Source organism: Halarchaeum sp. P4 (genome assembly GCF_051195175.1).
Taxonomy (GTDB): domain Archaea; phylum Halobacteriota; class Halobacteria; order Halobacteriales; family Halobacteriaceae; genus Halarchaeum.
This window is the reverse complement of record NZ_JBNTKC010000002.1, coordinates 534691-581674: the sequence shown is the minus strand read 5'-3', so window position 1 is coordinate 581674 and position 46984 is coordinate 534691. Positions and strand designations below refer to the sequence as shown.

Sequence of the window (46984 nt, the reverse complement as noted above, 5' to 3'; positions counted from 1 at the left end):
CTCCATTCATAGTGGGGTTCGATTGAACCCCGGTTATAAGCCTCCGAGCGATAGCGGTATCGCTCGGGGGCTTTTCGCATTTCTGACGAGCGGTGTGGACCGCTACGCTTAAGCGCGCGAGTCCGCTACTTCGAATCGTGCCAAGGTGGCAGAGTCCGGCCTAACGCAGCGGCCTGCAGAGCCGCCCACCGCCGGTTCAAATCCGGCCCTTGGCTTTCTCCACTTACTCGAACGTGAGCGACAGCGCTAGTCGCGAAAAATCGAGAGAGACTGTTTAGACGCCGCTGACTGTTTCTCGGTAGGCACGGACACTTTCGAGTGCGTCCTCGACGTGTGCGGCAACCTCGCCATCGGTGTCGTCGACAAGGTCTTGGAGGGCGTGCATGTGTCGAGCGAGGCGCCCGTGGTCGGGACCACGATTGCGGTCGGCGAGCTTCCCGATTTGTTCGGCTTGCGTGTTGATGCGCTCACGAACGTCTTCGTCGGTAGCTTCTTCGGCGGCCTGTTCGAGTATTTCGCTGGCTTCTTGTAGCTTTTCAAGCTCCATACTGCACGGATAGACCGCCGTCCGCCAAAACGTTTCGCAGGGCGTCAGTCATTGCGTCTGTCGGGGACGCGGCGGCACGCAACTTACGTATCCGCGGCGCTAGGTTCGGGTGATGAGTGATGCCGGTCCGCTCCAGCCAGACCGCCCGGACGTGGAGAGGGATTTCCGCGTAGATGCGCCGTTCGATCCGGCTGGTGACCAGCCGGAGGCTATCGAGGCGTTGTCGTCAGGGTTCGAGGCTGGGATGGACGCACAGACGCTGTTGGGTGTGACGGGGTCGGGGAAGACGAACACGGTCTCGTGGGTCATTGAGGAGGTTCAGAAGCCGACGCTGGTAATCGCCCACAACAAGACGCTCGCAGCGCAGCTCTACGAGGAGCTGAAGAACCTCTTCCCGGAGAACGCGGTGGAGTACTTCGTCTCCTACTACGATTACTATCAGCCGGAGGCGTACGTGGAGCAGACGGACACGTACATCGACAAGGACGCCTCGGTGAACGAGGAGATCGACCGCTTGCGTCACTCGGCGACGCGCTCGCTGCTCACGCGTGACGACGTCATCGTGGTGGCGTCGGTATCGGCAATTTACGGGCTCGGCGACCCGTCGAACTATATCGATATGTCGTTGAGTGTGGAGCGGGGTGAGTCGCTTGGTCGCGACGAGTTGCTCTCGCGGCTCGTGGACTTGAACTACGAGCGCAACGACGTGGACTTCACCCAGGGGACGTTTCGGGTCCGCGGGGACACGGTCGAGGTGTTCCCGATGTACGGCCGGTACGCGGTCCGCGTGGAATTCTGGGGTGACGAGGTTGACCGGCTAACGAAACTCGACCCGTTGGAGGGTGACGTCGTCTCGGAGGAACCGGCGGTGTTGTTCCATCCGGCGGAGCACTACTCGATTCCGGAGGACCGCCTGAAGTCGGCGATGGAGCAGATCGAGGCGGACATGGAGGAGCGCGTCGCGCACTTCGAGCGCCAGGGTGATTTGGTGGCGGCCCAGCGCATCGAGGAGCGGACGACGTTCGACTTGGAGATGCTTCAGGAGGCCGGTTACTGTTCTGGGATCGAGAACTACACGCTCTATTTCTCGGACCGGGAGATGGGCGACGCGCCGTACACGCTCCTGGATTACTTCCCGGACGACTTCCTGACGGTCATCGACGAGTCCCACCGGACGGTTCCGCAGATTCGGGGGCAACTCGCCGGCGACAAGGCGCGCAAGGAGAGTCTGGTCGAGAACGGCTTCCGCCTGCCGACGGCGTACGCGAACCGACCGCTCTCTTTCGAGGAGTTTGAGGAGAAGACGGACCAGACGCTCTACGTGTCGGCGACGCCCGGGGAGTACGGGCGCGAGCAGTCCGGGCAGGTAGTTGAGCAGGTCGTTCGCCCGACCTATCTCGTCGACCCGGCGGTGGAGGTGTCGCCGGCGGACGACCAGATTGACGACTTGCTAGCCCGCATTCAGGAGCGCTCGTCGCGCGACGAGCGGACGCTCGTGACGACGCTGACGAAGCGGATGGCTGAGGACCTCACGGAGTACCTTGAGGAGGCGGGGGTTGCTGTGGAGTACATGCACGACGAGACGGACACGCTGGAGCGACACGAACTCGTTCGCGGCCTCCGTCTCGGCGAGTTCGACGTGCTGGTCGGCATCAACCTCCTGCGTGAGGGGCTCGACATTCCTGAGGTGTCGCTGGTCGCGGTGTTGGACGCGGACCAGCAGGGGTTCTTACGTTCGCGGACGAGCCTCATCCAGACGATGGGGCGCGCGGCGCGGAACGTGAACGGGAAGGCAGTGCTCTACGCGGACGAAACGACGGACGCGATGGCGGACGCCATCGAGGAGACGAAGCGCCGTCGTCGCATCCAACAGGAGTTCAACGAGGAGCACGACGTCGAACCGACGACCATCGAGAAGGAGGTTTCGGAGGCGAACCTCCCGGGTGCGAAGACGGAGACGTCGGACGTCTCGGGGGAGGGTGTCTCGGACGCGGAGTCGGCGGCGGAACGCGTCGCCGAACTCGAGGAGCGGATGCAGGAGGCGGCGTCGAACTTGGAGTTCGAGCTCGCGGCCGACATCCGCGACCGGATCGCGGACCTCCGCGAGGAGTACGACCTCGACAGTCCGGATGAGGCCGAGGGCGTCGAGCCCGAGGCGGACTGGTAGGCCTACTCGATCTCGATTTCCACTTCTTCGGCGTTCGCCGGTGTTTCGACGATGTCGTCGAAGTCGACGTAGGCGAGGTCGACACCGAGCGAGTCGAGGCCACTGCCCGTCCCGTCGTCGGCGAGGTGACGACCGTAGCGCCCGACGAGCGAGGTGAGTTCCTGAGGAACGACGTAAGTCGTCGCGGCGCCGCGACCCACGTGTTCGAGGGCTTCGAACCCGCGCTCGATGAGTGCGCGTTCGCCCATGGCCTCAGCGGCCTTCGCGCGGAGGACGGTGGCGGTGGCGTCGCCCTGCGCTTCGAGGATGCTGGCACGTTTGCGGCCTTCGGCGCGCAGGATTGCGGCTTCCTTCTCGCCGAGGGCGCGTTCGACGGCGGCCTTCCGGGAGCCCTGTGCTTCGAGAATCATGGCGCGCCGGTGGCGTTCGGCGGCGGTCTGTCGCTCCATCGCGGCGACGACACCGTCGCTCGGCATGACGCTCTTGACTTCGACGGCTTCGACGTCGACGCCCCATTCGGCGACGGTGTCGTCGAGTTGGTCGTGGATGCGGTCGTTCATCTCCTCGCGTCGACTGAGCGTGTCGTCGAGTTCCATGTCGCCGATGACGGCGCGCAGCGACGTCTGGGCGAGGTAGGCGACGGCTTGCCGGTATGCTTCGACTTCGAGGAAGGTCTTTTCGGCGTCGACGACGCTGAGGTAGACGACGGCGTCGGCCCGGACGGGCGAGTTGTCCCGCGTGATGGCTTCCTGCGTCGGGACTTCGATGGTCTGGGTCCGGATGTCGAAGACGTGTGTCTCGGTGACGAGCGGGATGACGACGTTGATGCCGGGGCCGAGCATCCCCTCGAACTTTCCGAGGACGGTGTAGGGGCGACGCTCGTAGGCTTGGACGATTTCGATGCTGTCGACGGCGAGGTAGCCGGCGACGAGGAGGCCGAGTGCGACGAGGACGCTCGTCCACCCGACGACGGGGGCGAGGAGGAGGCCGACGCCGAGGACGGCGACGCCGATGAGGTGTCGCCAGCCGATGCGGGCACTCGTGCGGCCGAGCGTGCGGAAGAACTGGCCGGTCGTGTCACCCGCGGACATACTCGTGTAGTTCGGCCCGCGGACCTTAGCGGTTTCCCCGACTTCAGAGGCGGCGGGCGACGCGTTCCGCGAGTGCGGGTCCGACCCCGTCGATTTCGCGGAGCTCGTCGACGCTGGCGTCGCGAATGCCCTCAACGCTGCCAAAGCGCCGGAGGAGGCGCTTCCGGGTGGCGGGACCGACGCCGTCGACGTCGTCGAGGGCGGTGTCGACGCTGTCGCGCAGGCTCTGGTGGTACTGGACGGCGAAGCGGTGGGCTTCGTCGCGGACGCGCTGGAGGACGTGGAGGTGTGGGGCGTCCTCGTCCCAGTCGTACTGGGTGTCGGGCGTTACGACTGTCTCCTCGCGTTTCGCGAGCGCGACAGTGGGGACGTCCCACCCGACCTCTTCGATGGCGTCGAGTGCGGCGTCCAACTGGCCGGCTCCGCCGTCCACGAGGAGGAGGTCGGGGTCGGGCCGGTCGTCACGGCCCTCGACGGCGCGCTCGGCGCGCCACTTCACGAGGCGATACATGTTCGCGTAGTCGTCGTTCTCCTCGTCGAGTTTCTTCCGGCGGTAGTCACTCTTCTCGGCGCTCCCGTCGACGAACGTGACGTCGCTGCCGACGACGGCTTTGCCCTGTGCGTGGCTGACGTCGACGCCCTCGATGCGCTCGGGGCGTCGGTCGAGGCCGAGCGCGTCGCGGAGCGCGCCGAGTTCGTCGCGGCCGCCGGCGCGCCGGTGGGCGTTCTTCAAAGCGAGGTCGACGAGGCGGGCTTCCCGGCCCGCGCCCGGCACGCGGACGGCGACGCCTTCGGTTTCGAGCCAGTCGGCGACGTCGGGGTCGCCAGGGTCCTCGGGGAGGAGGAGCGCGTCGGGGAGGCGGCGTTCGGCGTAGTACTGCGGGACGAACGCGGCCAGGACGGTTGCGACGCGGTCCTCGCCCTCGGGCGCGGTGAGCGTGTGCTGGTCACGCTCGACGAGTTGGCCGCCCTCACTGTGGAGGCGCGCGACGGTGGCGGTGTCGCCCTCGATGGCGACGCCGAGGACGTCGACGTGGCGCTCGCCGGACTGCGCGGCGACGGCTTCCCCGCCGCCACTGTGGAACGCGCGGACGGCTTCAAGCCGGTCCCGGAGGTTCGCGGCGCGCTCGAAGGCCTCCTCCTGGGCGGCCCGCTCCATCTCGCGTTCGATCGGGTCGGCGAGGACGCCGGTTTCGCCTTCGAAGAACCGCTTCGCCGACTCGACGTCCCCGAGGTAGGCCTCCTCGCCGATTTCGCCGGTGCAGGGCGCGGTGCAGAGGCCGATGTCGTGGTCGAGGCACGGCCGCTCGCGCCCCTCGAACTTGTGAGGGGAGCACCCGCGGAGGCCGTAGGTCTCCCGTATCGCCTTCACGACGGTTTCGACCCGCCCGAGGTCCGTGTAGGGGCCGTAGGCGGTCGCGCCCTCGTTGGGGTCGCGGGTCACCTCGATGCGGGGGTACTCGTGGTCGGTGAGTTGGACGAGCGGGTAGGACTTGTCGTCCTTCAGGCGGACGTTGTACTTCGGCTGGTGGCGCTTGATGAGGTTTGCCTCGAGCAACAGCGCCTGCGTCTCCGTGTCGGTGACGGCGAAGTCGAGTGCCTCGGCGCGCTCGACCATCCGCGCGATGCGGGCGCTGCGCGGGTCGGCGTAGGAGCGCACGCGCGCCCGCAGGTCGACGGCCTTCCCGACGTAGAGGGTGGTCCCGTCGCGCTGGAACTGGTAGACGCCGGGCTCGGCGGGCAACTCGCCGGCGACGTCGCGTACCGCGTCCATCATTATCGCGTAGTCGATGCGGCCGTTTGAACGTCGCGCTCGCCACACCTCCCAAGAGCCAAACGCCCCCGTGTCCAAGACGCGCACATGAGTGACGACGAAGATGTCCGCGTCTGGTTCGTCGACCGCGAGTACACGGACAAGGGCCTCATCACGGTGCGCTACGCGACGCCGGACGGCGAGCGCGTCTTCGAGAAACAGCAGTCCACGAACGCCCCGGACCCGACCGCCGCCCGCGACGTTGAGTCCGCCAAACTCGGCGACGTGACGGACGCCTCGACGGTCGAACGCTATCGGACGGAGGTCGAGCGCGTCCGCGAGCAGCACGACCCCGACGATAGAGTCTGACGTGACGGACCCAGACAGCGCCGCGGAGCGAACGCCGGTCTACGCGACGCACGCGCTCGTGGAGACGCTCTGCGTGCTCGCGGCGGACGCCGACCCGCGGCCGCTCTCCGTGGCGCTCGCCACCAGCGCGCCGCCCGACCTCGACCCGTCGGACGGTCCCGGTACGCCGCTCGCCGACCTCCCCGCGGACGTCGCCGTCTTCTCCGACTTCTACTTCCCGGCGGCCGGCCGGGCGCTCGACGCCGTCTTCGGTGTCGACCTCGCGACGCCGTCCGGGTCGACGGAGGGACGCTTCCTCTCACACCCGATGGGCGAACCCGACCCGACGGTCTCGGACGACTTCGCAGCGCGCCTGCTCGTCGCCGTGCCGCCGTGGGACGTCGCGGACGTCCGCGCCTACGACCGCCGCGGGAGACGGCCGCTCGTCCTCGTCGCGGCGAACGCCCCGGAAGAGGAACTCTGAGAACACGACGATGACGGGAGCCCCGCTAGTCCCGTACTCTCGCCAGCGTTCGGAAGCGGGTCGCCCCCACGTTTCCGCGGGACCGACCTAGTCGTCGACGCCGAGCAGGTCGTCGACGAGCGCGTCGGGGTCGAAGCGTTCGAGGTCGTCGTAGCCCTGTCCCGTACCGAGGAAGAGGATGGGTTTGCCCGTGACGTACGCCACGGAGATGGCGGCCCCGCCCTGCGAGTCGGCGTCCGCCTTCGTCAGGATGGCGCCGTCGATGGCCGCGGCGTCGTTGAACTCGCGCGCGCGGTTGACGGCGTCCTGCCCGGCGACCGCCTCGTCGACGAAAATGGTCATGTCGGGGTCGACGACGCGCTCAATCTTTGAGAGTTGCTCCATGAGGTCCGAGGACGTATGGAGGCGTCCTGCGGTGTCGCCGAGGACGACGTCGATGTCGTTCGCCTCGGCGTACTCGACGGCGTCGTAGATGACGGCCGCAGGGTCGCCGCCCTGCTCGTGTGCGATGAGCTTGGTGTCGAGGTTCTCGGCGTGCTCGCGCACCTGCTCGTTCGCGCCCGCACGATAGGTGTCGCCGTTCGCGATGACCGACGAGTGGCCGTGCGCGCGGAGGTACTTCGAGAGCTTCGCGATGCTCGTCGTCTTTCCGACGCCGTTGATGCCGGTGAAGACGATGACGAGCGGCTTGTCCGCCTCCGCGACGCGCTCGTCGAAGTCGAACTGGCCGACGCCGATGACCGAGAGGAGCGCGTCACGGAGCGCCTCCTCGACGAGGTCGCCCGTCGACTCGGTAAACTTGCGTTCCTGGCCGACGAGCTCGTCGCGAATCTGGTCGAGGATGGCTTCCGCGACGCTCATCTCGACGTCGCTCTCGAGGAGCGCCATCTCGAGGTCCCAGAGTTGGTCCTCGAGGTCTTCCTCCTCGATGACGACACGCCCGCGGACTGCGGACTTCGCCTTCCGCGCGAACCCGAAGCGACCGGAGGACTCCTCCTCGGCCGCCGCCTCCGGCTCGGTCTCGGCTTCCGCTTCAGCCTCGACGTCGGCCGCCTCGGCTGCTTCAGCCTCGGTTTCTTCGACTTCGGTCTCCGCAGGCTCCGGCTCGGCTTCTGTCGTCTCCTCGACGGCCTCAGCCTCGACTTCTGGTTCGGCTTCCGATTCGGTGTCGGCCGCTTCGGCCGCCGCTTCTTCGGTCGGTTCCGGCTCCTCGACTTCCTCGGCCTTCTCCTCGGCGACTTCCTCGGCGTCCTCGCGGAACCGACCGATCTTCTCCTTCAACCCGTCGAACATGGCTGCTTACTCGCCTTCGTCCTGCTGCTGGGCCTGCTGCTGCATCTGCTGCTGCATCATCTGCTGCTGGGCCTGCTGTGCCTGCTGTTCGAGCTGGCTGCTCTCCTGCTCGACCTCGACGACTTCCTCCTGAAGCTCGTCGATCTGGTCGTCGATCTTGTCCTTCTTCGTTTCGAGGCTGTCGATGGCGCCCTCACGGGTGCGCTCGGCCGCGTAGTCGGCGCCGAGGCCGACGATGACCTCGTCGATGTCCTCGACTTCCGCGCGGACGTACGCGCCGCCGCCGACCGGCACCTGTACCGTCGAGCCGGTCTCGATGGTGTTCAGGGCCTCGATGGCCTCATCAATTTCCTGCTGCTCGGCCTGGAGCTCCTCGATTTCGGCTTCGAGTTCGGCCTTCTCCTCTTCGAGAGCCTGAATTTCCTGAGAGAGTTGCTGCAGCTGCTGTCGACCGCCACCGCCGCCTCCAAGACTCATGCGTGGAACCGGGGGCGCTAGCGGGAAGTATCTTAGGATTCGGAGAGAAGTCTCGGCGGAGAAGAGCTCAGATGTAGCCGAGAGCGTCCTCGATGCGGCCGAGCTCGGGACCGGTCGTGTCCTCGCCGACGACGTAGCCGTGCGAGTTCGCGACGAGCCCCGAGCCGACGAGCGGAGCGCCGTAGTTGATGGTGCCGATGTCGGCGGGAACGCCGAGGGCCTCCTCCAATTGGTCGAGTTCGTCGTCGGTCGTCTTCGGGTGACAGAGCACGCCGTCGTTCGTCGCGACAGCGGCCGTGCCAACCGTCTCGACGTCCGCGATGCGGCCCCGCGTCACGGGGACGTCGAGGGTTTCGGTCACGGACTGGACGGCCTCACGCGAGAGGTCCGGGTGGACGTACGCGCCGTGGTCGTTCGCGAGCACGACGTTCCCGGCGGCGTTGACGCGCCCGGGGAGCGTCCCGACATCGAGGCCGGTGGCGTCCGCGATGCGTTCGCGCTCCCGGTCGCGGACGCGGCTACTGACGACGAGGCCGGTGTCGTTGCCGGCGACGAGCGACCCGACGGTGCTCGACCCGCCGACTGTCGTGCGGACCGCCGGCACCTCGAGTTCCTCCTCGACGTCTTCGACGAGGGGATCGTCGAGGTCGGAGCGGACGAGCACACAGCTATCGGTCGCTCGGGCGAACACACCGACGTACGGCGACCCGGAGAACGCAGCGCGGAGCAATGTGGTTATTCGCTCGCGTGTTCGGCTTCGACGATGGTCTCGCCCTCTTCCTCGAAGCGCGCGGCGCGAACGCGGAGCTTGCGCGGCGGGTTCTTGTTCGAACGGGACCAGATGGCCTCGTTGATGGAGGGGTCGAGACGGACGTCCTCCTCGTCGACAGCGAAGTGCTTCGCGAGGTGTTCGCGGACGAGGCCGGCGGCTTTGCCGGCGCGCTCGTGCTTCGCTACGGCTTGGAGGTCACGGAGGGGAACGGTAACGATGCGCTCCTCGAAGTCGCTGGCGCTCATCGTTACTCGTCCGTGTCGCTACGCCGCCAGTTGCGGCGCTTCGGGTTTCGCTGTACCTGGCGGTCCGTCTTCATCATGACCCAGGCCGGGACGCGACTGTTCTGGCGCTCCAGCTTCGCCAGCCGCTTCTTCGTGGCCTTGGACTTCTTGCCCATAGTGGTACGAACGTTCACCTCCCGCGCTTAAAACGTTGTTCTTCTGGGCCGGCACGCGCCGACGCCGTGGTTCCCGCCTCACCCCCCCAATCCAGTTAAGGACCTGTGCACGAACACGCCACGTATGGCCAACGAAGACGCGGAACTGGAGCACGACTTGCTCTCGGACGAAGCGCGCGAACGCCTGCGCATCATCGCCCGCACCGCCGTCGGCGACAGCCTCCGGTCGGTGACGTACTTCACGCGCACGGACTACGAGCAGATCTACCTCCGCTCGGACCTCGAACGCGACGCCGACCTCTCCTCGTTCATCGGCGCGGAGTGGCAGTCCTTCCAGCTCACCCAGGACACCTACGGGGAGAGCGAACTCGGCGACTACGAGTACACGATTCGTGGGTTCTCGAACGGCTATCTCCTCCGCGTCACCACCGACCGCGAGGGCGTCTTCATCACGACGGACGGGCTGACGATGACGGACGTCGAGTCGTGTGCGTCCGCGCTCGAGGAGACGCTGCAGAACTGGCGCGAGGGTGACCTCGGCGAGCCCACGGAGGAGTAGCTACCTCCCCAGTTCGAAGCGCTCGACCGTCTCGTACTCGGGACCTTCGTGGGTGAGCGTGCTCTCGGTCAGGCGGACTTCCTCGACGTGCATCGTTCCGACTTCCGGTGTCCGCTGGCGGACGAGGTCCTGGACGAGTTCCTTCCCGCCGGCGTGCTTCATCCGCCCGAGCGTGACGTGCGGCGTGAAGTCGTGTTCTTCCGGCTCGAAGCCGAGTTCGGTCGTTTCGCGCTCGACGGCGTCGTGGAGCGCGGCGAGTTCGACTGCACCCTCCGTCACGCCCAACCAGAGCACCGAGATGTAGTCCATGCTCGGGAAGACGCCGAGGCCTTCGAGTTCGGCGTCGAAGGGGGCGACGCGCGAGGACGCGACGGCGCGCTCGCACGCCGCGACGACGTCGTCGTATTCGTCCTCCGCGACGTCGCCGAGGAACTTCAGCGTCACGTGGGTCTGTGCGGGGTCGACGAAGTCGAGCCCGTCCGCGCCCTCGAACTCCGCCTGTAGTTTCCGTACCGGTTCGACGAGCGACTCCGGGAGGTCGACGCTGACGAACAGCCGCATAGGCCGCATTCGGGCGGCGTAGCCCTTAACCACGCGGGCCACATACCCGTGGGCATGACTGACCGAGAGCGTCGCGAGGGCGACGACCACCGTTTCTCTGAGGGCCAGGGGTTCGAGGAGCCCTACGAGGGCTTCGACCTTGACCCGCCCGAACTCGAAGTCGACCCGACCGAGGTCGACCCCGTGGACGACCACGTGCTCGTCGACTTGCTCGACGACGCGCACATCGCCGACGACAAGGTGGACGCGGACGCGCTCATCGACGTCGGCCTGAGTTACATGGGCATCAACCGCTTCGAGGAGGCCGTGGACGCCTTCGAGCGCGCCGCCCGCTACGCCGACGACGAGGTCGATGAGCAGGAGGCCTGGGTGAACAAGGGCGTCGCGCACGCCGAACTGGAGGAATGGGACGAGGCCGCGAGCGCCCATCAGGAAGCGCTCTTCGTCGACGAGGACGGCCCGTTCGCCGCGGAGGCGGAGACGAACCTCGCCTACGCGCTCTGGGAGTTCGGCGAGACGGAGGACGCCTACTACCACGCCGAGGAGGCCGTCCGGAAGGACAAGCGCCTCCCGCACGGCTGGTACAACCTCGGTTTCATGGAGAACGAGCAGGGCCGCCACGAGGAGGCGCTCGACGCGCTGAACAACGCCATCCGCCTCGGCTTCAAGCAGGCGGACGTCTTCGAGGAGAAGGCGCGCGCGCTGGACGAACTCGGCCGCGAGGAGGAGGCGACGGACGTCGTCGAGCACGCCGAGGAGATTCGGAGCCAGCAGGAGGAGCGGCTCGTCGAGCAGGGGCGCCAGCGCGAATGAGCATTCGCCTCACCGAGCGCCGCACTGACCGTGGCCTCCTCGTCGCCGCCGCTGACGCCGACATCGTCGGTGGAACCTACGAGAACGGCACCGTCTCGGTCACCGTCGAGCCGTCCTTCTACGGCGACGCGGACAGCGAGACGGACCCTGAGTCGCTCGTGGAGGCGCTCGGCCGCGCGAGCGTCGCGAACCTCGTCGGCGAGACGGCGGTCACGGCGGCCGTGGACGCGGGCTACGTCGAGGAGACGAACGTCGTCGACCTCGGCGGCGTCCCGCACGCCCAGTACCTCCGGCTCTAACGGCTTTTCTCCGCCGCATCCCGCTCGGTCGTCGCCTCGTAGACGGCGGCGAACGACCGCGTTTCCGAAGCTACCAAACGTCCCGACTCCCTACTCAGTCACAATATGGGGACGCAGGACCAGAGTCCGCTCGACGTCGAGTCGCTGCGCGCGGACTTCCCGATTCTGGAGCGCGAGGTCGCCGAGGGCACGCCGCTCGTCTACTTCGACAACGCCGCGACGACCCAGACGCCGAAACAGGTCGTCGACTCCATCACGGAGTACTACTACGAGTACAACTCGAACGTCCACCGGGGCATCCACCAGCTGAGTCAGGAGGCCTCCATCGCCTACGAGGAGGCCCACGACCGCATCGCGGAGTTCGTCGGCGCCTCCGGCGAGCGCGAGGAACTCGTCTTCACGAAGAACACCACCGAGTCGTTCAACCTCGTCGCCTACGCGTGGGGGCTGAACGAACTCGGCGAGGGCGACACCGTCGTCCTGACGCAGATGGAGCACCACGCCTCGCTCGTCACATGGCAACAGATCGCGAAGAAGACGGGCGCTGAGGTGAAATACATCCCCATCGAGACGGACGGCACGCTCGACATGGAGGCCGCGAAGGAGCTCATCGACGAAGACACCGCGATGGTCTCGGTGGTCCATGCCTCGAACGTCCTCGGCACCATCAACCCCGTGAGCGAGCTCGCGGACATGGCCCACGAGCAGGGCGCGCTCATCTTCGTCGACGGCGCGCAGGCCGTCCCGAACCGCCCCGTCGACGTCGAGGCCATCGACGCGGACTTCTACGCATTCAGCGGCCACAAGATGGCGGGCCCGACGGGCATCGGCGCGCTCTACGGCAAGCAACACCTCCTCGAAGAGATGGAGCCCTACCTCTACGGGGGCGAGATGATCAAGAAGGTCACCTACGACGACGCCTCGTGGAACGACCTGCCGTGGAAGTTCGAGGCGGGCACCCCGAGCATCTCGGAGGGCATCGCGTTCGCCGAGGCCGCGGACTACCTCGACGACATCGGCCTCGAGCGCATCAGCGCCCACGAGGACTACGTCACCGAGTACGCCTACGAGGAGCTCTCGAAGCTTGAGGACGTCGAAATATACGGTCCGCCGGCTGATCGGCGCGGCGGCCTCGTCGCGTTCAACGTCGAGGGCATCCACGCCCACGACCTCTCCAGCATCCTCAACGACTACGGCGTCGCCGTCCGTGCGGGTGACCACTGCACGCAGCCGCTCCACGACACGCTCGGCGTCCCCGCCAGCATCCGCGCGTCCTTCTACCTCTACAACACCCGCGAGGAGGTCGACACGCTCATCGAGGGCGTCGAGGGCGCCATCGACATCTTCGCGTAGACGGCGTTCCGGAACCGCTGCGCGGTCTCATCCTCGAAACCGTTCGCCCAGTATCTCCTCGACGAGCAGGAGGACGCTGTAGCCCACGGTGGCGCCGACGCCGACGACGCCGAAGACGACGACTTCCGGGATGGGCAGGCGGAGCACGAGGTGGAGCGTGAGGAGCGCGCAGAGGAGGTTGCAGAAGGTGGCGAAGAGGTGGACCATCTCGACGGCGGAGCGGACGTCGCGGCTCTCGCGCTCGACGCCGACCAGCAGGCCGCCGAAACTGTACCACGTGAGCGCCCCAAATCCGAGGAGCGACCCGCCGACGTAGGCGACGACGTCGAGGTGGCTGGGGACGCCGTATTCGGCGATGAGCAACGCTCCGGCGCCCCAGATGGTGAGCGTGTAGCCGTACGCCCACGCCTCGTCGAGGAGCGTCCGGGCGAGGCGGTCCCGATGATTCATGTCTCCCCCTGCGCGAGGCTCTCCGTAAAACGCGACGGCCACGAGTCCCGGTGGGACCTCGGAACGGGCGAACGCTGGTGGCGTGAGCAACTCGGCGGCGAGCGGAGCGAGCAGCCGCGGACAGAGCGAGCGCCGAAGGCGTGAACCACGCGGTCGAGACGAACCGCCACGGAGCGACCGAGAGGACGGCCGGGAACGCCGGCGACGGAACGCTTTTCCGGTGTACGTCCCTACACGCAGGTATCATGAGCATGGGTTCGGACATGTACCGGCAGCAGATTCTCGACCACTACCGCAACCCGCGCAACCACGGGGAACTCGAGGACCCCACGTTCAGCCACGAGGGATTCAACCCGTCCTGTGGCGACGAGCTCGAGTTCGACGTTGAGCTCGCGGACGACGGCGAGACGGTCGAGCGCGTGGCGTTCCACGGCGACGGCTGTGCCATCAGCCAGGCGTCCGCGAGCCTGCTCTCGCAGGAGCTTCCGGGGATGACGCTGGACGAGATCGACGAGCTCGACCGCGAGGACGTCCTCGACCTGCTCGGCGTCGAGGTGACGCCGATGCGCATCAAGTGCGCGGTGCTCGCGGAGAAGGTCGTGCAGGACGGCGCGGACATCTACCGAGGCGAGAAGGAACTGGAAGCGACGTCCACCGAGGACGACGAGTAACGCCGCGTCCGAACCCGTTTTTCCGCGTCGCACACCGGAGCCGTGAGCGACGCCTCTGCTCTCCGTCGTCGCGGCCCGCCGTCGAGACGACCGTAGTCGTTTTGCCGCCGGCGTCTGGACGGGGCGTATGGACGACGTAATCGCGTTCGGCACCGACGGCTGGCGCGCCACCCTCGACGTGTTCACGACGCCGCGGGTGCGCGCGGTGGCGCAGGCGACCGCCGACTACCTCGCCGAGGAGGGCCGCGACGGCGACCCGATCGCGGTCGGCTACGACGCGCGCGAGACCTCGCGCGAGTTCGCGGAGGAGATCGCGGACGTCCTCGCGGCGAACGGCCACGACGTCTACCTGCCGCCGCGCGACTGCCCGACCCCCCTCGTCGCCTACGGCATCGTCGACCGCGACCTCGCGGGCGCGCTCGTCGTCACGGCCTCGCACAACCCGCCGGAATACAACGGCGTGAAGTTCATTCCCGAGGACGGCGCGCCTGCGCTCCCGCACGTCACGGAGGCCATCGAGGCGAACCTCCGCCCCCCGGAGGCCGACCCGGACGCCGAACGCGGTGGCATAGAGGAGGTGGACTTCGCGACGCCGCACGCCGAGCACGCGATGGACCTCGTCGATGCGGACTTGGAGGGACTCGACGTGGTCTACGACGCGATGCACGGGAGCGGTCGCGGCGTCACCGACGCCCTCCTCGAAGCCGCGGGCGCGAACGTCGAGCGCCACCGCTGTGAGCGCGACCCGGACTTCGGCGGCACGCCGCCGGAACCCGACCGCGCGAACCTACAGGCGCTCGCGCTCGCGGTGCAGGAGCACGACGCCGACATCGGCATCGCGAACGACGGTGACGCCGACCGCATCGCCGTCGTCACACCCGAGCGCGGTTTCCTCGACGAGAACCTCTTCTTCGCCGCGACCTACGACTACCTCCTCGAGGACGACTCGGGGCCGGCGGTCCGGACCGTCTCGACGACGTTCCTCGTCGACCGGGTCGCCGAGGCACACGGCGAGGAGGTCTACGAGACGGCGGTCGGCTTCAAGTGGGTCGCCGAGGAGATGGGCGAGCGCAACGCGCTCATGGCGGGCGAGGAGTCCGGCGGCTTCAGTATTCGTGGACACGTCCGCGAGAAGGACGGCGTTCTGATGGCGCTCGTCGCCGCGGCCGCGGCCGCCGAGGAGTCCTACGACCACCGCGTCGAGCGCCTCCTCGAGGAACACGGCGAAGTTCACCAGTCGAAGATATCGGTGGACTGCCCGGACGACCGGAAGGCCACCGTCGTCGCCGAACTCGCGGACTCGCTCCCCGAGGAGGTGGCGGGCGTCGACGTCGAGCGCGTGAACGACGCGGACGGCTTCAAGGTCCTCCTCGAAGACGGCTCGTGGCTCCTCGTCCGCCCGAGCGGCACCGAGCCGAAGATGCGGGTCTACGCGGAAGCCGCGAGTGAGGCCCGCGTCGAGGAACTCCTTGAGGCAGGCCGGAACCTCGTCGAACCGCTCGTCTGAGGGACTCGTACTGGCCGCTCAGCGTTTGACGCCATGGCCGCGCTCGGGGAGCACTTGCCGGACGTCGAAGCCCTGTTTCTCGTAGAACGGCGCGACGGCGAGGTCGAACGTCGCCGAGAGCGGCTGCCAGCGCTCGTAGGCGCGCTGGAGGAGTCGCGTGCCGATGCCCTGGCCTCTGCGGTTTCGCCGGACGGCGACGGCCTCGATGTGGCCGCCGGGCGGTTCCTCGCGCACCTCGACGGCGCCGAGGACGCGCTCCTCGGCCACCGCGACGAGGACGGAGTCGGCGGCGATGCGGTCGGCGAGCGCCCCGGCGTCCGTCTCCAGCATCGCGGCGTCGAGGACGGAGAGGACGTCGACGCGCTCCTCGGGCGTCGCCGGCCGGACGGTGAGGGACGCGGCGCTCGTCACGCTACCCACCCTGCACGAGTCGCAGGACGGTCACGTGGTCTGTCTCGACCGGCTGGTCCTCGGGGACGGGCCGGCCGTCGACCATCACGGACACCTCGTGGGGGCTGAGGTCCACGCGCTCGAGGAGGTCGGCGTAGGAGGCCGAGTCGACGTCGAACTCGTGGACGCCCTCGCCGACGACTTCGACGGTGACGCGCATATCTCACTCGTGGGCCGCCGGCCGTATGAGCGTGTCGTCAGACGCGCTCGCGTCGGTCTGTCACGCGCTCCCGCCGGGCGCTCCCTATCTCGCGGTATTTATGGGTCGGCGTCGCCTGTACTCGACCATGGCAGACGCGGGGCGACAGGAGATCTGGGTTGAGAAGTACCGACCGGACTCGCTTGAGGACATCGTCGGGCACGAGAACGTCGTCTCGCGTCTGAAGAGCTACGTCACGGAGGACGACCTCCCGAACCTCCTCTTCGCGGGGCCGGCGGGGACGGGGAAGACGACGGCGGCGACCGCCATCGCGAAGGAACTCTACGGCGACGACTGGGAGGAGAACTTCCTCGAACTGAACGCCAGCGACGAGCGGGGTATCGACGTCGTGCGCGACCGCATCAAGAACTTCGCGCGGACGTCCTTCGGCGGCTACGACTACCGCGTTATCTTCCTCGACGAGGCGGACGCCCTCACCTCGGACGCACAATCGGCGCTGCGCCGGACGATGGAGCAGTTCTCGAACAACGTCCGCTTCATCCTCTCCTGTAACTACTCCTCGCAGATTATCGACCCCATCCAGTCGCGGTGTGCGGTCTTCCGCTTCGCCGGCATCGGCGATGAGGCAGTCGCCGGGCGCATCCGCGAGGTCGCCGAGGCCGAAGGCGTCGAGTACACGGAACCGGGCGTGGACGCGCTCGTCTACGCGGCGGACGGCGACATGCGCCGCGCCATCAACGCCCTGCAGGCCGCGGCGGCCACGGGTGAAGCCGTCACCGAGGAGACGGTGTACGCCATCACGAGCACCGCGCGCCCCGAGGAGATCGAGTCGATGGTGACGGACGCCATCGGCGGCGAGTTCGTCGCGGCGCGCGCGACCCTCGACGACCTCCTCACCGAACGCGGGCTCGCCGGCGGCGACATCATCGACCAACTGCACCGCTCCGTCTGGGAGTTCGACCTCTCGGAGACGCAGGCGGTGCGCCTGATGGACCGCATCGGCGAAGCCGACTACCGCATCGCCGAGGGCGCGAACGAACAGGTCCAGTTGGAGGCGTTACTCGCGTCGGTCGCACTAGAGAGCGAGAGCGGCGAGTAACTGACTGCCGATTCAACCAACGGGTTCTCACGGAGGTTCGACGGCGCGTGAGTCGCGACGCCGCTCGCGAGACCGCTACTCGTAGAGTGCTTCGGGCGGGCCACCCGGGAGGTCGTCGCGGGTGTGCGGGCCGAAGAAGTCGGGGTCCGGGCCGACCGGGACGAGACCGCTCGGGTTGACGTCCGGGTGGCTCCGGTAGTAGTGGTTCTTCACGTGGTCCATGTGCAGCGTCGACTCGACGCCGGGGAGCCCGCAGAGCTCGCGGAGGTAGCCCCAGAGGTGCTCGTAGTCGGTTATCTGCCGGTGGTTGCACTTGAAGTGGGTGTGGTAGACCTCGTCAAAGCGATAGAGCGTGGTGAACATCGCGACGTCGGCCTCGGTGAGGACGTCGCCGGCGAGGTAGCGCTGGCTGGCGAGCGCCGCGTTCCACTCGCTGAGTGCCGCGAAGAGGTCGCTGACGGCCTCGTCGTAGGCCTCCTGTGACTCCGCGAATCCGGCGCGATAGACGCCGTTGTTGATGGGCTCGTAAATCTCCTCGATGAGCGAGTCGACCTCCTCGCGGTGGCCCTCCGGGTAGAGCGTGAGGTCGTTCTCCGCGTAGTCGTCGAACGCCGTATCGAGCATCCGCATGATTTCGGCGGACTCGTTGTTCACGATGGTCTCCTCCTTTTTGTCCCAGAGGACGGGCACCGTGACGCGCCCCGTGTACTCGGGGTCGGCCTCGGCGTAGATTTCGCGGAGGTAGTCGTGGCCGTACTGGCTCTCCTCCGTACAGCCCTCCTTCTCGGGGGTGAACTCCCAGCCGTCGTTCTTCCGAACGGGGTCGACGACGTCCACCGAAATCACGTCCTCCAGTCCCTTCAACGCGCGCGTGAGGAGCGTCCGGTGCGCCCACGGGCACGCGTAGGAGACGTAGAGGTGATAGCGGCCCGCCTCGGGTTCCGGACCGTCCACGACGACATCGTCGGGGCCGCGTCGCGTTCCCGCGATCCAGTCCCGGAAGGACGTCGTCTCGCGCTCGAACTCCCCCTCTTCGTCGCTCTGAATCTGCTCGACGTCGTACCGCCACTCCCCGTCGACCATTCTCGCCATACCTGTAGCGAGGGGCGCTCGCGGCAAAAGTACGGGGGCCTCGGCGTATTTCGGGACTGTCCAGTGGCGGGCACGTCGACGGGCGACGACGGCGTGCGCGGCGGAAAGCGGTGGGCGAGCGCCCGGCACGCGGGCCTTAGTGCGGAAACGTTTTGCCGCTCGGTCGGTCAGAATGTCCTAATGAGCGACCTCGAAGCGGAGTACCGCCTCGACTATTTCGAGGAGGAGGGGTTCCGACGCGGGGAGTGCACGGAGTGCGGTGCGCACTTCTGGACCCGTGACCCCGAGCGGGAGACCTGCGGGGAACCGCCGTGTGAGGACTACGGGTTCATCGACGACCCCGGGTTCGACGAGGAATACAGCCTCGTGGAGATGCGCGAACGCTTCCTCACCTTCTTCGAGGAGCACGGCCACGAGCGCATCGAGCCCTATCCGGTCGCGGCGAACCGCTGGCGCGACGACGTCCTCCTGACGCAGGCGTCCATCTACGACTTCCAGCCGCTCGTCACGTCCGGCGAGACGCCGCCGCCCGCGAACCCGCTGACCATCAGCCAGCCCTGCATCCGGATGCAGGACATCGACAACGTCGGGAAGACGGGCCGGCACACGATGGCCTTCGAGATGATGGCCCACCACGCGTTCAACACGCGCGAGGACACGGAGCGCGAGTACGCCTACGAGGGCGAGGTCTACTGGAAGGACGAGACCGTCGCCTACTGTGACGAGTTCTTCGTCGACATGGGCGCCGACCCCGAGGAGATCACCTACATCGAGGACCCGTGGGTCGGCGGCGGGAACGCCGGGCCGGCCTTCGAAGTCCTCTACAAGGGCGCCGAGCTCGCGACGCTCGTCTTCATGTCGATGGAGCAGGACCCCGAGGGCGAGTACGAGATGAAGGACGGGAACACGTACTCGCCGATGGACACGTACATCGTGGACACCGGCTACGGCCTCGAGCGCTGGACGTGGGTCTCGCAGGGGACGCCTACGGTCTACGAGGCCGTCTATCCCGACGCCATCGCCTACCTGAAGGACGCGGCGGGCATCGAGCACACGGACGAGGAGGAGGAGCTCGTCCATCGCGCCGCGAAGCTCGCCGGCCACCTCGATATCGACGAGGTCGAGGACATGGACGCCGCGCGCGACAACATCGCGGACAAACTCGGCGTCGAGACCGAGCGCCTCCACGAGCTGATGCGGCCCCTCGAGAACATCTACGCCATCGCCGACCACGTCCGCACGCTCGCCTACATGTTCGGCGACGGCATCGTCCCCTCGAACGTCGGGACGGGCTATCTCGCGCGGATGGTGCTCCGGCGCACCGCGCGTCTCATCGACGACGTGGACGCGGACGTCGACCTCGAGGACCTCGTCGACCGGCAGGCCGAGCGCCTCGGCTACGAGAACCGCGAGACGATTCGGGACATCGTCCGCTCGGAGACCGCGAAGTACGAGGAGACGCTCGAACGCGGCGGCCGACGCGTCCGCCAGCTCGCCGAGGAGTACGCCGAGAAGGGCGAACCCATCCCGACGAGCGAGCTCGTCGAGTTCTACGACAGCCACGGCATCCAGCCGGACATGGTCCGGGACATCGCCGAGGACGTCGGCGCGCAGGTCGACGAGCCGGACGACTTCTACTCGCTCGTCGCCTCCCGCCACGACTCGGGCGCGGCGTTCGAGGAGACCGACGAGACGGACGAGCGCCTGCAGGACCTCCCGGACACGGAGGAACTCTACTACGACGACCAATATAGAGCGGAGTTCGAGGCGGTCGTCCTCGACGTCTTCGAACGCGAGGACGAGGAGGGCGAACCCGCCTACGACGTCGTGCTCGACCAGACGATGTTCTACCCGGAGGGCGGCGGCCAGCCGGCCGACCATGGGACGCTCTCGACGGAGGACAAGACCGTCCAGGTGACGGACGTCCAGATGGAGGACGGCGTCGTCCTCCACCGGGCGGACGAGGACCCGGGGAAGGGCGAGTTCGTGCGCGGCCAAATCGACATGTCGCGCCGCCAGCGCCTGATGCAGCACCACACGGCCACCCACCTCATCGGGCACGCCGCCCGCGAGGTGCTCGGGCCGCACGTCCGGCAGGCGGGCGCACAGAAGGGGACTGACTCCTCGCGCATCGACATCCGCCACTACGACCGCATCTCGCGTGACGAGGTGAAGGCCATCGAGCGTGTCGCGAACGAGATCGTGACGGACAACACGGTCGTCGAGCAGGAGTGGCCCCACCGCCACGAGGCCGAGTCCGAGCACGGCTTCGACCTCTATCAGGGCGGGATTCCGCCCGGAGAGAACATCCGACTCATCCACGTCGCGGAGGACGTGCAGGCGTGTGCGGGGACGCACGTGAAGCGTACGGGCGACATCGGCCAGATCAAGATCCTGAACACCGAACGCATTCAGGACGGCGTCGAACGCATCACGTTCGCGGCGGGCATCGCGGCGCTCGAACACGTCCAAGAGCATGAGGACTATCTCCACGAAGCCGCGGACACCTTCGACGTCTCCCCGCAGGAGGTGCCCGAGACCGCCGAGCGCTTCTTCACGGAGTGGAAGGAGCGCGGCAAGCGCATTGAGGAGCTGAAAGAGCAGCTCGCCGAGGCCCGCGCCTCGGGAGGTGCGACCGGCGAGGAGGTCGACCTCGGCGAGTGGACCGCGGTCGTGCAGCGCGTCGATGGCGACATGGACGAGTTGCGCGCGACGGCGAACGCGCTCGTCGAGGACGGCAAAATCGCGGTCATCGGCTCCGGGACGGACGGCGCGCAGTTCGTCGTCGGCGTCCCGGACGGCGCGCCCGTGAACGCCGGGCAGGTCGTGAGCGAACTCGCCTCGATGGTCGGCGGTGGCGGCGGCGGCCCCGCGGACTTCGCGCAGGGCGGCGGCCCGGACGCCGAGAAGGTCGACGACGCGCTGGATGCCGCGCCCGAGGTCCTCCGCGACGTCGCGGACGTCTGAGACAGCCGGGAACGAGCGATACGACTCGCGGCGGCGGCGTCCGCGAGTCCGGCAAACGCCGCCGGTCGGCGACAACCATTTTCGGACGCGGCCAGTTCTAGTGACTCATGGAGCGACTCCGCATCGCGTTGCTGAACGCCGCCCACGACCCGGCGGACACCGCCCGGAACTTCCGCCGCGAAGTCGAGGCGGACCTCGTGGAGTTCCACGCGGCCGGCGGCGAACTCCCGGACGACTACGACTTCGACGGTGTCATCGTCACGGGCTCGCGCTCGTCGGTCTACTGGGACGACGAGGAGGAGTGGATCGCGCCGACCCGCGAGTGGGTCGCGCGCGCCGACGAGCGCGGACTCCCGATTCTGGGTGTCTGTTTCGGCCACCAGCTCGTCGCGGAGGCCCTCGGCGGACGCGTCGAGGGGATGGACGAGTACGAGATCGGCTATCGGGAGGTGACCCACGACGGCTCCGACCCGCTCTTCGACGGCGTTGACACCGAGTTCACGGTGTTCACGACGCACTCGGACGCCGTCACCGACCTCCCGCCGGGCGCGGAGCTGCTCGCGGAGAACGAGTACGGCGTCCACGCTTTCCGCCGGGGGAACGCCTACGGCGTCCAGTTCCACCCCGAGTACGACACCAATACGGCGGAACGCGTCACCGCCCGGAAGGACGACCTGCCCGACGAACGGAAGGAAGCCGTTCTGGCGGGTATCACGCCGGAGAACTACGACGCGGCCTGCGAGGCCAAGCGCCTCTTCGACAACTTCTGTTCGCTCGCCGCCGGCGGCGCGCGGACCGCCTCCGACTGACGGTGTCCTGTCCGGTCCTCGTCTCTACTGTCCGGCGGGCGGCGTCGCGCTGACGATTTTCCCCCACCAGTCGCGACGGTTTGCACCCCACCGATAGAGTCCCTCGCGGACGTCCCGATAGAGTTCGAACTCGCGGAGTTCGTCCACGACGCCCTCGAGCTCGGGGAACATCCGGACGAGCGCCTGCTCGACGGCTTCGCCCGCCGAGTACACTGCGTCGTCGGTGAGGAGGTGGGTAGACGTCTCGTAGTCGTCGGGGAGGCGTGCCTTCTGGTCGGGTGTGAGTTCGGAGAAGCCGACGGCCTCGAACTCGCCGTGCTCCAGCGCCTGCTCGGCACACCACGTGCAGAAGCCGCAGTCGTCGTCGTAGACGAGGCGTGGCGTGTACTCCTCGCGGGTATCGCTGGCCTCGCCGGCCGCACTCTCCTCGGCGCTCATTCGTACCGCCCCGTGACGTCGCCGCACTCCTCACAGCGGACGAGAATCTCGTCGCCGGACTCGGCGAGCTCGACGCCGTGGCGCGTCTCACCGCCGCAGGCCTCGCACTCGCGCCGGAGCACCGTCTCGCCGGGGTCCTGCGGTGCGCCCATCGCGAGCACGACGGCGGTGTCGTCGCCGGTGTTCCGGGACTGCTGGAACTCGCCGGGGCCGAAGCGGACGAGTTCCTTCTCGCCGACGGTGACCTCCCCGTTGGGGGTGCGGAAGGTGAGTTCGCCGGACTCGACGTAGAAGACCTCCTCCTGTTTCTCGTGGGTGTGGTAGCCGTACGCTGTCGACTCGCCGGGCTCGAGTTCGTAGTAGTTCAGCGCGAGGTTGCTCGCGCCCAGCGCGTCCGTGAGCGCGTAGACGGTCGAGGCCGGACCCATCCGTGAGTCCTGCTCGTCGAGCGAGACGGTGTGCATACCCGACGAATTGGGTCGGTGCGCCTTCAAAGGTGCTGGCCTTCGGCGGCGTCGCGTCGGGGCGGCGCTCGTCGCCTTTAACCGGGCGGCACTCCCACCCACGAGTATGGCTATCGACCCGAACTTCGACGCGAACCGCGAAGTCGTGGACCAGCACAACGGTCACGACGTCTGGGGGCCGGTGGACGAGCCCGAGAAGCGCGGCATCCACGGGACGCACGTCGCCGTCGACTTCGACATCTGCGACGCCGACGGCGCCTGCATCGAGGACTGTCCCGTGGACGTCTTCGAGTGGGTGGAGACGCCGGGCCACCCGACGAGCGAGAAGAAGGCCGACCCCGCGAACGAGACGCAGTGTATCGACTGCATGCTCTGCGTCGACGTCTGTCCGGTCGACGCCATCGACGTGGACAGCACACGAGCCTGAGCGACAGCGAAGGCACGCCCAGAGGAACGCTGAGCGATAGCGAGGCGTGAGCACACGTTCGTGAGCGGCGCGAACGCCCGGACCGGCGAGTGCGAGTGAAACGGGACGCGAGCGACGTGCCTGAGCGATGGTAAGGAGCGAGTACACGTCTGGTGCCGGAACACGACAGTCGCGTCGCTCGAGGATGTAGCAGTGGACGCCCGAGAAGGTCGGGCATCCTCGTTCGTAACTACTGGTTGTGACGAGAACCACTTAAACGCTCGTCGGTGGCGGAGGTCGTTACTCCCGTCGGTGAGTCGCGGTGAGAATCGCGCAGAACGGGCGGGTGGTGGCGGACGCGGGCGTCGGCCACCGAGTGGTTGGAGGGCGGGTGGTAGGCGTGGATTAGGCGCGGTCGATGTCGAGCTGCTCGCGGAGTCGGGAGAGCGCCTCCGAGTCGGCGAGTTCGTCCAGGCGCTCCTGGAAGTGCTCGTCGCACAGGCCGACGCGCACGCCGGACTTATCGACGGAGACGTCGGCGCTCCGGTCGCAGTAGTGGCAGCGCATACTCTACTGTAGGAAGTGACTGTACCTTAACTTGGCGGCCTCTTCACCCTCGGATTCGTCGGCGGAGACGGCGGTATTCGCCCCGTTCAACACCGGAGGTCCCGAGCTCGTCGCCGTGGGCGTCGCTCCCGCCGAGCGCGAGCAGGTCGTGCTCCTCGACGGCGCGCCGGACGCGTTCGGGGCCGTCCTCGTGGGTGTCGGCGTCGTGGCCGACCGGCCGGTCGTATGGGTAGTGGACTTCGACGGCGTCGAGGTCCGCACAGAGCGCGAGCGCGGCGTCGGGGTCCTCGTAGCGCAGCGGGTGCGCGAGGCCGACGGCGCCGCAGGCGTCCGCGAGGAGGTCACGCCCCTGCTCGAAGCCGGTGACGTCGCGGGCGACGTAACAGGGGCCGTCGTCGCCAATGAGGTCGGCGAAGACCGCGCTGACGTCCTCGTACGCCGTGTCGGGATGGGCGACGACGGCACGCGCGACGTGCGGGCGGCCGAACCCCTCGTGGCTCTCGACGCCGAGGTCGACGCCGAGGTACTCCTCGACGTTCTCGACGATGCGCTGGCCGCGTTCGATGCGGTCGGCTTGGAGGCGGTCGAGTTCGTCGCGGAGTGCCGGCGTCTCGGTGACGCCGTAGCCGAGGAGGTCGACGCGCTCCGCGGGCGCCTCGACGCGGAGTTCGATGCCGCGGACGACCTCGACTCCTTCGTGGTCGGTGAGCGGCGCGTCGAGGCCGGGGTGGAGGGTGTCGTGGTCGGTGACGGCGACGGCGCTGACGCCGGCGTCGCGTGCGGCGTCGGGGAGCGTGTTGAGGGTGAGCTCGCCGTCGGAGGCAGTCGTGTGGACGTGGAGGTCGGCGTAGGGCACGTCGACGTGTCGGGACGCGCGCCCAAAGAACATACTCCTCGGTCCGTGCCAACACTTGTCCCACTACATTCATAATGGTCGTTCACGATAGATTGGGTTGTAATGACGCTCCGAACGGCGACTGACCTGCTCGAAGACGCGAGTTACCCGATCACGACCGATTCGCTCCGCGAAGCGTACGGCGACGTGCGCATCGAGCACCCGACGGGCGAGGAACGCCTCGGCGACGTCCTCGCGCGGACCGGTGACGACGAGTTCGCGGATGCCACCGAGGCCGTTCACGCTGTCATGGGCGCGCTCGGGCAGGACGCCGTCGGGCGCATCGGCTACTCGGACCGCGACCCCACCCCGATGGGCGTCGACGGCCACGAGCCCGTCTCCTTCTGAGGCACCGCCCGCCCGCGGAACTTTTGTGAACGTCCGTTACATTAATGACAGCGTGTTTCCTACCCATGGGTAGGTCTACCATGGCAATCGGTTCCTACGACGAGGACGAGCACGAGCGCCGCGAACGGAAGAACGCCGACGTCGACGTGAGCGACGACGACGACCGGACCCACTATCACGGGACCGTCACGTACGACTCGGGCGACTCCGCGGAGGCGCTGCTCGACCAGTTCAAAGAGATAAAGCGGAATTAACTCCTCACTCTCGCCGCTCCGACGACGACGAGTACTGCAACGACGTGCCCTCCGACGGCGAGTGCCAACAGCGGCGCCGCCGCGAGGAACGGCAGGAGGACGAGTTGCAACAGTCCGAACGCCGCGATTCGTCGGTCGGCGGCCCGCACCACGTCCCGCGTCGTCGCATCGAGGTCGAACGCGACCGCGCGCCAGAACGCCGTCACCGCCGCCCACCAACCGACGCCGATGCGGTAGCAGACGTCCCAGCAGACGAGGAGCGCGAGGAACACCGCCGGCGCGGGGAGCGGCGTCCCCAGCCACGCCCCGAGGAGCGTCGCGCCGTCGTGCGGGTCGACGGCGAACAGGTAGGTCAGCAGCGCGACGTAGGCGAGCACGCCCAGCACCGTCTCGACGCTCGACCCGAAGACGACGTGCGTGTAGGCCGCGGGCAGGTCTGCGCCCCGGAGACGCCGCCCGAGGTCGAGCATGAGTGCGCTCCCCGCCGTCGCGACCACCACTGCCGCCGTCGCCGGTGGCACCGCGTCCCACAGGCCGTAGATGGCCGCGAGCGCGAGGACGAACCCTTCGAAGAGGGCGAACTGGGCGACGAGCGCGACCCTGTCGGGGACGTCGAGGCCGGGAATCGCGCCGACGATGCTCTCGTACGTCCACGCCCGGCCGTAGACGGCGCCACCGTCACGACGGCGGACACCGCCCGCTTCCTCACGCATCGCTCTCCGCGGCGGCGAGCGCCGCGCGCACCGCGTCGTCGAACGGCGTCAGCGTGACGTCGACGTGCTCGCGGATGGCGGCGTCGTTTGCGACGACCGGGTTCTTCAGGCCGTGGACGAGCGGGTGGACGACCTCCCGGGGCGCGTCCGTCACGAGGTCGAGCCAGTACGCCGAGAGCGTCGGCGAGAGCACCGGGACGGGAACCACCACGAGCCGGTGTCCCATCAGGGACGCCGTGCGCTCCAGCATCTCCTCGTAGGTGAGCACTTCGGGGCCGCCCACCTCGTAGGTCTCACCCGCGGTCGCCGGGGCGTCGAGGACGCCGACGAGGTAGGCGACGACGTCCGCGACGGCGATCGGCTGGCAGGGCGTGCGCACCCATTTCGGCGTGAGCATCACGGGGAGGCGTTCGGCGAGCTGGCGGACGACGTCGAAGCCCGTCGAGCCGGCGCCGACGACGATGGCGGCGCGGAGGACGGTGAGGTCGTAGTCGCCGTCCCGGAGGACGGACTCGACCTCGCGACGCGAGCGCAGGTGCTCGCTCAGCGCGTCGTCCTCGCCGCCGAGGCCGCTGAGGTAGACGACGCGCGAGACGCCCGCGGCGCTCGCGGCGTCCGCGAAGTTGTGTGCGGCCATCCGGTCGCGCTCCTCGAAGGCCTCGCCGGCCTTCATCGAGTGGACGAGGTAGTAGGCGGCCTCGACGTCCGCGAAGACGCCGGCGAAACTCGATGGGTCGAGCAGGTCGCCGGTGGCGACCTCGACGCCATCGGGTGGGTCGTAGCGACTCGGGTCCCGGACGAGCACCCGGACGTCGTGGCCCGCGGTCACGAGCGCGGGCACGAGGTGGTGGCCGACGAACCCGGACGCACCGGTGACGAGAACGCGCATACGTCTCGGTCGGCCGTCGGCGCCTTAACTGTCCCACCCGGGCGTCGCGGGCGCGCCGCGCGATGCCTCAACCGACTCCCCGAGGTGCGGGTCGGCCCCCTCGCGCGTCCCGAGCACGCCCGCGCGCGACGCCCACTCGTCGGCCGCCCGACCCACCCACGAGTCCGCCTCGCGGGCGCGCTCGGTGTACGTCTCGCGCTTCCCCGGCGCGATTTGGGTGGTGGCGGGCGCGCTCGCGGCGGCGACGCCGATGAACCGCGCCCGGTCCTCCTGTGTCACCTCACCGTCGGCGATGCGCGCGACGACGCCGTCCAGTTCGTCGGCGTCCGGATAGCAGAAGACCTTCTCGCCGAGCGCCTGCGGGCCGAGCAGGACGCCCGCGTCCTCGGGCGGCGTGTCGTCCACGAGTCGCTCGCCGCCGAAGGCGTCCTCGACGCGCTCACACTCCGCCTCGGCCTCCAAGGCGAGGTTGTGTCCCGGGTAGTCGCCGCACTCCTCAGGGTAGAGTTCCGAGTCGTGCACCCGACACTGGAGCGTCTCCGGGTCGAGGAACGCGCACGACCGGAGCCACCGCGGCTCCGTGTCGAACGGCGCGACGGGCTTCGGAATCTTGCGGAGACCGACGAAGAAGACCGGCTTCCCGCCAATCGCGGCGAGCTCGTGGCCGTCGACCGTCACCGAGTCGTCGCCTTCGGCCGCCGTCCAGAGACGCGGCGTCAGCGCGTCCGCGAGGCCCGCGTCCACGAACGCCCGGACGTCCTCGCGGGTCAGCGGCACGAGGTTGTACGTGTCGTCCAGCGGGGGGCGCGGCCCGCGGCGCTCGTGGTCGGTCGGCGCGTCGACCAGCGGCCGCCAGTCGAGGCAGCACCCCGCACACCCCTCACAGTCCACCTCCATACCGTGCGCGTTCGTCGCACGCCGCGAAAAAACGCACGGGCTCGCCCCGACACACCGAAGGCGCTCGCCCCCGGACGTGACGTATGAGCAAGCGACGCTGCGACGCCTGCGGGAAGCGCGTCGAAGTGCCGGGCGGCGTCGGGGACTTCTGGGACTTCGGCGACCTCGAGAAGGCGGGCCCCGGCGGGTTGACGCTCGAACTCGAGGACGGCTCGGAGTTCTTCCTCTGCTTCGAGTGCATCGAGCAGTTGCCCGAGAACCCCTCGCGTGCGGACGTGGACGCCATCACCGAGGCGTGAGTCCGTTCAGGACGGCCCCGGAGAGCGTGGTGGTTAAGGAGCGTCCGCCCCCACCGTCGAGGCAGTGAATCCGGCGCGCATCCACGCGGAGTTCCCGGCGCCCTCCTATCGAGGAACGCAGGAGCAGGCGCTCTCCGACGTCCGCGCGGCGTTCGAGGCGGGCAACGATGTCGTGCTTGTCCGCGCGCCCACGGGATCGGGCAAGTCGCTCGTCGCCCGCGCCATCATGGGGTGTGCGCGCGACGTGGACGACGCCGACCCCACCGAGGCGACCGGCGCGTACTACACGACGCCACAGGTCTCCCAGGTCGACGACGTCGCCGCCGACGAACTGCTGGACGACCTGAAGGTGATTCGTGGGAAGAGCAACTACACCTGCATCCTCCCCGACGAGGAGAACACGCCGGTCGACCGCGCGCCCTGTGCCCGCGAGCGCGGCTACGACTGCGCGGTCAAACACCGCTGTCCGTACTTCTCGGCGCGCGCCGTCGCCAGCGCACGCTCGCACGCCGCGATGACGCTCGCCTACTTCATGCGCACCGCGGGCTCGGAGGTCTTCAGGAAGCGCGACGTCTGCGTCATCGACGAGGCACACGGCCTCTCCGAGTGGGCGGAGATGTACGCGACGGTCGAACTCGGCCCGCGGACGGTGCCGCTCTGGGACGACCTCCGCGTGCCCGACATCACCGACGGCCGGGGCACCGACGACCCCGCCGAGCGCGCCGCGCAGTTCGCCGACACACTCGTCTCCCAGTGCGAGGCCCGGAAGGACGAGTTGCTAGAGGCGGACGAACTCGACGCCGAGGAGGCCGCCGAGCGCGACCGGCTGCAGGAACTCATCAGCGAGGTGTCGTGGTTCGTCGAGGACTACCGCGACCCCCAGTCGGCGACGACGTGGGTGGTCGACCAAGATGGCGAGCAGCGCATCACCGCGAAGCCGATGAACCCCGAGCGCTACCTCCAGCACACCGTCTGGGACCGCGCGAACAAGTTCGCCCTTCTCTCGGCGACCATCCTCAACAAGGAGGCGTTCTGTCGCTCCGTCGGCCTCGACCCGTCGAACGTCGCGCTCGTCGACGTCGAACACACCTTCCCCGTGGAGAACCGCCCGCTCTACGACGTGACCTGCGGGAAGATGACCTACGAGGAGCGCGACACCACGCTCCCGGAGGTCGCCCGAACGGTCGCGCGCGTCATGGCCGCCCGTCCCGACGAGAAGGGCATCGTCCACTGCCACTCCTACAGCATTCAGGAGCGACTCTACGACGAACTCGAGGCCCTCGGCGTCGCCAACCGCGTCCGGGCGCACGGGAGCGAGACGCGCGACGCCGACTTGGAGGCGTGGAAGGCGAGCGACGAACCCGAGGCGTTCCTCTCCGTGAAGATGGAGGAGGCCCTCGACCTGAAGGGCGACCTCGCCAGGTGGCAGGTCGTCTGTAAGGCGCCGTTCCTCAACACGGGCGACTCGCGGGTCGCGCGCCGCCTCGCCGACGACCAGTGGGCGTGGTACTACCGGAGCGCGCTCAGAACGCTCATTCAGGCCGCGGGCCGCGTCGTCCGCGCGCCCGACGACTACGGCGCGACCTATATCGCCGACGACTCCGTCCTCGACGTCTTCGAGCGCGCGCGCCACGACATGCCGACGTGGTTCCGCGAGCAAGTCGACCGCATGAGCGTCCCGGACCTCCCCGATCTCGATGCGGCCGCCGCCACCGCGAACGTGTCCTCGGGCGTGCCGACGACGCCGTCGCGCTCCACCGGAAACGGGGGGGATCGGGACAGTGGTGCCGGCTCGGGGCCACGGACGCGTCGCTCCGAGCGCGGCGACGATGACTCGGGTGCGGAGCGCCGGAGTCCGATGGCGGACGTCTGGGACGTCGACTAGACCATCGTGACGACGTAGGCGACGCTCGACGTGAGCATCAGTGCGGCGAGGAACAGCGCGAGGACGCGTTGTCGATCCATACGCCCTGTATTCGCCGGACGACCGTAAACTGTCGCCCTTCTACAGCACCGCCCACGCGACGCTCGCGCCGATGACGAGCAGCGCGAGCAGTACCGCCAGCCAGACGTGGCGTTCGCCCTCGCCCATACTCCCAGTTGCGCCGCCGCCGAGAAAGCCGTGGCGGCCTACACGCGGACGTCGAGGACGCCGTGGACGACGCCCTCGCTGTGCGACTTCACGACGCGCGCGTCCGCGACTTCGACGTCGACGCCGTAGTCGGCGGCGATGGCCTCGACGCGCGCGCTCGGGCGGTCCGGGAACTGCGGTTCGGGGCACGTCGTGTGGACGTGAACCATCCCGCTCCCGTCGAGCGCGTCGAGCGCCGCCGTGAGATAGGACGGGTCGCGCTCGGCGTCCGCGCCGTGGCCGCCGATGCTGTCGTAGTACCCCATCACCACGCGGTCGAAGGGCTCGACGGCGTCGTACTCGCGGCAGTCCCCGAGCACGCACTCGAGGTTCGCGCCGACGCCGTTCAACTGGGCGTTCTCCGCGAGATAACGGAACGCCGTCGGGTTCTTCTCGACGGCCACCACGTCGGCGCCGGCGCGCGCCATCGGGAGCGCGAAGTAGCCGATGCCGGCGAACATGTCGAGGACGCGCTCGCCCTCCCGCACGACCTCGCCCATCCGGGCGCGCTCGGCCTTGTTCCCCGGCGCGAACATCACGTCCGCGAGGTCGAGCGCGTAGCGCGTGCCGTGCTCGGTGTGGACCGTCTCGGTGTCGCCGTGGCCCGCGACCACCTCGACGTCAGGTTCGCGCGTCTCGCCCGCGATACCGCCGCGCGCGAGCACCGTCTCCGCCTCCCCGTGCAGTTCGAGGAGTGCCTCGCCGACCGCCTCGCGGTCCGGGCAGTCCTCGGGGAAGGAGACGAGAATCACGTCGCCGACGATCGCCCACGAGGACGGCGCACGCTCGACTTCGGCGTCGTCCCACCCGCGCTCGCGGAGGTAGTCGTCGAGGCTCGCCCGTCGAATCTCGGGGTCGGGCTGTGTGACGAGGTCGTCGAACGTCGTCGCGCGCGGTTCGGCGAGCACCGGCAACTCGACGTGGTCGTCGTCGTGCTCGACGACCTTCCGGGCGTCGTCGTAGACGCCCTCGGCCTCGAGCGTGTCGAGTTTCTCCTCCGCGTCGGCCTTCGGAACGACGACGGCGAGTGCGTTCACGACGGCAGGACGTGGATGCCCGCGCGCGACTTCAGCACCGACACCGTGTTCGCGCCCGTGTCGAGGTAGGCCGGGCGCGCCACCGTCACCGACTCGTACGTCTCGGGGTCGAGCACCTGCACGGCGTTCTCGTCCTCGACGGAGACGAGCGTCGTCTCCACGGCGTCGTCAGTCGTCCCGAGTTTCCGCGCGTCGGGCGCGTCACCCACCTCGTAGTTCGCCTCGTAGGGCTCGCCCGTCGTCACGCGCACGCCCTTCAGGTTCCCCTGCACCGAACGCACGAGTATGGGTCCCTCGTCGTCCGCCTGTAGGTCGATGACGTCGCCGGGGACGAACTCGGGGAGGCGGATCGCGTACGTCACGCGATAGACCTCGTTCCCGTCCTCGTCCTCCGTGACGAGCGTCTCCGAGGAGGAGTACGCGCCGCCGAACTCCTCGGTGAGCTTCCGGGAGACGTTCTTCCCGATTTTGTTCGTGGAGAGCTTCAGGTCGAGGCCCTCCGGCTTCTCCGAGACCTCCGTCACGAACGCGTTCCGGTCGCCGGTGGCCTCCATCGACTCCGTGATCTCCTCGGCGATTTCGCGGGCGCGCTCGGTCTCCTCGTTGGTCGGCGTCCGGTCGCCGACGGCGCGCACCTGCACGACGCTCGCGTAGTAGTCGCCCGCGATGCGCCCACAGCGCTGGCAGGTCTGTTTCCCGATCTTCACGGGCACCGTGAACTCCTCGACGAGCGGTTCGCCCCGGACGACGCCGGAGAACTGGCAGTGCATCCGGATGGTCGTCGGGTCCACCTGCTCGGGGTCGACGCCCCACGAGACGTCCTCGGCGTCGACGTGGACGCCGAGCGCCTCGGAGACGGACTCGACGGCGATGTCCGTGTAGTCGCGCGCGCCGACGTCCTCCCAGCGCCCACCACGGTCGATAGCCCCGCAGTGCGCACAGACGGTCACCTCCACGCGCTCGGGCGCGTCGACCAACTCGAAGTCGTCGAAGTAGCAGTCGTTGCAGAGCGCCCGCTCGCGGCGGGTGTGCCCCGTCGCACCCTCCGGTGACGGGTCTCCACAACGGGGACAGAAAGCGGCCTCGCTCATAGTTGCGCCCACTAGGCCGCGAAAACGGTTAAACCCGGCCCTTCCGCGTGTGTGGTACTCTCTCGCCGTTGAGTCGGCGGGCTGGTTCGGGTCTGTTGAGGGAGACACACCACCGATGTGGTGTGGGTGCGGTCTATCTGTCACTAGCTGTCCGGGTTGGTGTTACTGGCATCGGTGGTGTGTGTTCTGGCAAAACTGGCACTGCTGGTCTCTACCTGACTCGTGGTGTTGTGGGTGCGCGACGACCCTGCGGCCCGCACGGCCCAGACTACGTGCCGGCGTCCGTTCCGCCGATGGCCGCCGACGGCGGACAACGGGTCGCGGCCACCGACGGGGACGGCTTTTAGTCTCATAGCGCCAACACCCACGTATGGAGTGGAAAGTGGACTGGGGCCTCCGGGCCCGGATGGTCCTCACGATGCTGTTGCTGTTCGTCGTCTATCTCGTCTTCGCCGCCGCGCTCGCGTGGTACTTCGGCGGCGGGCTGCTCGTCATCGCGCTCCTCATGGGCGGGTTCTCGATTGCGCAGTTCTTCTTCAGCGACAAACTCACGCTCTGGAGTATGGGCGCGCGCGAAGTCTCCGAGGACGAGTACCCACACCTCCACGGCGTCGTGGGACGGCTCTCCCAGCAGGCCGACCTGCCGAAGCCGACCGTCGCCGTCGTGGACTCGCGCGTTCCAAATGCCTTCGCGACTGGACGCTCGAAGAACCACGCCGCCGTCTGCGTCACCACCGGCCTCCTCGACGCGCTGAACGAGGAGGAGGTCGAGGGCGTCCTCGCGCACGAACTCGCGCACGTGAAACACCGCGACATGGCGGTGATGACGGTAGCGTCGTTCCTCTCGACCATCGCGTTCATCATCGTCCGCTGGGGGTGGCTCTTCGGCGGCGGGGGCCGCGACCGGAATCAGGCACCCATCTGGGTCGCCATCCTCGTCTCGCTCGTCGTCTGGATCGTCTCCTACCTGCTCATCCGCGCGCTCAGCCGCTACCGCGAGTTCGCCGCGGACCGCGGGGCCGCGCTCATCACTGGGAACCCGGCGGCGCTCGCGTCCGCGCTCCTCAAAATCGACGGCCGGATGGACCGCGTCCCGACCGAAGACATGCGCGAGCAGGCCGAGATGAACGCCTTCTTCATCATCCCGCTGCAGGGTGGCTCCATCATGCGTCTGTTCAGCACCCACCCGTCGACGGAGCGCCGCGTCGCGCGCCTGCGCGACCTCGAGAAGGAGATGGAGACCACGTTCACCGCATAGATGGGTTTCTTCGACACCGTTCGGGACGTCCTCGGCCTCAGTGCCGAACGCGACGCCACCCGCGAGGCCGACCCGGAGGACTTCTTCCAGTTGAACAGCGCCTCCGTGACGATGGAGGCGGACCTCGACTACGAACCCGCGCCACAGGCCGGGCTCTGTCTCTCCGCAGTCTCCTCGACGGACTTCAAGAGCACCCTGCGCGACGTCGAGGACGTGCTGGAGGGCGACGGGTTCTCCGAGATTCGGACGGACGAGCACGGCTACACGTGGGCCGTCGTGGAGCGCGACGACATCACTGACCTCACCACCGAGCTCTACGTCGCCGCGGACACCCTCGTCGAGCGCGGCTACGGCAACCGCCTGCTCGCCGCCGTCTTCGGATTCGACCCGCTGGACGGCGGGCGGACGGTCTACTGGGTCTACTCCTTCAAGCGGGGGTCGTTCTACCCGTTCGCGCCCGCCGACGACCACGAGCGCGACTCCTCGACCGAGTTCACCCTCCAGTCGGTGCTCGACGGCGAACTCGACGTCGAGGACGACCGGTCCTACTGGTACCCGCTCTGGCCGGACACGCCCGGCGGGCATCCGTGGGAGTAGGAACTGTTCTTCGCCCCTAAACCTTCGCCTCACCCCGACGAGCGCAACGCTCGCGCCTCGCGGTTTCACTTTCACTCTGCTGTATACGAGGGTTTATCCCCACGGCCGCACAACGGTTGGGTATGTCCGAAGAAGACCTCGAGGAGCTCTCCGGTGTCGGCCCTGCGACCGCTGAGAAACTCCGCGACGCCGGCTACGACTCCTTCCAGAGCATCGCCGTCGCCAGTCCCGGTGAACTCTCCAACACCGGCGACGTCGGCGAGTCCAGCGCGAACGACATCATCCAGAGCGCCCGCAAGCACGCCGACATCGGCGGATTCGAGAGCGGTACCGCCGTCCTCGAACGCCGCGAAAAGATCGGGAAGCTCACCTGGGGCGTCCCCGAGGTTGATGACCTGCTCGGCGGTGGCGTCGAGACGCAGTCCATCACTGAAGTCTACGGCGAGTTCGGTGCCGGGAAGTCGCAGGTGACCCACCAGCTCTCCGTCACCGTCCAGCTCCCCAAGGAACACGGCGGCCTCGAAGGCTCCGCGGTCTTCGTCGACTCCGAGGACACCTTCCGTCCCGAGCGTATCGACGACATGGTCCGCGGCCTCGAAGACGACGTCCTCGAGGACACCATGGAACTCCACGGCATCGAGGACGGGAGCGCGGACAGCGAGGAGGACCTCGACGCACTCCTCGAGAGCGTCCTCGACAAGATTCACGTCGCGAAGGCGTTCAACTCCAACCACCAGATACTCCTCGCCGAGAAGGCGAAGGAAGTCGCTCAGGAGAACGAGGACACCGACTGGCCGGTCCGCCTGCTCTGCGTGGACTCGCTCACCGCTCACTTCCGCGCCGAGTACGTCGGCCGTGGCGAACTCGCCGACCGCCAGCAGAAGCTCAACAAGCACCTCCACGACCTCCTGCGTATCGGCGACCTCCACAACACCGCCGTCGTCATCACGAACCAGGTCCAGTCCAACCCGGACTCCTTCTTCGGCGACCCGACGAAGCCCATCGGTGGCAACATCCTCGGGCACACCTCGACGTTCCGCATCTACCTCCGGAAGTCGAAGGGCGACAAGCGTATCGTCCGCCTCGTGGACGCGCCGAACCTCGCCGACGGCGAGGCCATCATGCGCGTGCAGGACGGCGGCCTGAAGCCCGAATAACGCGGTAACTGAGCGACCCACGAATCGCGAGGGCACTGCGAGAAGGCGAGCGGGGAGGGACGACCCGCGAGCCCGCGTCGCTGCTTCGACGTCCTCTACTCGCTCTCTACGAGTTCCTCTTTCTGCCGGCGCGAGAGCTGTTTGATTTCGTACTCGCGACTCATCGCCTCGCTCTTCGTCTCGTAGGCCTCCGTGTGCACGAGTTCGACGGGCGTCCGGCCGCGCGTGTACTTCGCGGCCCGCCCCGAGTTGTGTTCGCGGACGCGCCGCTCGACGTCCGTCGTGTAGCCCGTGTAGTAGGTGCCGTCGCGACACTCGAGGACGTAGACGTGGTGCACGCCTGCGTGCTAGACGTCGCGGGGGATGGTCGTTTCGCTCGCCCCCGACTCCGCCGTCACTCGGCGCGTGCCGCGGCGATGCGTCGCGCGATGAGGCCGGCCTGTGCGCCGGCGACGAACCCGGCGTCGACGTTCACCGCAGTGAGCACCGTGCAGGACTGGAGCATCCCGAGCATCGCGGCCTCGCCCTCGCCGCCGTGGCCGTACCCCGTTGAGACGGGGAGTCCGATGACGGGCGCGTCCAGCAGGCCCGCGGCGACGGTGGGGAGCGCGCCCTCGCGACCTGCCGCGACGACGACGACGTCGCACGCCCGGAGGTCGTCCACGCAGTCGAGGAGGCGCGCGATACTGGCGACGCCGACGTCCTCGACGCGCTCGACGTCAGCGCCCATCTCCGAGGCCACCGCGTCCGCCTCACCCAGGGGGACGGCGTCGCTCGTCCCCCCTGAGACGAGGCCGACGGTCGCGTCGAGGTCCGGCGCCTCGAACTCGGGGGCGTGGACGACGACGACGCGGGAGCGCTCGTCGACGGTGACGTCCGCCTCGGGATGGCTGTCCGCGACGGCGGCGACGACGGCGTCCCGGTGTGCCTCGCTGGCGCGCGTCACGAGCGCGCGCCCGGTCGTTTCGACCGCAGTCACGGCGAGCGACCCTGTCTCGTCGGGCGTTTTTCCCTCCGCGAGAATCGCCTCCGGGACGCCGCGTCGCGTCTCCCGCGCGGCGTCGAAGCGTCCCGCATCGGTCGTCGCGTAGCCCGAAAGCGCCGCTTCCGCCTCCGAGACCGACAGCTCGCCCTCCGACAGTCGTTCGAGTACCTCTCGCATGGTCGGGACATCGGCCGACAAATACAGGTAGGTTACGCTCCGCGAAGCCCCGCCAAACGGCCGTCTCACGTCCGTTGATGGGAAGCCTTATTAAGAAGGCAGATGAAGCAAACGCCGTATGGCAGACCTCATCGTCAAGGCCGCTGTGAAGGAAGCGCTCGAGGAGAAGAACGTCGCGTCCGACTTCTACGACGCGCTCGACGAGAAGGTCGAGGACCTCCTCGACGACGCCGCCCGCCGCGCCGAGGAGAACGGTCGCAAGACCGTTCAGCCTCGCGACCTGTAACTCGGTTCAACCCTCTCCTTTCGTTTATTCCGACGCGTAGCGGTAGCGCTCGACGTCGTCCTCCGTCCCGACGATGACTTCGTCCGCGAGTCCGACGAACAGCCCGTGCTCCACGACGCCGGGCGTCGTCGAGAGGTCCGTCGCGAGCGCCGGTGGCTCCGCAATCGCGCCGAACGCACAGTCGAGGACGAGGTTGCCGTTGTCCGTCACGACGGGGCCGTCCTTCCGCTTGGCCGACCGGAGCGTCGCGTCGCCGCCCATCTCGGCGACCGCCGTCGCGACGGGGCGGCGTGCGGACGGGAGCACCTCCACGGGGACGGTGTGGTCGAGTTCCGCCGCGGCCTTCGACGGGTCGGCGACGACGACGAAGCGCCCGGCCGAGGCGTCGACGAGTTTCTCGCGGGTGTGCGCCGCGCCGCCACCCTTCACGAGCGCGCCGGTCTCCCGGTCGAACTGGTCGGCGCCGTCGATGGCGACGTCGACGCCGCCGACGTCGTCGAGGGTCGTGAGCGGGATTCCGGCCTCGCGGGCGAGCTCCCTCGACTGGAAGCTCGTCGGCACTCCCCGAATGTCGAGGCCAGCGTCGACGCGCCGCCCGAGCGCCCGAATCGCGTGCGCGGCCGTACTGCCGGTGCCGAGGCCGACGACGTCCCCGTCGTCGACGTAGTCGGCGGCGTATTCACCCGCGTTCCGTTTCGCCGTCTCGCTCCCGCCACGCTGCTTCATACGTCCACACTCTCCGCCGCGAGGCAAAAACGAACCGAACCGTTAGAGGCGGCGCTTCACGGCGTCCCGGTCGTGAGCGAGCGTCAGCGTCCGCGAGCGCCCGCGTCCCTCCAAACTCTCGTAGCGCGCGTCGATGAGGCCGAGTTGGTCGAGCTTGTTCACGACCTCCGTGTAGCGCGTGTAGCCGAGGTCGGTGCGCTCGGCGAACGCGTCGTAGACGTCGCCCGCCTGCTCGCCATTGTGGTCCGCGACGACGTCCACGAGCGTGCGCTCGACCTCGCTCAGCGCGTCGAGGTTCCGGGAGAGGTGGAGGTTGCGCGCCTCCTCGCTCACCGCCTCGACGTCCTCCAACTCGACGGTACGGGAGGCCCGCGACTCCGCGTGGAGTCCCGCCCGTCGGAGGAGGTCGATGCCGACCCGGAGGTCGCCCGTGTTCGAGGTGAGTTCGGCGACCCTATCGAGGACGTCCATCCCGACCGCGCCGTCACGGAAGCCGACCTTGACGCGGTCGCCGAGGATGTCCGCGACCTCCTCGCGGTCGTAGACGGGGAAGTAGGCTTCCTCGGGGCGGAAGACGGACTGGACGCGCCCGTCGAGCGCCTCGATGACGTCGAGGTCCGGGTCGGAGGAGACGGCGACGACGCCGACCTTCGCGCCCGGGTACGTCTCGTGGGCGCGCAGCAGCGAGTAGAGCGTGTCGGACGCCTCGTTCTCGTAGAAGAGGTAGTTCACGTCGTCGAGCGCCACGACGAGGACTTCCTCCTCGTCGATGAGGCGCTCGGCGACCTGCCCGAAGAGCTTCTTGAACGAGATGCCCGAGGAGGGCGGTTCGTAGTCGAAGATTGACTGGAAGACGCGCGAGAAGACGCCGTAGCGCGTCGAGTCCACCTGACAGTTCACGCGGACGACCCGAACACCGGGCTGGCCGCCGAGCTCGGCGAAGAGCTTCTGGACGGCCGTCGTCTTCCCGGTGCCCGGCGGCCCGCGAACCATCGCGTTCAGCGGCCGGTTCCCCCGGACTGCCGGCTTCAACGCGTACTGGAGGGTCTGGAGTTGCGACTCGCGGTGGCGGAACGCCTCCGGCACGTAGTCGATTTCGAAGACGTGCTCGTCGCGGAACACCGACTCGTCCCACGACAGCATCCCTCCGTCGGGGTCGTCGGCCATCGGCGAAACGTCGGTTCGCACGCCACATAAGCCTTCGCCGGGTTTCTAGAACTTCTCCAACAGCCCCTCGTAGAAGGCGGTGTCCTCGCCCTCCCCGGCGAGCTTCTCGACGATGAGTTCGGGCGTCGAGCGCGCCAGCAACCCCTTCTCGGGGGAGCGCTCGACGACCAACTCGCCGTCCTCCAGACCGACGGCGCGGATGCCGTCCACGTCCACGTCGTAGTCCGCGGTGTCCCGGATTTCGCCGGCGAGGTGCGAGACGAAGACGCCCGTCGCGCCCGCGTCGTGGAGTTCCTCGAGGATGCCCGCGATGATTTTCGCCGACGCGCCCGGCTCGGTGATGGACTCCAGTTCGTCGACGAGCACGCACTTCGCGTCCGCGCCGCGCGTGAGCGCCGCGAAGTCCCGGAGCGTCGCCTCGAACGCGCCCGCGTCGAGTGTCCCCTGGCTCTTCGCGTAGTAGTGGAGTTCCTCGACTGCGGGGACGCGCGCGGAGTCGGCGGGCACTGGGAGGCCCATGTGCGCGAGCACGACCACCGTCGCCACCAGGTCGAGCGTGCTCGTCTTCCCGCCGGAGTTCACGCCGGAGAGGAGCGCGACGCCCTCGACGCCGTAATCAACGGGCTCGACGTCCTCGAACGGTACGTCGAGCAGGGGCGAGCGCCCGCCCTCGATCTCGAAGCCGGTGGCGTCGCGCTCGGCGGGCGTGCAGTCGAAGTCCTCGCAGAAGCGCGCGACGGCGAGTTCGACGTCGAGATCGAGGGCGTCTCGGACGAGCTCCGCGGCACCCGTGCGGAGGTCGGCGAGGCGCGCTGCGAGGTCGCGTTTGCGCTTCGCCGCCCGCCGGTCGCGCTCGGCGACGAGGTCTTCGCGGAGCCGCGACACCGCGTCGCCACGGCGCTCGACCGGATAGGTGGGTTCGTCGCCGAAAATCTGGTCAGCGAGGCTCGCCTCGTCCTCGCGCAGTGCGAGGGTGTCTGCGACGTGCTCGCGCGCTGCCGCCACCGCCGCGGCGTACTCGTCCGCCAACTCCCTGGAGAGTAGGGAGTCGACGCCGGCGCCGCGCTCGACGAGCGAGAGCAGGTCTGCGCCTTCGATGGTGACGTCGCGCTCCTCGAGTGCCTCCCGGAGGTGGTCGTTCGCCACCGACTCGGCGGTGGAGACGGCGGCGTCGAGGTCGTCGACGGCGACGTTCAACCGCTCCAGCTCCTCGTCGCCCGCGACACTCCCGTCCGCGTCGAGCTCGCCGAGGCCGTCCTCTAAGGCGTCGAGGTCCACGGGTGCGTCCAGCCCGGCGTGTCGGTGCACCGCGATTGCGGCGCGCAGCGACTCGCGGTTCGTCGCGAAGAACGCGAGCGTCCGCTCGGGCACGTACTCTTCGGGGTGGTCGAACGCCTTCGGGTCGACCGTCACGTCGCCATCGACGGTGACGCCCGCGAACGCCTCGTCGAGCGCGACGACCGACGCGTAGCCCCGCGCGAGGTCCGCGAGGCCGTGGGTGTCCTCGACGACTTCCACGGAGAGTTCGGGGAACGCCTCCTTCGCCTCGGCGTACGTCTCGGCGTCCGTCGTCGCGAGACAGCGGTCCCGGACCGTGACGTCCGAGGGGCGTTCGACCGGCGAGACGTCTTCGAGTGCGTCCAGCACGGCGGAATCGACGTCGCGCTTGCACGCCCGCTCGGCGAACTCGGCGACCTCCTCGATGCGTGAATCGGCCGCGGACGGGTAGAACGTCGCGAGGCGGCGCTCGCCGTAGGTCGTCACCGCGCGCTCCTGTAGGAGTTCGAGGACGGCGTCGTACACCTCGCGGGCGCGGTCGGTGGCGAGGAAGCCGCCGGGGTCGTCGTGGCGCGCCCGAATCGCGCCACGGACGATGTGGGCCGCGCGGCCCGCCGAGACGCCGGGCGCGGACGCGACGGCGGCGACGTCCTCGCGCTCTAAGGCGTCCTGTGGGTCGTCGAGTTCGCGCAGTCGCTCGGCCGTCTTCGCGCCGACACCCGGGACCTCCTCCAGTTCCATCGCTCCCGCATTAGGCGTCATCGGGAAAACGTCTTGCCCTCAGTAGTGGGGGTACTCCTCGGGGTAGAGGAGGCCCTTCCGCCAGCGCCACGCCGCCGCGAACACCCGGAGGAAGGCCCCGACCGGCAGCGAGAGGAGGTAGCAGAAGACGGCGAGGCCGACGGGGTCGGCCGGCCCGAGCGCGCCGACGCCGACCGTCGCCGCCAGCGCACGCTCGTAGGCCTGCACGAGGAGGTAGCCGGGGACGCCGAGCGCGCCCAACTGCCCCTCGATGCCGACGGCGACGTACGTCAAGACGAGTAGCGCGAGTGTCGCGAACGGCCACCAGACCGACCGGCCGGAGACCCATCGCGCGACGTCCTCGATGTCCAGCATCGCCTCGGAGTGACGCCCTCCCGCGGCTTAAAAGGCGCCATCGCGTCGCCCCGACCGGTACACGGAAGGGAGTGCCGTGCGAAACCGTGTGGTATGACCGTCGAGGCCAAACTCGCGGCCGCCCGCGACGCCCTCGCGGAGCGCGACAGCGTGCTCGTCGCGTTCAGCGGTGGCGTCGACTCCTCGGTCGTCGCCGCCCTCGCGCACGACGCGCTCGGCGACGACGCCGTCGCCTGCACCGCCAAGAGCGAGACGCTCCCGGAGGCCGAACTCGCGGACGCCAAGCGCGTCGCCGAGGAGATCGGCATCCGCCACGAGCTCGTGGAGTTCAGCGAACTCGATGACCCGAACTTCGTCGAGAACGACGGCGAGCGCTGCTACCACTGCCGGACGATGCGCCTTTCCCAGATGTTCGAGGCGGCCCGCGACCTCGGCATCTCGACCGTCTGCGACGGCACGAACGCCTCCGACCCTGGCGAGGGCCACCGACCCGGCCTGCAGGCTGTCGAGGAACTCGACGCCTACTCGCCGCTCCTCGAAGCCGACATCACGAAGGACGAGGTCCGTGAAATCGCCGACCACTACGGCCTCAGCGTCGCGGACAAGCCCTCGATGGCGTGTCTCTCCTCGCGCATCCCGACCGGCCTCGAGGTGACGGAGGAGAAACTCACGCGCGTCGAGAAGGCCGAACGCCTCCTGCGGACGTGGGGCTTCGAGCAGTTCCGCGTCCGGGACCACGACGGCCTCGCGCGCATCGAAGTCGCGCCCGAGGAACTCGACGTCGCGCTCACCACCGAGTTCGCGGAGGCCGCACGCGAACACCTCTCGGACGTCGGCTTCGACCACGTGACGCTCGACCTGCACGGCTACCGGACGGGGAGCGTCTCGCCGGCGAACGAAGGCGCGGAGGCCGACGACTAGGCCGACGGGCCGGATCACGCTGGCGGCTAGCAGTTCCATTTCTCGGCACGGACCGACTGAAGGGAGGGAGTACCGAGCTTTTGGTCCAGATTTTCCCAGGGAGTGAGCGACTGCGAACGACCGCAGGAAAAGGTGGCGGGCGGGAGTGGACAGTATTTTCGCGGCCGAAAAAGGCGACGCCCCTAGTTCCCCGTCCACTTGAGGAGCAACAGCGTCCCCTCGAAGAGGACGATCATCGTGGCGGCGACGACGACGGGCGCAACACCGGTAGGGTCGGGGGTCATGAGGAAGGAGACGCCGGCGAACGCACCCCAGAAGAGGAGGCGGCGGTCGACGAGCCAGCGCCGGGTCGTGAGCCCCATCATGATGGCGAGCATCACGAAGAGCGGAATCTGGAAGACGATGGCGAGGTAGGCCATCAGGATGAGGATGAGGTTGAACGTCGAGCCGAGCGCGAGCGCGGCGTTCGCGACGCTCTGAGAGTAGAAGAGGAAGTACGTCATCACGGCGGGGACGACGATGAAGTAGGCGAAGGTGACGCCGACGACGGCGAGCACGAGGCTCGTCGGGATGGCCGAGAGGTAGTAGCGCCGCTCGTTCGGGTAGAGGCCGGGCCGCATGAAGGCGTACGTCTCGTAGACGAGGACGGGGAGTGCGACGACGACACCGGCGATGGACGCCACTTTGAACTGGGTGACGATGAGCTCGAGTGGCGCGTAGATGTGGGGCTGTGCGGTGGTGCCGGCGGGGAGGACGCCGTACCAGATGTTGCCGATGAGGCCGTCGGCGAGCGGGAAGCAGAGCGCGCTAATGACGCCGGCGATGAGGACGACGATGCCGAGGCGCTTGACCATCTCCTCGATGTGGTCGGCGAGCGGTTGCTCCTGGTCGGTCGCCGGTCCGCCCATCACGCCGGTTTCGGCCTCGACGTCGTCGGGGAGGCCCGTTTCTCCCTCGGGGACGGTCGGTGCCTCCTCGTCGGTCTCTTCGTCTCCGTCGTCGGCCGTGGGCGGGGTGTACTCGAGGCCGCCGTCGTCCTCGCCCGCGGCGCCATCGGTGTCCCCCTCGGGCGTCTCGTCCGTCCCCGCGGACCCCGATGCGGTGACGTCCGTGACTTCCGGTTCGACGGGGGCGGCGTCGATTGGTTCGGCGTGTGTGACGTCCGCGTCCTCGGTCGCCTCGTCGGCGTCGCCCGCGTCCTCGCGGCCGGGCGCCCCGTCGTCCGGTTCGTCTGCCATTCTCTGTCTACGATAGATGATGCCGGCGTTATAGGCTTTCTTTTGGGTGACGAGGAGAAGATTGATAACGGGAAACGGGCTACCGGACACAAATGAGCGACTCGGGGGTCGTTAGCGAGGACACCGCCCGCGCGGTCAACGAAGGCCGCGAGACCATCGGTGTCCTCCTCGGGACGGCACAGAAACGCCTCCAGGTCGTCTTCATCGCGTTCGTCGTCGGCCTCTTCGGCGGTATCATCGCGATGCGGAAGTACATCTGGCCGGCGCTGAAGGCGGACCTCATCACGAAACTCGGGCTCGACGAGAACGTCGACGTCATCTTCCAGACGCCGTTCGACGTCATCCTCCTGCAGGTCAAAATCGGGATGATCGTCGGCGTCGTCTTCGCGCTCCCCATCCTGCTCTACTACGCGAAGCGGCCGCTCGCGGAGCGCGGCATCATCCCGGACGTCTCGGTCTCGAAGTGGCAACTCGCGGGTATCGGCATCGTCGCCATCTTCCTCGCGTTCGTCGGCGTCACGTACGCCTACGAGCTCTTCTTCCCGCTGATGTTCTCGTTCCTCGCGGGGAACGCGATGAGCGCGAACCTCCAGCCGATGTACTCCATCGTCGCGTGGACGCAGTTCATCCTCGTGCTCGCCGTGTCGTTCGGCGTCGCGGCCCAACTCCCGCTCGCGATGACGGCGCTCTCCTACGCCGAAGTCGTCCCCTACGAGACGTTCCGGGACTACTGGAAGCACGCCGTCATCCTCATCTTCGGCTTCGGTGCGGTGTTCTCGCCGCCGGACCCCTTCACGCAGATCATGTGGGCGGTCCCGCTCCTCTTCCTCTACGCGCTCAGCCTCTACCTCGCGAAAGTCGTGACGCTCGCGCGCCGCGGGAGCGAACGCATCGACGTCTCGCGCGAACTCCTCGCGCGCTGGAACGTCCTCGCTGGCGGTACCGTCCTCGGCTTCCTCGCCGGCTACGGCTTCTTCGGCTACGGCGGTATCGGCCTGCTCAACCGGACGATCGGGCGCTTCTCTCAGTACAGCGTCCCGACGGCGACGGAATTCGTCGGCCTCGGGCCGAACGCTTCGCTCGCCGTCGTCGGCCTCGTCGTCGCGTTCGTCGGCTTCCTCGTCGCGTTCGGCTACGCGCTCTACGACGCCATCGCGGCCGCCGCGGCCGCCGAGAACGCCGTCTACGGCGGGAAGGCGCGTAAGCCCGAGAACCTGAACCTCTCCGTCCTCGACGCCGCCGGCGTCCGCGCGGCGCCCGATGAGCGCTTCGACGCGATGGACGAGGAGGAGGCCCTCGAACTTGCCAACGAGGCGATGGAGGCCGGCGAGAAGGAGAAGGCCGGCGCGATCCTCGACCGCTTCGACGAAGCTGAGGAGCGCCGCAAAGCCGAAGAGGGCGACGAAGGCGAAGCGGCCGACGGTGAGGGCGAGACCGGGGAGGAGAGCGACGTCTTCACGCGGACGAGCGCGGGGATGCTCGATGCGTTCACCGAGGAGGAAACCACCGAGGAGGACATCGGCGGCTACTACCACGACATCCGCTTCATCCTCGGGAGCCTGCGCTCGCGGCTCTTCTGGCTGGTCGGCTGGTTCATGCTCGTGCTCGCTGCCACGTTCGCGTTCCTCTACCGGGGCGGCCTCGGGTTCATCCGGAACGACTTCATCAGCCGCATTCCCCCGGAAGTCCTGCAGGAGAACCCCGACGCGCTCGGCTGGCCCATCGTCCTCCACCCGGTCGAGGCGCTCGTCTTCGAGGTGAAGCTCTCGACGGTGGTCGCGGCCATCGTGTCGATTCCGCTCCTCCTCTACTTCATGTGGCCGGCGCTGCGCGAGCGCGGGTTCATTGAGGCGCGCCGCCGCGTCATCTACGCGTGGGCGGCCGCCATCTCCGTCACCATCGTCGCCGGGAGCGTCCTCGGCTACATGTACGTCGCGCCGACCATCATCTCCTACCTCGTCTGGGACGCCCTGCAGGCGAACGTCGTCATCAGCTACCGCATCAGCGACTTCCTCTGGCTGGTGTTCATGACGACAGCGGGTATCGGCCTACTCGCCTCCATCCCGGTGACGATGTGGCTCTCGCACTGGTCGGGCATCGTCGGGTACGGCACGATGCGCGCGCAGTGGCGCGTCTTCGTCCTCGGTGCGTTCGGATTCGGCGCGCTCGTCACCCCGGACAGCCTCTACACGATGATCGTCGTCGGCGCGCCCATCGCTATCGCGTTCTTCGTCGGCCTCGCCGGCCTCTGGGTGGTGACGCTCGGCGGCCGTCGGGGCGGCGGTGGTGCGAGTCCCGAGGAGCCGACCACTGTCGACGAGCGACCGGCCTGAGCGGCGAACGCGTCGCTTAACTATTCGCTCACGAATACGGGAGTATGCCCAAGATATCCGTCGACGTCCCGAAGGAACTCCTCGAGGACCTCGACCAGCACGTCGGCGACGACGGCAAGTTCGTGAACCGCTCGGACGCGATTCGCGCCTCGCTCCGCAAGACCCTCGACGTCCTCGACGAGATCGACGCCCGGCACGGGCGCCTCGAGGACGACCGGGAGGAAACGGATGAGTGAGGGGGAGACGCCGCTCGCTACCGGGCGCGTCGTCCTCATCGCGCTCTTCGTCACGGCGCTCGTCACTGCCCAACTGACCGCGTCGAAGATTCTCGCCTTCCAGCTCCCGATCTCCCTCCCGGTGACGGGGAGCACGCTCGTGATGCCGGGCGCGGCGCTCGCCTACGCGCTCACCTACTTCGCGACGGACTGCTACAGCGAACTCTACGGCCGACGGCCCGCGCAGGTCGTCGTCAACACGGGCTTCGCGATGAACTTCGTCCTGCTCGTGCTCGTCTGGTCGACGATTCTCGCACCCGCCGCGCGCACCTCTGTCGACCCCGCGACCTTCGCGACCGTCCTCGGCTCCTCGACGAGCATCGTCCTCGGGTCGCTCTGCGCGTTCGTCGTCAGCCAGAACTGGGACGTCATCGTCTTCCACGCGCTCCGCCGGCGTACCGACGGCGCGCACCTCTGGCTGCGCAACATCGGCTCGACGGCGTCGAGTCAGGCCATCGACACCGTCATCTTCGTCGGCGTCGGCTTCTGGCTCGCCCCGCAACTCCTCGGCGGCACGCCGCTCCCGTCGAGCGTCATCGCGAGCCTCATCGTCGGCCAATACGTCTTGAAGCTCCTCATCGCGCTCTGCGACACACCGTTCGTCTACGCCGCGGTCTCGCTGCTCGGAAACCGCGCTGAGACGGGCCGCGTCACGCCCACGAAATAGTCGCCCTCATCCGCGAACGCGGCCGGGAAAAGTGTCTAGTCGCGAATCTCCGCGAAGGCAAAGCGGGGCTTGACGTCCACGACTTCGACGTGGACTTCGTCACCCAGCTCGCCGTCCGGGACGAAGAGCGTGAAGCCGTCGACCTTCGCGATACCGTCGCCCTCCTCGCCCTCGTCGACGATTTCGACGTCGAGCTCGTCGCCGACACGGACCGGGCCCGTGAGTTTGTTCTTCCCGACGACGTACACCTCG

At 68.3% G+C, this 46984-nt stretch carries 55 protein-coding genes and 1 tRNA gene (1 of these 56 cut by a window edge); 26 read left to right on the top strand and 30 right to left on the bottom strand.

Going from position 1 to position 46984, the window contains the following annotated elements; genetic code table 11:
• Nucleotides 1-139: 139 nt before the first annotated feature.
• Nucleotides 140-215: transfer RNA gene (locus ACQUS8_RS11250), tRNA-Cys, on the top strand.
• A 59-nt stretch (nt 216-274) separates the two neighbouring features.
• Here ACQUS8_RS11250 and ACQUS8_RS11245 read toward each other — a convergent pair.
• A complete protein-coding gene (locus ACQUS8_RS11245; protein WP_435101014.1) occupies nt 275-547 on the bottom strand; it encodes a DUF7553 family protein in 273 nt (90 codons plus the stop codon).
• 112 nt (nt 548-659) lie between these two features.
• Between ACQUS8_RS11245 and uvrB the strand changes: the two genes are divergently transcribed.
• Nucleotides 660-2714: an excinuclease ABC subunit UvrB gene (gene uvrB, locus ACQUS8_RS11240; RefSeq protein WP_435101012.1), complete on the top strand. Its 2055-nt coding sequence runs from the start codon at nt 660-662 to the stop codon at nt 2712-2714.
• A 2-nt stretch (nt 2715-2716) separates the two neighbouring features.
• Here the strand turns inward: uvrB and ACQUS8_RS11235 are convergent, their stop codons facing one another.
• Together ACQUS8_RS11235 and ACQUS8_RS11230 are read right to left on the bottom strand one after the other, a co-directional pair.
• Nucleotides 2717-3805 carry an SPFH domain-containing protein gene (locus ACQUS8_RS11235; protein ID WP_435101010.1) on the bottom strand — a complete coding sequence of 363 codons (1089 nt, stop codon included), beginning with the start codon at nt 3803-3805 and terminating at the stop codon, nt 2717-2719.
• Nucleotides 3806-3848: 43 nt separating this feature from the next.
• On the bottom strand, nt 3849-5579 hold the full coding sequence (locus ACQUS8_RS11230) for an excinuclease ABC subunit C (RefSeq protein WP_435101008.1): 1731 nt from the start codon (nt 5577-5579) through the stop codon (nt 3849-3851).
• Between the two features lie 87 nt (nt 5580-5666).
• Between ACQUS8_RS11230 and ACQUS8_RS11225 the strand changes: the two genes are divergently transcribed.
• Both ACQUS8_RS11225 and ACQUS8_RS11220 read left to right on the top strand, forming a co-directional pair.
• Nucleotides 5667-5927, top strand: a complete 261-nt coding sequence (locus ACQUS8_RS11225; RefSeq protein WP_435101006.1) for a hypothetical protein — start codon at nt 5667-5669, stop codon at nt 5925-5927.
• Between the two features lies 1 nt (nt 5928).
• Nucleotides 5929-6390: a hypothetical protein gene (locus tag ACQUS8_RS11220; protein WP_435101004.1), complete on the top strand. Its 462-nt coding sequence runs from the start codon at nt 5929-5931 to the stop codon at nt 6388-6390.
• Between the two features lie 87 nt (nt 6391-6477).
• Here ACQUS8_RS11220 and ftsY read toward each other — a convergent pair whose 3' ends face one another.
• The 5 genes from ftsY to ACQUS8_RS11195 form a co-directional block, all read right to left on the bottom strand.
• Nucleotides 6478-7683 (bottom strand): signal recognition particle-docking protein FtsY, encoded by a 1206-nt coding sequence (gene ftsY / locus ACQUS8_RS11215; protein WP_435101002.1) that lies wholly within the window; start codon nt 7681-7683, stop codon nt 6478-6480.
• 6 nt (nt 7684-7689) lie between these two features.
• On the bottom strand, nt 7690-8160 hold the full coding sequence (gene pfdA / locus ACQUS8_RS11210) for a prefoldin subunit alpha (RefSeq protein WP_435101000.1): 471 nt from the start codon (nt 8158-8160) through the stop codon (nt 7690-7692).
• A 67-nt stretch (nt 8161-8227) separates the two neighbouring features.
• Complete coding sequence (locus ACQUS8_RS11205) at nt 8228-8890, bottom strand: translation initiation factor IF-6 (RefSeq protein WP_435100998.1); 663 nt, start codon at nt 8888-8890, stop codon at nt 8228-8230.
• Nucleotides 8891-8895: 5 nt separating this feature from the next.
• Entirely contained in the window at nt 8896-9177 is a 282-nt protein-coding gene (locus ACQUS8_RS11200) for a 50S ribosomal protein L31e (RefSeq protein WP_435100996.1), read from the bottom strand.
• A 2-nt stretch (nt 9178-9179) separates the two neighbouring features.
• Nucleotides 9180-9332: a 50S ribosomal protein L39e gene (locus tag ACQUS8_RS11195; RefSeq protein WP_435100994.1), complete on the bottom strand. Its 153-nt coding sequence runs from the start codon at nt 9330-9332 to the stop codon at nt 9180-9182.
• A gap of 124 nt (nt 9333-9456) precedes the next feature.
• On the opposite strand from ACQUS8_RS11195, the gene ACQUS8_RS11190 reads away from it, so the two are divergent.
• Nucleotides 9457-9891 (top strand): DUF7522 family protein, encoded by a 435-nt coding sequence (locus ACQUS8_RS11190; protein ID WP_435100992.1) that lies wholly within the window; start codon nt 9457-9459, stop codon nt 9889-9891.
• On the opposite strand, the gene thpR is transcribed toward ACQUS8_RS11190, so the two are convergent.
• Nucleotides 9892-10452 (bottom strand): RNA 2',3'-cyclic phosphodiesterase, encoded by a 561-nt coding sequence (gene thpR / locus ACQUS8_RS11185; RefSeq protein WP_435100990.1) that lies wholly within the window; start codon nt 10450-10452, stop codon nt 9892-9894.
• A gap of 54 nt (nt 10453-10506) precedes the next feature.
• Between thpR and ACQUS8_RS11180 the strand changes: the two genes are divergently transcribed.
• From ACQUS8_RS11180 to ACQUS8_RS11170, 3 genes are all read left to right on the top strand, one after another.
• Nucleotides 10507-11265, top strand: a complete 759-nt coding sequence (locus tag ACQUS8_RS11180; protein ID WP_435100988.1) for a tetratricopeptide repeat protein — start codon at nt 10507-10509, stop codon at nt 11263-11265.
• On the top strand, nt 11262-11564 hold the full coding sequence (locus ACQUS8_RS11175) for a DUF424 domain-containing protein (RefSeq protein ID WP_435100986.1): 303 nt from the start codon (nt 11262-11264) through the stop codon (nt 11562-11564). Before ACQUS8_RS11180 ends, ACQUS8_RS11175 begins: the two co-directional genes overlap by 4 nt.
• A 105-nt stretch (nt 11565-11669) precedes the next feature.
• Nucleotides 11670-12917, top strand: a complete 1248-nt coding sequence (locus ACQUS8_RS11170) for an aminotransferase class V-fold PLP-dependent enzyme (RefSeq protein WP_435100984.1) — start codon at nt 11670-11672, stop codon at nt 12915-12917.
• Between the two features lie 27 nt (nt 12918-12944).
• Here ACQUS8_RS11170 and ACQUS8_RS11165 read toward each other — a convergent pair whose 3' ends face one another.
• On the bottom strand, nt 12945-13367 hold the full coding sequence (locus ACQUS8_RS11165; protein ID WP_435100982.1) for a hypothetical protein: 423 nt from the start codon (nt 13365-13367) through the stop codon (nt 12945-12947).
• 245 nt (nt 13368-13612) lie between these two features.
• On the opposite strand from ACQUS8_RS11165, the gene ACQUS8_RS11160 reads away from it, so the two are divergent.
• Complete coding sequence (locus ACQUS8_RS11160) at nt 13613-14038, top strand: iron-sulfur cluster assembly scaffold protein (RefSeq protein WP_435100980.1); 426 nt, start codon at nt 13613-13615, stop codon at nt 14036-14038.
• 127 nt (nt 14039-14165) lie between these two features.
• Nucleotides 14166-15545 (top strand): phosphoglucomutase/phosphomannomutase family protein, encoded by a 1380-nt coding sequence (locus ACQUS8_RS11155; RefSeq protein WP_435100978.1) that lies wholly within the window; start codon nt 14166-14168, stop codon nt 15543-15545.
• A gap of 18 nt (nt 15546-15563) precedes the next feature.
• Here the strand turns inward: ACQUS8_RS11155 and ACQUS8_RS11150 are convergent, their stop codons facing one another.
• Nucleotides 15564-15965, bottom strand: a complete 402-nt coding sequence (locus tag ACQUS8_RS11150) for a GNAT family N-acetyltransferase (RefSeq protein ID WP_435100976.1) — start codon at nt 15963-15965, stop codon at nt 15564-15566.
• Nucleotides 15958-16155: a ubiquitin-like small modifier protein SAMP2 gene (gene samp2 / locus ACQUS8_RS11145; RefSeq protein ID WP_435100974.1), complete on the bottom strand. Its 198-nt coding sequence runs from the start codon at nt 16153-16155 to the stop codon at nt 15958-15960. The genes ACQUS8_RS11150 and samp2 overlap by 8 nt, the downstream gene beginning before the upstream one ends.
• A 100-nt stretch (nt 16156-16255) precedes the next feature.
• On the opposite strand from samp2, the gene ACQUS8_RS11140 reads away from it, so the two are divergent.
• On the top strand, nt 16256-17254 hold the full coding sequence (locus tag ACQUS8_RS11140) for a replication factor C small subunit (protein WP_435101040.1): 999 nt from the start codon (nt 16256-16258) through the stop codon (nt 17252-17254).
• A gap of 75 nt (nt 17255-17329) precedes the next feature.
• On the opposite strand, the gene ACQUS8_RS11135 is transcribed toward ACQUS8_RS11140, so the two are convergent.
• Complete coding sequence (locus ACQUS8_RS11135; RefSeq protein ID WP_435100972.1) at nt 17330-18346, bottom strand: glutathione S-transferase family protein; 1017 nt, start codon at nt 18344-18346, stop codon at nt 17330-17332.
• Between the two features lie 180 nt (nt 18347-18526).
• Between ACQUS8_RS11135 and alaS the strand changes: the two genes are divergently transcribed.
• The gene (gene alaS / locus ACQUS8_RS11130; protein WP_435100970.1) at nt 18527-21313 is read left to right on the top strand and encodes an alanine--tRNA ligase; all 2787 of its coding nucleotides are present in this window, start codon (nt 18527-18529) and stop codon (nt 21311-21313) included.
• A gap of 107 nt (nt 21314-21420) precedes the next feature.
• Nucleotides 21421-22122: a type 1 glutamine amidotransferase gene (locus tag ACQUS8_RS11125; protein WP_435100968.1), complete on the top strand. Its 702-nt coding sequence runs from the start codon at nt 21421-21423 to the stop codon at nt 22120-22122.
• 24 nt (nt 22123-22146) lie between these two features.
• On the opposite strand, the gene ACQUS8_RS11120 is transcribed toward ACQUS8_RS11125, so the two are convergent.
• Together ACQUS8_RS11120 and ACQUS8_RS11115 are read right to left on the bottom strand one after the other, a co-directional pair.
• Entirely contained in the window at nt 22147-22560 is a 414-nt protein-coding gene (locus ACQUS8_RS11120; protein ID WP_435100966.1) for a DCC1-like thiol-disulfide oxidoreductase family protein, read from the bottom strand.
• Complete coding sequence (locus ACQUS8_RS11115; RefSeq protein WP_435100964.1) at nt 22557-23024, bottom strand: cupin domain-containing protein; 468 nt, start codon at nt 23022-23024, stop codon at nt 22557-22559. The genes ACQUS8_RS11120 and ACQUS8_RS11115 overlap by 4 nt, the downstream gene beginning before the upstream one ends.
• A 106-nt stretch (nt 23025-23130) precedes the next feature.
• On the opposite strand from ACQUS8_RS11115, the gene ACQUS8_RS11110 reads away from it, so the two are divergent.
• The gene (locus ACQUS8_RS11110) at nt 23131-23451 is read left to right on the top strand and encodes a 4Fe-4S dicluster domain-containing protein (RefSeq protein WP_435100962.1); all 321 of its coding nucleotides are present in this window, start codon (nt 23131-23133) and stop codon (nt 23449-23451) included.
• Nucleotides 23452-23835: 384 nt separating this feature from the next.
• Here the strand turns inward: ACQUS8_RS11110 and ACQUS8_RS11105 are convergent, their stop codons facing one another.
• Both ACQUS8_RS11105 and ACQUS8_RS11100 read right to left on the bottom strand, forming a co-directional pair.
• Nucleotides 23836-23997, bottom strand: coding sequence for a DUF6757 family protein (locus tag ACQUS8_RS11105; protein ID WP_435100960.1), 162 nt, complete (start codon nt 23995-23997; stop codon nt 23836-23838).
• Nucleotides 23998-24040: 43 nt separating this feature from the next.
• The gene (locus tag ACQUS8_RS11100; RefSeq protein WP_435100958.1) at nt 24041-24853 is read right to left on the bottom strand and encodes a PHP domain-containing protein; all 813 of its coding nucleotides are present in this window, start codon (nt 24851-24853) and stop codon (nt 24041-24043) included.
• 102 nt (nt 24854-24955) lie between these two features.
• Between ACQUS8_RS11100 and ACQUS8_RS11095 the strand changes: the two genes are divergently transcribed.
• Both ACQUS8_RS11095 and ACQUS8_RS11090 read left to right on the top strand, forming a co-directional pair.
• Nucleotides 24956-25240: a DUF5789 family protein gene (locus ACQUS8_RS11095; protein WP_435100956.1), complete on the top strand. Its 285-nt coding sequence runs from the start codon at nt 24956-24958 to the stop codon at nt 25238-25240.
• A gap of 80 nt (nt 25241-25320) precedes the next feature.
• The gene (locus ACQUS8_RS11090; protein ID WP_435100954.1) at nt 25321-25494 is read left to right on the top strand and encodes a DUF5786 family protein; all 174 of its coding nucleotides are present in this window, start codon (nt 25321-25323) and stop codon (nt 25492-25494) included.
• Here the strand turns inward: ACQUS8_RS11090 and ACQUS8_RS11085 are convergent.
• The 3 genes from ACQUS8_RS11085 to ACQUS8_RS11075 are packed head-to-tail and all read right to left on the bottom strand — an operon-like array spanning nt 25491 to nt 27993.
• On the bottom strand, nt 25491-26207 hold the full coding sequence (locus ACQUS8_RS11085; RefSeq protein WP_435100952.1) for a DUF7530 family protein: 717 nt from the start codon (nt 26205-26207) through the stop codon (nt 25491-25493). The genes ACQUS8_RS11090 and ACQUS8_RS11085 overlap by 4 nt on opposite strands.
• Nucleotides 26200-27096 carry an NAD(P)H-binding protein gene (locus ACQUS8_RS11080; protein ID WP_435100950.1) on the bottom strand — a complete coding sequence of 299 codons (897 nt, stop codon included), beginning with the start codon at nt 27094-27096 and terminating at the stop codon, nt 26200-26202. Before ACQUS8_RS11080 ends, ACQUS8_RS11085 begins: the two co-directional genes overlap by 8 nt.
• Nucleotides 27097-27120: 24 nt before the next feature.
• Nucleotides 27121-27993: a YkgJ family cysteine cluster protein gene (locus ACQUS8_RS11075; protein WP_435100948.1), complete on the bottom strand. Its 873-nt coding sequence runs from the start codon at nt 27991-27993 to the stop codon at nt 27121-27123.
• Nucleotides 27994-28076: 83 nt separating this feature from the next.
• Between ACQUS8_RS11075 and ACQUS8_RS11070 the strand changes: the two genes are divergently transcribed.
• Together ACQUS8_RS11070 and ACQUS8_RS11065 are read left to right on the top strand one after the other, a co-directional pair.
• Nucleotides 28077-28292, top strand: coding sequence for a DUF7561 family protein (locus ACQUS8_RS11070; protein ID WP_435100946.1), 216 nt, complete (start codon nt 28077-28079; stop codon nt 28290-28292).
• A 64-nt stretch (nt 28293-28356) separates the two neighbouring features.
• Nucleotides 28357-30177, top strand: coding sequence for a helicase C-terminal domain-containing protein (locus tag ACQUS8_RS11065; RefSeq protein WP_435100944.1), 1821 nt, complete (start codon nt 28357-28359; stop codon nt 30175-30177).
• Between the two features lie 245 nt (nt 30178-30422).
• Here the strand turns inward: ACQUS8_RS11065 and ACQUS8_RS11060 are convergent, their stop codons facing one another.
• Together ACQUS8_RS11060 and ACQUS8_RS11055 are read right to left on the bottom strand one after the other, a co-directional pair.
• Nucleotides 30423-31460 (bottom strand): class I SAM-dependent methyltransferase, encoded by a 1038-nt coding sequence (locus ACQUS8_RS11060; protein ID WP_435100942.1) that lies wholly within the window; start codon nt 31458-31460, stop codon nt 30423-30425.
• Complete coding sequence (locus tag ACQUS8_RS11055) at nt 31457-32551, bottom strand: 60S ribosomal export protein NMD3 (protein WP_435100940.1); 1095 nt, start codon at nt 32549-32551, stop codon at nt 31457-31459. Before ACQUS8_RS11055 ends, ACQUS8_RS11060 begins: the two co-directional genes overlap by 4 nt.
• A gap of 370 nt (nt 32552-32921) precedes the next feature.
• Here ACQUS8_RS11055 and htpX point away from each other — a divergent pair, with 370 nt between their 5' ends.
• From htpX to radA, 3 genes are all read left to right on the top strand, one after another.
• Nucleotides 32922-33809, top strand: coding sequence for a zinc metalloprotease HtpX (gene htpX / locus ACQUS8_RS11050; protein WP_435100938.1), 888 nt, complete (start codon nt 32922-32924; stop codon nt 33807-33809).
• Complete coding sequence (gene pspAB, locus ACQUS8_RS11045; protein ID WP_435100936.1) at nt 33810-34406, top strand: PspA-associated protein PspAB; 597 nt, start codon at nt 33810-33812, stop codon at nt 34404-34406.
• A 122-nt stretch (nt 34407-34528) separates the two neighbouring features.
• Nucleotides 34529-35563, top strand: coding sequence for a DNA repair and recombination protein RadA (radA, locus tag ACQUS8_RS11040; RefSeq protein ID WP_435100934.1), 1035 nt, complete (start codon nt 34529-34531; stop codon nt 35561-35563).
• Between the two features lie 95 nt (nt 35564-35658).
• On the opposite strand, the gene ACQUS8_RS11035 is transcribed toward radA, so the two are convergent.
• Both ACQUS8_RS11035 and larB read right to left on the bottom strand, forming a co-directional pair.
• Entirely contained in the window at nt 35659-35901 is a 243-nt protein-coding gene (locus tag ACQUS8_RS11035; RefSeq protein WP_435100932.1) for a GIY-YIG nuclease family protein, read from the bottom strand.
• Between the two features lie 56 nt (nt 35902-35957).
• Complete coding sequence (larB, locus tag ACQUS8_RS11030; protein WP_435100930.1) at nt 35958-36725, bottom strand: nickel pincer cofactor biosynthesis protein LarB; 768 nt, start codon at nt 36723-36725, stop codon at nt 35958-35960.
• Between the two features lie 118 nt (nt 36726-36843).
• On the opposite strand from larB, the gene ACQUS8_RS11025 reads away from it, so the two are divergent.
• Nucleotides 36844-37011 carry a DUF1931 family protein gene (locus ACQUS8_RS11025; protein ID WP_020222877.1) on the top strand — a complete coding sequence of 56 codons (168 nt, stop codon included), beginning with the start codon at nt 36844-36846 and terminating at the stop codon, nt 37009-37011.
• Between the two features lie 24 nt (nt 37012-37035).
• Here ACQUS8_RS11025 and rpiA read toward each other — a convergent pair whose 3' ends face one another.
• From rpiA to ACQUS8_RS11005, 4 genes are read right to left on the bottom strand one after another with little or no spacing between them, the layout of a single operon-like run.
• A complete protein-coding gene (rpiA, locus tag ACQUS8_RS11020) occupies nt 37036-37737 on the bottom strand; it encodes a ribose-5-phosphate isomerase RpiA (protein WP_435100927.1) in 702 nt (233 codons plus the stop codon).
• A 42-nt stretch (nt 37738-37779) separates the two neighbouring features.
• Complete coding sequence (locus tag ACQUS8_RS11015; RefSeq protein ID WP_435100925.1) at nt 37780-38904, bottom strand: ORC1-type DNA replication protein; 1125 nt, start codon at nt 38902-38904, stop codon at nt 37780-37782.
• A gap of 45 nt (nt 38905-38949) precedes the next feature.
• On the bottom strand, nt 38950-40923 hold the full coding sequence (locus ACQUS8_RS11010) for a MutS-related protein (protein ID WP_435100923.1): 1974 nt from the start codon (nt 40921-40923) through the stop codon (nt 38950-38952).
• Nucleotides 40924-40962: 39 nt separating this feature from the next.
• Nucleotides 40963-41298, bottom strand: a complete 336-nt coding sequence (locus ACQUS8_RS11005; RefSeq protein WP_435100921.1) for a hypothetical protein — start codon at nt 41296-41298, stop codon at nt 40963-40965.
• A 93-nt stretch (nt 41299-41391) separates the two neighbouring features.
• Between ACQUS8_RS11005 and larE the strand changes: the two genes are divergently transcribed.
• Entirely contained in the window at nt 41392-42219 is an 828-nt protein-coding gene (gene larE / locus ACQUS8_RS11000) for an ATP-dependent sacrificial sulfur transferase LarE (RefSeq protein ID WP_435100919.1), read from the top strand.
• A gap of 182 nt (nt 42220-42401) precedes the next feature.
• Here larE and ACQUS8_RS10995 read toward each other — a convergent pair whose 3' ends face one another.
• Entirely contained in the window at nt 42402-43457 is a 1056-nt protein-coding gene (locus tag ACQUS8_RS10995; RefSeq protein WP_435100917.1) for a twin-arginine translocase subunit TatC, read from the bottom strand.
• A gap of 92 nt (nt 43458-43549) precedes the next feature.
• On the opposite strand from ACQUS8_RS10995, the gene tatC reads away from it, so the two are divergent.
• Genes tatC through ACQUS8_RS10980 form a run of 3 tightly spaced genes read left to right on the top strand, consistent with a single transcriptional unit; the run spans nt 43550 to nt 46732 of the window.
• Nucleotides 43550-45790: a Sec-independent protein translocase TatC gene (gene tatC / locus ACQUS8_RS10990; protein ID WP_435100915.1), complete on the top strand. Its 2241-nt coding sequence runs from the start codon at nt 43550-43552 to the stop codon at nt 45788-45790.
• 44 nt (nt 45791-45834) lie between these two features.
• The gene (locus tag ACQUS8_RS10985; protein WP_435100913.1) at nt 45835-46026 is read left to right on the top strand and encodes a ribbon-helix-helix domain-containing protein; all 192 of its coding nucleotides are present in this window, start codon (nt 45835-45837) and stop codon (nt 46024-46026) included.
• Nucleotides 46019-46732, top strand: coding sequence for a queuosine precursor transporter (locus ACQUS8_RS10980; RefSeq protein WP_435100911.1), 714 nt, complete (start codon nt 46019-46021; stop codon nt 46730-46732). Before ACQUS8_RS10985 ends, ACQUS8_RS10980 begins: the two co-directional genes overlap by 8 nt.
• Before the next feature lie 35 nt (nt 46733-46767).
• On the opposite strand, the gene ACQUS8_RS10975 is transcribed toward ACQUS8_RS10980, so the two are convergent.
• Nucleotides 46768-46984 carry the final stretch of an SAM-dependent methyltransferase gene (locus ACQUS8_RS10975; RefSeq protein WP_435100909.1) on the bottom strand. Its footprint extends 557 nt past the window's final position, so only the last 217 of its 774 coding nucleotides appear in the window; the start codon falls outside the window, past its right edge; the stop codon is at nt 46768-46770.

Coding starts and splice junctions, on each gene's coding strand:
- ACQUS8_RS11120 (WP_435100966.1), bottom strand. CDS start 22,560: ATGAGCGCCGAGGAGAGTGCGGCCGGCGAGGCCAGCGATACCCGCGAG.
- ACQUS8_RS11175 (WP_435100986.1), top strand. CDS start 11,262: ATGAGCATTCGCCTCACCGAGCGCCGCACTGACCGTGGCCTCCTCGTC.
- ftsY (WP_435101002.1), bottom strand. CDS start 7,683: ATGTTCGACGGGTTGAAGGAGAAGATCGGTCGGTTCCGCGAGGACGCC.
- alaS (WP_435100970.1), top strand. CDS start 18,527: ATGAGCGACCTCGAAGCGGAGTACCGCCTCGACTATTTCGAGGAGGAG.
- ACQUS8_RS11115 (WP_435100964.1), bottom strand. CDS start 23,024: ATGCACACCGTCTCGCTCGACGAGCAGGACTCACGGATGGGTCCGGCC.
- tatC (WP_435100915.1), top strand. CDS start 43,550: ATGAGCGACTCGGGGGTCGTTAGCGAGGACACCGCCCGCGCGGTCAAC.
- rpiA (WP_435100927.1), bottom strand. CDS start 37,737: ATGAAGCAGCGTGGCGGGAGCGAGACGGCGAAACGGAACGCGGGTGAA.
- ACQUS8_RS11170 (WP_435100984.1), top strand. CDS start 11,670: ATGGGGACGCAGGACCAGAGTCCGCTCGACGTCGAGTCGCTGCGCGCG.
- ACQUS8_RS10985 (WP_435100913.1), top strand. CDS start 45,835: ATGCCCAAGATATCCGTCGACGTCCCGAAGGAACTCCTCGAGGACCTC.
- ACQUS8_RS11080 (WP_435100950.1), bottom strand. CDS start 27,096: ATGCGCGTTCTCGTCACCGGTGCGTCCGGGTTCGTCGGCCACCACCTC.
- ACQUS8_RS11015 (WP_435100925.1), bottom strand. CDS start 38,904: ATGGCCGACGACCCCGACGGAGGGATGCTGTCGTGGGACGAGTCGGTG.
- ACQUS8_RS11055 (WP_435100940.1), bottom strand. CDS start 32,551: ATGAGCGAGGCCGCTTTCTGTCCCCGTTGTGGAGACCCGTCACCGGAG.
- uvrB (WP_435101012.1), top strand. CDS start 660: ATGAGTGATGCCGGTCCGCTCCAGCCAGACCGCCCGGACGTGGAGAGG.
- ACQUS8_RS11225 (WP_435101006.1), top strand. CDS start 5,667: ATGAGTGACGACGAAGATGTCCGCGTCTGGTTCGTCGACCGCGAGTAC.
- samp2 (WP_435100974.1), bottom strand. CDS start 16,155: ATGCGCGTCACCGTCGAAGTCGTCGGCGAGGGCGTCCACGAGTTCGAC.
- htpX (WP_435100938.1), top strand. CDS start 32,922: ATGGAGTGGAAAGTGGACTGGGGCCTCCGGGCCCGGATGGTCCTCACG.
- ACQUS8_RS11235 (WP_435101010.1), bottom strand. CDS start 3,805: ATGTCCGCGGGTGACACGACCGGCCAGTTCTTCCGCACGCTCGGCCGC.
- ACQUS8_RS11140 (WP_435101040.1), top strand. CDS start 16,256: ATGGGTCGGCGTCGCCTGTACTCGACCATGGCAGACGCGGGGCGACAG.
- ACQUS8_RS11125 (WP_435100968.1), top strand. CDS start 21,421: ATGGAGCGACTCCGCATCGCGTTGCTGAACGCCGCCCACGACCCGGCG.
- ACQUS8_RS11010 (WP_435100923.1), bottom strand. CDS start 40,923: ATGGAACTGGAGGAGGTCCCGGGTGTCGGCGCGAAGACGGCCGAGCGA.
- ACQUS8_RS10995 (WP_435100917.1), bottom strand. CDS start 43,457: ATGGCAGACGAACCGGACGACGGGGCGCCCGGCCGCGAGGACGCGGGC.
- ACQUS8_RS11155 (WP_435100978.1), top strand. CDS start 14,166: ATGGACGACGTAATCGCGTTCGGCACCGACGGCTGGCGCGCCACCCTC.
- radA (WP_435100934.1), top strand. CDS start 34,529: ATGTCCGAAGAAGACCTCGAGGAGCTCTCCGGTGTCGGCCCTGCGACC.
- ACQUS8_RS11190 (WP_435100992.1), top strand. CDS start 9,457: ATGGCCAACGAAGACGCGGAACTGGAGCACGACTTGCTCTCGGACGAA.
- ACQUS8_RS11200 (WP_435100996.1), bottom strand. CDS start 9,177: ATGAGCGCCAGCGACTTCGAGGAGCGCATCGTTACCGTTCCCCTCCGT.
- pspAB (WP_435100936.1), top strand. CDS start 33,810: ATGGGTTTCTTCGACACCGTTCGGGACGTCCTCGGCCTCAGTGCCGAA.
- ACQUS8_RS11135 (WP_435100972.1), bottom strand. CDS start 18,346: ATGGCGAGAATGGTCGACGGGGAGTGGCGGTACGACGTCGAGCAGATT.
- ACQUS8_RS11110 (WP_435100962.1), top strand. CDS start 23,131: ATGGCTATCGACCCGAACTTCGACGCGAACCGCGAAGTCGTGGACCAG.
- ACQUS8_RS11105 (WP_435100960.1), bottom strand. CDS start 23,997: ATGCGCTGCCACTACTGCGACCGGAGCGCCGACGTCTCCGTCGATAAG.
- larB (WP_435100930.1), bottom strand. CDS start 36,725: ATGCGAGAGGTACTCGAACGACTGTCGGAGGGCGAGCTGTCGGTCTCG.
- ACQUS8_RS11230 (WP_435101008.1), bottom strand. CDS start 5,579: ATGGACGCGGTACGCGACGTCGCCGGCGAGTTGCCCGCCGAGCCCGGC.
- ACQUS8_RS11085 (WP_435100952.1), bottom strand. CDS start 26,207: ATGCGTGAGGAAGCGGGCGGTGTCCGCCGTCGTGACGGTGGCGCCGTC.
- ACQUS8_RS11075 (WP_435100948.1), bottom strand. CDS start 27,993: ATGGAGGTGGACTGTGAGGGGTGTGCGGGGTGCTGCCTCGACTGGCGG.
- ACQUS8_RS11165 (WP_435100982.1), bottom strand. CDS start 13,367: ATGAATCATCGGGACCGCCTCGCCCGGACGCTCCTCGACGAGGCGTGG.
- ACQUS8_RS11095 (WP_435100956.1), top strand. CDS start 24,956: ATGACGCTCCGAACGGCGACTGACCTGCTCGAAGACGCGAGTTACCCG.
- ACQUS8_RS11025 (WP_020222877.1), top strand. CDS start 36,844: ATGGCAGACCTCATCGTCAAGGCCGCTGTGAAGGAAGCGCTCGAGGAG.
- thpR (WP_435100990.1), bottom strand. CDS start 10,452: ATGCGGCTGTTCGTCAGCGTCGACCTCCCGGAGTCGCTCGTCGAACCG.
- ACQUS8_RS11180 (WP_435100988.1), top strand. CDS start 10,507: ATGACTGACCGAGAGCGTCGCGAGGGCGACGACCACCGTTTCTCTGAG.
- ACQUS8_RS11195 (WP_435100994.1), bottom strand. CDS start 9,332: ATGGGCAAGAAGTCCAAGGCCACGAAGAAGCGGCTGGCGAAGCTGGAG.
- ACQUS8_RS10980 (WP_435100911.1), top strand. CDS start 46,019: ATGAGTGAGGGGGAGACGCCGCTCGCTACCGGGCGCGTCGTCCTCATC.
- ACQUS8_RS11005 (WP_435100921.1), bottom strand. CDS start 41,298: ATGCTGGACATCGAGGACGTCGCGCGATGGGTCTCCGGCCGGTCGGTC.
- ACQUS8_RS11245 (WP_435101014.1), bottom strand. CDS start 547: ATGGAGCTTGAAAAGCTACAAGAAGCCAGCGAAATACTCGAACAGGCC.
- ACQUS8_RS11160 (WP_435100980.1), top strand. CDS start 13,613: ATGAGCATGGGTTCGGACATGTACCGGCAGCAGATTCTCGACCACTAC.
- ACQUS8_RS11090 (WP_435100954.1), top strand. CDS start 25,321: ATGGCAATCGGTTCCTACGACGAGGACGAGCACGAGCGCCGCGAACGG.
- pfdA (WP_435101000.1), bottom strand. CDS start 8,160: ATGAGTCTTGGAGGCGGCGGTGGCGGTCGACAGCAGCTGCAGCAACTC.
- larE (WP_435100919.1), top strand. CDS start 41,392: ATGACCGTCGAGGCCAAACTCGCGGCCGCCCGCGACGCCCTCGCGGAG.
- ACQUS8_RS11070 (WP_435100946.1), top strand. CDS start 28,077: ATGAGCAAGCGACGCTGCGACGCCTGCGGGAAGCGCGTCGAAGTGCCG.